The following is a 56,879-nucleotide window of genomic DNA, read 5'->3' as shown; positions in this document are numbered from 1 at the left end:
TAGCGGAAGGTATTGACCCCCTGCTCGGCGTAGCGGAAGAATAATTGTTGATGCTGGGCTTGTTTACTGTTGGTTGCTGGCGTGGTGCGTTCGATTTCGATCACCGATTTACAACCACCAGGTACTTTGCTGCGCTCAGGCACGAGGAAGATCACCGCAGCGCCAAGCTGTGGGCCTTCTTCGATCAAAATTGAAAGTGCTGCATCAGATTCGATATTGCGTAGGCGTTCGCCAGCTTTTTCATACATATCGAGCAAGTCAACCACCAGCAACATAAAGGGTAAGCCTGGGTTGCCACGGCCCGAATTATTGCTATTTTCTTCGTTATCTTCCATGCGCATCTTACGTTGCGATAGAATTTTACGAATGCCTTCCATGTATTGATCTAATTCGTCACCTTCTTCATCGGCATCGTCAGCAACTTCTTTAATTTCGCTGACAAAACAGAGTTGCTCGTATTCGCCTGGCTGACAGTGGGGCAAGGTTTCGACCCAATCCCACTCGTTATATTTCGAAGCCAAGACATACAAACGGGTATCTGAGGGCGAGTGAAACACCACATAATGGGCCAAGATTGAGCGAATTGATTCATAGACGGCATCGCGTGCGCCAGCGATCCCCAAGGCATGGGTCGTTGGGGTAATTGGCGTGGTTTTTTCCTTGCCGTCGCTTTCATCCTCAGATTTGTGGCGCAAGGTGATGATAATCGGAATATCTGAGACATAGCGGGAATCGGCATCAAGTTTCATCGCTTCACGGGCGAGCGGGCTGCTAAAATTGCCACCGCTGCGCACTTCATAGACCACAGTTGATGGCAATGTGCCCATACCAAGCCGCACCGAGCCAAAGTCATCGTCCGAAACTCGGCGTTCCCAAATCCGCGCATTTGAACGGAGGGTGCGTTCAGGTTTTTCTAGATCGTGCTTGGCATCAGTAATAACTCGAATGGTGCTGGGGGTATCGGGATAGTTATAGCGATAGAAACGGCGTTGCAAATCGTGATAGCCGTGCATATCCTTATTAAGTTCAACGATTTGTTCGTGAAATTGGCGCTCACGTTCTAAGCGTTGGTTTTTTTCGCGAATAAATGAATAGATTGAGAAGCCTGTGGAGGCCAACACCGATAAAGCCATCGGAATCAGAATCAAAGCGCCGCTGCCGCCGCCTCGTCCCCCGAACATGGTTACAAAGACATAGCCAACAATCATCGTCATCGGCAGAGCCAATTGGATCAGCTTGGAAATCGCATCCTCAGGATTTTCTGGGGGTGATGGGATTTCAAACTTGTTAAAAGGTAGCTCTGGTTGAATCCGTGGAGGACGATCTATCATCTGGATAGAGTTTTTCATCGGTGCATCTCCAAAATTCCGCCCATCGATCAATCACTGATCGGATCTAATCTTGAACACACTCTACAAAATGGCACGAGGAGAGAGAAATAGCGTTTAGCTGGTGTAACGTGCCAACTATACCATACAATCCTATATTTCGGCTAGTGGTTGACAGCTTTTGAATAAATGAGTAGAGTAGTGCCAACAATCCTCGCCTAGCAATCCACGTTGCGGTACGATAGAGCCGTAATCTGGTTTCCCATGACTACCCATGGAACGGAGTAAGCGCCCATGAAACAGGTATGTCTGTTATGTGAACGAACATCGTTTGATAATAATTTGTATTGTCAAGAAGTTTATTGTCAAGCTGAAAAATCGCCAACAATTCTCGGATATGGAAAATGGCTGGGCGATATTGAAATCGTGCGGCCCGTTGTGGTATTACGCTCTTCGGTTTTATATGAGGCAAGCCATCAAAAAGAGCGAGTGTTTTTGAAAGTTGCTCACGTTGGCAGCGAAAATACTGAACGCTTGAAACGTGAAGCGGAATTTCTTAAAACAGTGCGGGTTTCCAACGAACGCAACACCTTTTTGCCAAATTGGCGGCCACCTTACGCCAATGCAACAGTTAGCGCTCAAACCGAAGCCTATGGTCGAGCCATGCTCGGCGAACACCTCTTTTACTATTATTTGTCAGATTTCTTTGCTGGCGAATCGTTGCGCGATGCACTGACCAAAAATCCCCAAATGTGGGTTAATCACATTGGTTGGCTGGTGATGCGTTTAGCCTCATCAGTGGCCTTGCTCCAAAGCAAAGGTGTGTTGCATTTTGGCATCACCCCCGATTCGTTGTTGGTGCATTTTGAAGATAATCCTTCAGTACCAACAGTTTATTTGCTTGACTTGGGGATTGCTAGCACGCCACAAAATATCAACAATGATTGGTATTCGTTTATGGTTCCGCCCGCTTATACCTCGCCCGAAATTATGCAACCACATTTGCAAAAACCCAGCTATGCCACCGATGTGTATGGCTTGGGCCTGATTTTGTATGAAATGTTGGTTGGTGTGCCTGCCTATCCCTTCAAACTCAAAAGCGATGAAGAAGTTTATCAAGCAGTCTTGAAAAACCATCGGATTAATATGAACCGGACTGCTGACGTGCGAGCGATTGCCGAGCTGGCGGTGCGCATGGTTGATACCCAGGTGGCCAATCGTCCGCAGAATGCCGCTCAGGTTGTGCAAGAATTGCTCAAGTTGTTTGGTGAAGTTCCAACTGCTAAGAAGAGCCGTTGGCCCAGCCTCAACACGATCTTGATCATTGTGATTAGCCTCTTGACCGTGGCCTTTTTGATTACCTTCTTTGTAACTTTGAACCAACTCAACATTATTTAGGCTAAGTAGTACGTTCAGAGCAGGGTTTGCGCCCTGCTCTTTTTTGATGCTTAAATTCAAACCGACCATGCAAGTGCATGACCGGTTTGAAATACAGGGTAAAATGACTGGTATATGGAACTAGCCGAAGCGGCCTGAAGCGCTGAAGTCTTGGTTTTGGAAGTTCTTGATTGCGGTATTGACATCTTGGGTGATTTCAATACATTTTTCAGCCATCTTTTCAATTTGAGGGCGGAATTGATCGATGTATTGAGCAACGGCATAACCGCCAACCAACCCGATGAATGCGGTAGCTTTGAGGGTGGTTGAAAGCACTTCCAACACTTTAGCGACGGTCTTCAAAACTTGCCCAACTGTATTGATGGTTTTGGCAATTTTTGCCACTTCAGGAATCACCATCTTAATTTGTGCTGCTGCCATGAACTGGCCTCCTTAGATCTATCTTTAAGAATCCAATGTCAAAACTAGTAGAACTTAGCGATGCTGCGCAATTTTGAGTTGACCAAGTTGCGGGCGGTGCTATCAGCACGGTCGATCAAATCGCTGGCTTTCTTCAAGTTGCTGTGATAGTTGGTGATCCCAGTCCCGATACGGGTGATCTGAGGGGTCATCAAGTTGGTCAACTCTTCACGGAACTTCTCAGCGCCTTCGCCTTCCCAGCTGCTTACAGATGTGGCGATGATTTGTTTGATTGGAGCCAAAGCTTGTTCTTGAATGACATTGAATTGTTGCATCAATTGTTGCAGAACGCTTTCCAAAACTTTGCGAGCTAAGCGCATCAAGAGACTTTTCATGGATAAACTCCTCGATTAGAGCTAAAAAAGAGCCAATGATAATTTAGAAGGTGGCTTTAGCGCCTGAGTCAGCGGCATCCATTGCGGCCATAGCGTTCTTGATATCGCCTTGGATTTCGGTCATCTTGGCTGCCAATTTAGCCAATGATGGAGCCATCATGCCAGTCAATACATCGACGAATTCGCTACCAGCGTCGCCTTTGAGGGCTTCTTCGATGGTGTTAGCAATTGACAAGACTTCTTGGGTTACATCTTGAACTTGCTCGTGAGCTTTGCCAAAGGTTGCTTGAGCTTGTTCCATCGCGGCACGATTATATTTTAATTTATCTGCACCCATTGAGTGTACCTCCTAATAAAAATAGCGAAACTTAGATTTGCCAGGCTTTGAAGATAGCCGCAGCTTCGTCTTCGTGTTGTTGGAAGGTCTTCTTGATTTCAACGGTGGTTGTTTGGAACGTGTTGAAAGCTTGGATCAAGCGGTTGAAGGTTGGAGTCATTTCCGCTTGCCATTCATTTTGGTACTTGTCTGCTGCTGTACCTTCCCATTGTGAACGTAAGTTTTGTGAAAGGTTGTTGAGAGTTTGCAACAACTGTTGCACATTTTGTTCGAGCTTGCCGAAGCGTTGGGCAACTTGATCCATCGCTTCTTTGTCAACTTGTACGGTTTCTGCTGCCATTGAGAAATCCTCCTTGTGTGTTCGGAGCCAAGTTGGCTGCACTGGGCCACACATCCGCAGTGCTTGCGGGTTACATCAATCTGACGAAAGTAGTTGGTCGAGCCTTTCCTTTTGAGTCTGAGTTGATATGCCGAGCGACCGATATTGCTAATAGTTGAATTGTTCCGTGGTTGTCAAGCGTTGTTCGAGTTTCGCAAGTGCCTACTTCTAACACCATCAGCCCAACACTACCGCTTTTGTATAAAAAGACCAAATAGGGGTTATCGATTGTTATTGCCACCAAAGCGATAGGATTGTTATAAAAATGCCCCAATTAATCAAATTCGTGTCCGTCGAGAAACGAGTTGTTTCAATTAGTGATTTTTACGCTTACTGAGTGTGCCTGCTTTAACCAAATACATTCTCTCACCCCATGTATTTAGCTATTGCAACGTTGTAATGCTATTTGCTTCACATAAACATCGATTGCCAAGTGCGGTTAATTCGTACTCAGAGTTTACAAAACCAATTTGCTCTTGTCAAGAGCTTTTTTCTTGGTTTTTCCCACCAATATCGTTCTCGGCTAGGAGTTTTGTACTATCTTGGGCCAACAAACCGCTCTCAATTGTTAAAGCTATCCAACCTCAGACCGCCAAGAATGGTTGGCGTTTTAAGAATTTCTGTCATTTGCTATGCTGCCTCGATCCTAGCTATTGCGCTAGCTAGCTAATGGCCTACCCCAATTGCTAGGACTTTTAGCGTTGCTCGCCAATTTTGCCAATTTTTGGGCTTGCTGCTCAATAGCTTCGCCTAGTAGGTAGCTGATTTAGGGCTTTGTAATCGGCTAATCAGCTACTTTGATCGCTGCTTGCTCGGCGATTGACGGCTGATCAGGCTTCTGCTACAGTACAGCCTACAAATTTTTTTCGTCTGAGGCCAAGTGTCGTAGCTTGGCTGGAATATTGGGGAAAGTCCGGTGAGATTCCGGCACTGTCGCGCAACGGTATGGCTCAATGCTAAGTCCGAATGCCCACTCAGTTCGAGTTGATCAAGATGTCCCTTCGCGTCAAAGGGGGTGATCATTGCCGCTTGCAATTAATGCCCATGGGCTGCTGCTCATGGTTTGGTAATGGTTTATGCCTGTTCCGCTAGGGAGCAGGCATTTTTTTATTTAGCTCAATTAAGGATGCTCTATGAATGAGATCGAGGTTGGGGCTAACGCCTCTACTGAACAGACTCCATGGCTTTATCAATTAATCGTTGAAGCCTGTGCTGCTTACCCCCAAACGACTGACGCGAATACGCTCTGGCTAGCGGCCAGCTTGGGCTTTTATCCCAATATGGCGGCTACCGAGCAATTGCAGGCCTGTTGCTTAACCGCTCGCAGCTGGATTGAGCAGGAGCCAGATTATAGTTTTGTGGCCGCTGCACTCTTGGCTAGCCAACTGCACTTTGAGGTGCTTGGCGAATATTTGGCGGCTCCAGCGGTTGCGCCGCGCTATGCAAGTGCTTTTGTTGATTATATTCAGGCTGGAATTGCCCAAGGCTTGCTCGACCCTAAACTTGCTAGCTTCGATTTGGCGCGTTTGGCAGCGGCAATTGTGCCCGAGCGCGATGCTCTTTTGGCCTATCCAGGCCTGCAAACCCTGTATGACCGCTATTTTATTCAGTGGCAAGGCTTGCGCCGTGAGTTGCCGCAAATCTTTTGGATGCGCGTCGCAATGGGTTTGGCCTTGAATGAGGCTGATCGTGAAGCTCAAACCTTGCGTTTTTACGAGGTGCTGTCGCAATTCCACTTTACTTCGGCTACCCCAACCTTGTTTAATGCTGCCACTACCCACCCCCAATTGTCGTCGTGCTATCTCTCGACGGTCGGCGATGATCTTGAGGCAATCTTCGGGGCAATCAGCGATAACGCCATGCTTTCAAAATGGGCGGGCGGCTTGGGCAACGATTGGACTCCGGTTCGTGCTCTTGGTGCGCCAATTCATGGCACAAATGGCGTGAGCCAAGGGGTAATTCCTTTCCTCAAAATTGTCAACGATACAGCAATTGCGGTTAATCAAGGCGGCAAACGCAAAGGTGCGGTTTGTGCTTACCTCGAAGCATGGCACGCTGATCTTGAAGATTTTCTCGATTTACGTAAGCCAACTGGCGATGAGCGCCGCCGCACCCACGATATGCACACGGCCTTGTGGATTCCCGATTTGTTGATGGAACGGGTGTTAAGCAATGGCTCATGGACCTTGTTTTCGCCCGATGAAGTTCCCGAGTTGCACGATTTGTATGGCCAGGCTTTTGCTGTGCGCTACGCCGAATATGAAGCGCTAGCAGCTCAAGGCCTGATGCGCTCAGCACGGCAAGTCGAAGCAGTGGCCCTCTGGCGCAAAGTCTTGACGCGCCTATTTGAAACCGGCCATCCCTGGATTACTTGGAAGGATGCTGCCAATGTGCGCTCGCCCCAAGATCATGTTGGGGTGATTCATAGCAGCAATTTATGCACTGAAATTCTGCTGAATACCTCGGCAGATGAGATTGCAGTTTGTAATCTTGGCTCGATTAATTTGGCGGCGCATATCAGCAACGGCTCGCTCGACCTTGAAAAATTGCGCACCACGGTTACGACAGCAGTGCGCATGCTCGATAACGTGATCGATATTAATTTCTATCCGCGCCCTCAAGCGGCTCAAGCTAATGCCCGCCATCGCCCAATTGGCCTCGGTTTGATGGGTTTTCAGGATGCTTTGTATGCATTGAAGATTGGCTATGCCAGCCAAGCGGCGGTCGAATTTTCTGATCGTTCGATGGAAGCCATTGCCTATTTTGCGGTTGCCGCCTCGATTGAGTTGGCACGGGAACGCGGGGCATACCCCAGTTTTCGTGGCTCGAAATGGGATCGTGGGATGTTGCCGATCGATAGTTTGGCGCTGTTGGCCGAGCAGCGCGACACCAAACCTGAACTTGATCACAGCAGCCATTACGATTGGCAACCGCTGCGCGAGGCTTTGGCTCAATATGGCATTCGTAATAGTAATTTGTTGGCAATTGCTCCGACCGCCACGATTGCCAATATCGTTGGCACAAGTCAGTCAATCGAGCCAACCTATCGCCATTTGTATGTCAAAAGCAATCTTTCGGGCGATTTCACCACGGTCAATCGGGCGTTGGTCGAGGCGCTCAAAGCTCGCGATTTGTGGGATGCTGATCTGCTGGCCGAATTGAAATATTACGATGGCGCAATCAGCCAAATCGAACGAGTTCCGGCTGAACTCAAAGCCCAATTTTTGACTGCCTTCGAGATTGCCCCCGAATGGCTGATTGCCTGCGCTGCTCGTCGCCAAAAATGGATCGATATGGGTCAATCCCTCAATTTGTATGTGGCTGAAACCAGCGGCAAACGCTTGAATGAAATCTATCTGACGGCGTGGCGTATGGGATTAAAAACCACCTATTACCTACGCACGCTGGCCGCGACCCAAATTGAAAAATCGACCTTAGATATCAATCGTTTTGGAGTGCAACCACGCTGGATGCGCAACCGCAGCGAATCGGCCAGCGTGCTGAGCGATAACGTTTGTCCAATCGATGACCCTAGTTGCGAAGCCTGTGAGTAGCGAGGAATGTTGCATGACTGAACGATTTGGCCGCTTCAATGCCAGCGATAAACGCTTGATCAATTGTAATCAAGTTGATGTCAACCAATTAATGCCGTTGCGCTATGGCTGGGCCTGGGAACATTATCTGAATGGTTGTGCTAACCACTGGATGCCCAACGAAGTTTCGATGACTGGTGATATTGCAATTTGGCGTTCAACGAATCTATCGGTTGACGAACGCTTGATGGTGTTGCGCAATTTAGGTTTTTTTGCAACAGCAGAAAGTTTGGTTGGCAATAATATTGTTTTGGCGATTTTTCGGCATATTACCAACGCCGAATGTCGTCAATATTTATTACGCCAAGCCTTTGAAGAAGCGATTCATACCCACGCATTTTTGCATATTGTCGAAAGCCTTGGCCTGAATGAACGCGAAGTCTTCAATATGTATCATGAAATTCCGGTTATCAGCCAAAAAGATCAATTTGAGATGCAATTAACTGCGGCGGTGCTCGACCCACAATTTAGCACTGAAACGCCCGCAGGAATGCAAATCTTCGTCAAAAACTTGATTGGCTATTACGTAATTATGGAAGGCATTTTCTTCTATAGTGGTTTTGCAATGTTGCTTTCATTACATCGCCGCAATGTGCTGACGGGCGTTGGCGAACAAATTCAATATATTTTACGCGATGAAACAATTCACCTGAATTTTGGGGTCGATTTGATTAACGGAATCAAAGCTGAAAACCCAGCAATTTGGACGAATGAATTTCAAGCTGAGATTGTGCAATTAATTCGCCAAGCAGTTGAATTAGAAGCCCAATATGCTGCTGAATGCCTACCGCGTGGGGTAATGGGCTTGCATGCAGCAATGTTTCGCGATTATGTGCAATATATTGCCGACCGCCGCTTACAACGGATTGGTTTGGCGACTCAATATGGCTCACAAAATCCATTTCCATGGATGAGTGAAACGATCGATTTGACCAAGGAGAAGAATTTCTTTGAGACGCGGGTCACTGAATATCAATCAGCGGCCAGCCTAGAATGGGATTAAGCATGAATTTTCAAACAACAGTTGTGGGTTATCCACGGGTTGGCGTTGGCCGCCCATACAAGCAGGCCTTAGAACGCTTTTGGAGCGGCAAAGTTGATGAGGCTGGTTTTAGGGCAGCGATTAACGAATTACGCCACGATCGGTTGGCGATCCAAGCCCAGCGCTTGGATCTGGTGCCAGTTGGCGATTTTAGTTTGTACGACCATGTATTGGATACGGCGCTGATGTTGGGAGCCGTGCCAGCGCGCTTTGGCAAGGTTGACATTAATAATTTACAGGGCTATTTTGCGCTGGCGCGAGGCCGCGATGGCCTGCCAGCTTTGGAAATGACCAAATGGTTTGATACAAACTATCATTATTTAGTGCCGGAAATTCCTGAACGCTGGGAACTCCAAGCCAATTTGGTGCTGGAACACGTGCGTTTTGCCCAGAATGTGGTTGGGGCAAAGGCTCGCCCAGTGCTACTTGGCCCGTGGACATTCTTGCGCTTGGCTCGCTTGGCGGGAGCCGAATTAGCCCAACAGCTACAGCAATTAACCCCAATCTATGCGCAAATTGTGCGCGAATTGAATGATTGTGATGTGGCATTTATTCAATGTGACGAGCCTGCTTTGGTTGGCGATGTGACTGAAGAAGAATGGCAAGCCTTTGCCGCCTGCTATCGCGAGTTGAGCAAGCACGGCAAGATCGTGGTGCAAACCTATTATGGTGATGTTACGCCGTGGTATCGCGAACTGTGTCGCTTACCAATCCATGGCTTAGGCTTGGATTTGGTGCAAGGCCAAGCCAATTGGGCTGCGATTCAATATCATGGCTTTCCGCAGGATAAAATTTTAGTTGCTGGGGTGGTCAATGGGCGCAACGTTTGGCGGAGCGATTTAGCCGATTTGCATGCCAAAATTACTGGATTAAGCGAATTTGTTGCGTCAGAACGCTTGATTTTAAGCAGCTCATGCTCGTTGCTGCACTTGCCCGAAACTGTGACTGCTGAACGTAATTTGCCTGTTGCGGTCAGCAGTGGTTTAGCTTTTGCTCAAGAACGTTTGGCCGAATTGGAATTATTAGCTAATGCCTTGCGCGCTGGCATTGCAAGCGTGCAACCAACCTGGGATGCAGCGCTGGCCTCGCGTCAGCAATGGCTTGATGGCGTTGGCCGAATTGTGCCAGCGGTGCGTGAGCGTAGCGCTGCCTTGGGTGCTGAAACGCCAGCGCGTTTGGCCTATGCTGAACGTGTGCCATTGCAACAAGCCAAATTGAACTTGCCACTGTTGCCAACCACCACCATTGGCTCGTTCCCACAAACTGCGGCCTTGCGCAAAGCCCGCGCCGAAGCCAAGCGCAACCCAACTGGCTATGCCGAAACAATCAATACCGAAATCGCCCATGTGATTGACTTGCAAGAGCAATGGGAACTTGATGTGTTGGTGCATGGTGAGCCAGAGCGCAACGATATGGTGCAATTTTTTGCCGAACATTTGGCCGGTTACGTAGCCACTCAAGAAGGCTGGGTGCAAAGTTATGGTAGTCGCTGTGTGCGACCGCCAGTAATTGCTGGCGATGTTTATCGCGCGGCGGCTTTGAGCGTTGCCGAAACTGCCTATGCTCAATCGCTGACCAAGCGACCTGTTAAGGGCATGTTGACTGGGCCAGTGACGATGTTGCAATGGAGCTTTGTGCGCGATGATTTGCCGCGTAGCGCCGTTGCTGCTCAAATTGGCTTAGCCTTGCGCGATGAAGTAGCTGATTTAGAGTCAGCAGGCATTAACATCATTCAAATTGATGAACCTGCCTTCCGCGAGGGCTTGCCGTTACGCCGTAACGATTGGCAAAACTACCTTGATTGGGCGGTGCGAGCTTTTCGAATTGCGACCAGTGAGGCCAAACCGAGCACCCAAATTCATACTCATATGTGCTACAGCGATTTCAACGACATTATTGTCGCAATTGCCGCGCTTGATGCTGATGTGATTAGCATTGAAGATGCCCGCAGTGCTGGCTCGCTGTTGGCTGGCTTAGAAGGCCGCTACACCCAACAAATTGGGCCTGGCGTGTATGATATTCACAGCCCGAATATTCCAACAGTTGAACAATTGGTTGCGCGAATGCAGCAATTGCTCAACTATCTGCCCGCCGAACAACTGTGGATCAACCCTGATTGTGGCTTGAAAACTCGCACCTATGCCGAGGTTGCGGCAGCACTGCAAGTCATGGTCACCGCCACCAAACAAGTGCGTAACCAAATCAGCTAAATTAACGTATTTTTGATCAATCCGACCTGATCAACGTGTACGAACGAAGATGCTAGCCTTCGCTGGCATCTTTGGTTTTAGGGCTATGTTGGTTAATCAATAATCAACATTCTATTCATATCGAATTCGTTCAGGTGACGTATAATTAAGCTTAGTTGAACGACTAGTTATCATGAAAGGATACCGACGACGTGTGGCAAGACATTTTTGATATTCTGCAAATTGTGTTTCTTTTAGTGTTTCTCGAAGGGATTCTTTCGATCGATAATGCCGCAGTATTAGGCGCGATGGTGGCGCATTTGCCGCAAGATCAGCCGATTCCATGGCCTAAATGGCTGCAATGGATGCAGGGCCATGGCGAGCGCTTTTTGGGGATGCAACAAGCGGCTGCATTAAAAGTTGGCTTGATTGGAGCCTATGTTGGGCGTGGCTTAATGTTGGCGGTGGCCTTTATTATTACCGAAAATCCATGGGTTTTGGCGATTGGCTCAGGCTATTTGGTTTGGTTGAGTGTCAATCACTTTGCCCATGTGCATCGCCGTGATCAAGAAGTTGAACATGGTGAGACCAAGCAACGAGTCACTGGTTTTTGGCAAACCGTCTTGATTATTGAAATGATCGACCTTGCCTTTAGCCTCGATAATGTGGTCGTGGCGGTGAATGCTGATCCGCAAAAGCGCTTTTGGGTGATTGGCTTAGGCGTAGCAATTGGGATTTTGGTGATGCGGTTCGCAGCCCAAATCTTCACTAGCTTGATTGAATGGGAACCAAACCTTGAACATGCCGCGTTTGCCTTGTTGCTAGCAATTGGTACTGAATCGGTGATTAAGATTGTTTGGCATCTTGAAACGCCACATGGACTGAAATTTGCAATTTCGATGACGATTTTAGCGTTGACCGTTGGGCTTTCGCGCTTACCATTCTTGAAGCCACTCAAACAATTTTTGCGGCTAGGCTTGCCATTGGCTTCAGTCCTTGATACTGTGGTTGGCTGGCTATTATGGCCAATTCGTTGGTTGTTTGGCTTGTTGATTGCGCCATTTCGCCAACGGGTTGCTGCTCGAATCCAAGGCGAATAGGAGCAATCATGCAACTAACAGAGTTGGTGCGCTATTTGGATGGCTATTTGCAAACCGCCAAATTTCGCGATGCAAGTTTAAATGGCTTGCAAGTTGAAGGGCGCGACGAGGTTAAAACCATCGCGCTGGCGGTTGATGCTTCGTTGCAGGCGATTGAAGCGGCAATTGCTGGCAACGCCGATTTGTTGCTGACCCATCATGGCTTATTTTGGGGCAATGCTCAGCCTTTGGTTGGTTGGCTTGGCCGCCGAATCAAACGCTTGATGGCGGCTGATTGTTCGCTGTATACCTCGCATTTGCCGCTTGATGCTCATGGCGAAGTTGGCAATAATGCCCAATTACTCAAGCTTCTAGGTTGGGAAATGGTTCAGCCATTTGGCGATTATCGTGGCCAAATGTTGGGCTTTATTGGCCAACTAACCACGCCATTGAGTATTGAAGGCTTAGTTGCCCATGTCAAAAGCACCTTGGCAATTCCCGAAAACGAGATCAAAGTTTGGGGTCAAACCCCGCGTGGCATTAAACGGGTTGGGGTGGTTTCGGGCGATGGAGCCAGCGAATTGGAGCAAGCGCTGCGTGATGGCTGCGATGCCTTGCTGACTGGCGAAACTAATTATGCAGCGGTTTTTCCCTCGATCGAGGCCGATATGCCCTTGATTTGCGCTGGCCATTATCATACTGAAACGTTGGGCGTTAAGGCATTGGGCGCACATCTAGAGCAAACTTTTCGGGTAAAAACCTTCTTTGTTGATGTGCCAACTGGGGTCTAAGCTGCTGCAACTTGTGAGCATTTGGCAACGTTAAACCAACCCATGGCCCAAGGCTTGCGGAAGGTAGCATTTGAGCTGTATTTCCGCTAGAATAGGCGTGTAGCCATGGTTTCCAGGCTATTGTAGGAGGAATATATGGGATTTCTCGACAATCTTAAAGGAACACTCTCGCAAGGTGTTGATCGCGCCAAGTTCGAGGCCGACAAATTACAACGTACTAGTCGCGTTCGCAGCGATATTGGCGATATGCAGCAGCAAATTGCCACGAATTATGGGTTGTTGGGCCAACGCGCCTACGAACTGCACCAACAAGGTGTATTGACTGCGCCCGAAGTTACGAGCTTGGTCAATTTAATCAACGATTTACAAGCGCGTTTGACTTCAGCTCAAGCTGAATTAGAGCGTGCCCAAAACGAGCAATTTGTGGCAGTGCAAACCCCGCCACCACCAGCCTATCCTCAGCCATATGCGCCATCAGTGCCATCGCAACCAGCACCATATGCGCCGCCAGTTGAGGCCCAAAATTATGTGCCACCAACGAGCTATGCACCGCCAAGTGAAGTTCCTGCTGTGCCACCAGTTGATAGCGGCGCGATTCCGATCGAGCGGTTGTGTCCAAGTTGTGGCTTTAAAGTGGCTGGTCAAGCGGTGTTCTGCCCTGAATGCGGCGCTCGTTTGTAAAAACTTGAAGCTTGCTACAATACCCATGGTTGCTTTGGCAGCCATGGGTTTTTTGATCCTGAACATAGTTGAGAATGGAATAGCTAATGTTACCCAAAATTGTGAGTGCTGTGCCTGGGCCACGTAGCCAAGCACTCTTAGCGCAATTGGCGGCCAGTGAAGCACCGAGTTTAACCTTGCCTGGCGGCATTGTTTGGGCCGAGGCCGAAGGTGCGTTGGTGACTGATGTTGATGGCAATCGTTATCTTGATTTTGCGGCAGCCTTTGGTGTGGTTGGGATTGGCCATCGCCATCCAGCAGTGTTGGCGGCGATTCAAGCTCAAAGCGAACGCCTGATTCATGGGATGGGCGATGTATTTGCCCATGAAGCGCGGATCGAGTTGGTTCAATTAATTAAGCAGCATGCTCCAATTGCAGATGGACGGGTGTTTTTGGCGGGCGGTGGAGCTGAAAGTATCGAAATTGCCCTCAAAACCGCCATGCTTGCAACTCAAAAACCTGGGATTGTTGCGTTTACGGGTGGTTATCATGGCTTGAGTTATGGGGCATTGGCGGCAACCAATCGGGCTGATTTTCGCCAACCATTCTTGCCGCAATTATCGAGCCACATTCAACGTGCGCCGTATCCCTATCCATTTCGTTGGCGTGAAGCTGGCGATTGCTTGGATTGGGCATTAACCACTACTGAGCATGCAATCAAAACCAGTGCTAGCCCAATTGGGGCATTGATTGTCGAGCCAGTCCAAGGCCGGGAAGGCGAAATTGTGCCGCCTGATGGCTGGTTGCACGGCCTGCGCCAACTGTGTGATCAATACGAAATCTTGTTGATTGCTGATGAAATTTTTACTGGTTGGGGCCGAACTGGCAAGTGGTGGGGCGTGAATCACGATGGGATTGAGCCAGATTTGATTTGTATGGGAAAGGGTATGACTGGTGGTTTGCAAATTGCCGCCTGCGTTGGCCGCGCTGAACATATGGCCCATTGGCAGGTCAATGGCGAACCCTTACATACTGGCACATTTATGGGTCATCCCTTGGCATGCGCTGGGGCTGCCGCCGCAATTCGCGTATTAACCGAACATAATACATTAGATCAAGTTAATCAATTAAGCCAAAACTTACTGCGCGGCTTAGGGACGATTGCTGAAAACTGTGCCTTGGTCGGCGATGTGCGCGGGCGTGGCTTGATGATCGGGCTAGAGTTGGTGCAAGCTGATGGCGTTACGCCAAATCCCGCAGCAGTTATGCAGGTGGTGAGTTTGTGCCAAGCCCAAGGAGTTTTAGTGCTTGGTGGCGGGATGCATGGCAATGTGCTGAGCCTTACGCCGCCGTTTATCCTCGATCAAGCTCAAGTTGAATATGGGTTGAGTGTGTTGCAACAAGCCTTGATGACGGTTGCTGCACAGCAAAAATAGCAGCGGAGCAAGATTGCTCCGCTGCCCAAGCACCTGGAGGAATTGGGCTTTAGCCCCGGCGACCTACATCGCCATCGCGGTCGAGATCAGCATCAAGTTTACGTTCGACGCTATTGCCAGCATCGCGTAACTTATCACCGACTGCGTTGGCGGTGCCTCGATATTGTGCTTGATTATCATGGCTGAATGCACCTGTTTCGGTGTCAGCTTGTTCTCCAACGGTATCACCAACTGCGCCAATTGCTGCGCCAGTAACCCCACCAACCACGCCGCCAACGACTGCGCCAACTGGGCCACCAGCAGCACCGATGGCTGCGCCAGTTACCGCGCCAGCAGCGCCACCGCCAGCAGTACCAACTTTGCTACTATTATCGTAGGCTTGGTCGGCAGCACGGAAAGTATCGTGGCCTTGGTCATCGGTAGTCACATTGCGCACAGCGTTTTCAATCCGATTGCTCACAGGCGTATCGTTGGTGGTGCTGTAATCGCGATTAGCAATTGCTTCGCGAGTTGCATCAACCGTGTTCATTTGATCGTAGGTGGCATTGCTTGAGTAGGCGTTGGTGGTATCGTAGGCAGTGTTATTGGGATAATCGCTGTTAAGTGTGCGATCATCTAACTTTTCGCCTGCGGTATCGCCAGCAGCGCCAATTGCACCACCAACCACTGCACCGGTTACCCCGCCGATCACCGCGCCAACTGGACCACCAGCAGCGCCGATGCTTGCGCCAGTTACTGCGCCAGCAGCACCACCGCCGACAGTGCCAACTTTGCTGCTATCGGCATAGGCTTGCTCGTTGCTTTGGTCGTACTCGCTATCGGTATCCCATTGGAAGCGCTCGGCTCCTGCTTGGCGCAAAGTGCTGCGAACTTGGGCGGACATGCTGTCATCGGCGTGAACTGTAACCAACGTGCTCCCAGCTTTGACCCGTTCTTCATAGACATAGGCTTGATCTTCGGGAACGCTGGCAGCGTTGATCAATGCTCCGGCGATTCCACCAGTGGCTGCGCCTGCAACCGCGCCTGTTAGGGCTGCGGCCAACGCGCCTGCGCCAATTAATGGCCCGATGCCTGGAATTGCCAACGCGGCCAAGCCAACCAACCCGCCCCAAACCGCCCCAACAGTTAAGCCTTCGCCAGCAGTCATATGATCGTCACTGACGGTGACCAAGTTACCATCGGCATCAACGGCACGGCTGGTATCGCGAGCGACAACTGAAATAGCATCATTAGTGATACCAAGTGCTTGTAAATCGCGAACAGCAGCTTGAGCTTGTGCGTCTGAACTGAATACACCTACAATTGTGGTTGTCATACAATTAACTCCTTTGTTACCTAACTGATGTTTACAATCATTATTTCGATTTCCTGATTGCTTATAAAGCAAAAAGTGTGCCACCTGCTTTGCTGGGTTTGGTCAACGTTGCCAAAATAGCCTCTAAAGCGACTGCCTAAGCCCAAATTTGGCTTAAAAGTTCGTATCGCAACAAGTGCTAAATTCGCGGTACAATGGCGTAATTGTCTGTGTAACAGGCATTGAATTCCAATGAAGGAGCCGAAACCTGTGGCAATTCACTTTGGTACTGATGGCTGGCGTGCTGTCATCAGTGAAGAATTTACCTTTGAAAATGTGCGTTTAGTGGCCCAAGCAATCGCTGAGCAGTTGCTGGCTGAAACTCCTGCTGGCGAGGTAACGCGAGCGGTGGTGGGCTTCGATACGCGCTTTCTTTCCGATCGCTATGCGATTACAGTTTCAAATGTGTTGGCTGCCAATGGTTTGGCAGTCTATTTAAGCAAAGCCGATTGTCCAACTCCGGCTTTGTCGTTTGCAGTTAAGCAGTTGGCGGCTCAAGGCGGTGTGATGATTACCGCCAGCCATAATCCGCCGCGCTACAACGGGATTAAAGTTAAAGCTGCCTTTGGTGGCTCGGCCTTGCCCGCAACCATGAAGCAAATCGAGGCCCGAATTAGCGATTTGCAAGGATCGGGACGGGCAGCCTTGTATGCTGAGCCAGTATGGCAAGAAAACACCACCGCCCAAGCGGGTGAGGTCGTGCGTTTTGATCCATTGCCAGCCTATTTGGCCCATTTGCGCACATTAATTGATTTTTCAGCGATTGCTCGTAGCTCGTTGCGCGTAGCAATCGACCCAATGTATGGTGCTGGGCGCGGCTATATTGCCCGTTGGTTGCGCGAATTGGGCGTGATGGTAGCCGAAATTCATGGCGATATGAACCCTGGTTTTGGTCGCTTACACCCTGAGCCAATTGGCCGCAACTTACAACCCTTAGCTGAAATGATTCGCCGCGATGGCTACGATTTGGGGCTGGCAACCGATGGCGATGCTGATCGGATTGGGGCGATGGATGCCCGTGGCGAGTTTGTTAGCCCACATCAAATTTTTGCGCTTGCCTTGCGCCACTTGATCGAAACCAAAGGTCAACGCGGTTTGGTCGTCAAAACGATTTCAACCACCCAACTAGTCAATCGCTTGGCGGCGGCCTACGATTTGCGGGTTGAAGAAACCCCAGTGGGCTTCAACCATATTTGCGATCTGATGTTGGCTGAACCAGTGTTAATTGGTGGCGAAGAATCAGGCGGCATCTCGATTTTGGGCCATGTGCCTGAGGGCGATGGCATTTTGATGGGCTTGCTGTTGCTCGAAATTGTCGCCCGCGCTGGCAAACCATTGCATGAATTAATTGATGAATTGCAACACCAATATGGCCCATTCGCCTATGATCGGATTGATCAGCGAGTGCAACCATTTAAAAAAGCCGATTTAGTGCATGCACTCAAAGCCGAAGCGCCCCAAGAAATTGCTGGGGTGGCCTTGCAATCAATTAATGATCGCGATGGAGTCAAATATTTGCTAGCCGATCAAAGCTGGCTTTTGATTCGACCCTCAGGCACCGAGCCTGTGCTGCGCATTTACGCCGAAGCAGCCAATGTTGAGCAAGTGCAAGCCTTGTTGCAAGCTGGCGTACAATTTGCCAATCAGCAATTGACCAATCTGGTGGCAGTTGGCTAAAATAGCCCAAGGAGGTGCGTTTGACGATTCTTGATTGGGTTTTGATCGGCATATTGCTGTGGTATAGCGTGCTCGGTTTCTACTGGGGCACTATTCGTCAGTTGCTAGCATTGGCGGGACTGATTACCGCAATTGCGATTGCTGGACGAATCTATCCAGGCGTGACCGATCTGCTGATCAGCTTGATTCCTGCGACCGCGCCGGGCTTTATTAGCGTTTTTGCGTTTTTGCTGAGTTTGTTGGCAGTAACAGCCCTCGTTAGTGCGATAGCAACGTGGCTACGCCTCAAAGTTGGGCTGTTGTTTTTGGGCCGCGCTGATCATGTGATTGGAGCGCTGTTGGGGTTGGTACAAGGGATTGTACTGATTGGAGCTTGCCTGGCAGGCTGCGTTGGATTACCCCAAATCGGGATCATCGATGCAATTCAACAATCAACCTTGGCAGAATATTGGGGGCCAGTGGTGTTGGTGATTGTCAACCTACTGCCCGAAACCTTCGTGCCAATGAATCAAATGCTATTTGGGTGAAACAATGCAAACTAGAAACGATCGTCCATGGGTTTCAACGAGGAGACCAAACTATGGCAACTAATACGATGCGGGCGGTGCAAAAACCATCGGCAGCTCCTGGAGCCAAGCTGATCACTGCGCCGATTCCTCAGCCAAAACGTGATGAAGTGCTGATTCGGGTGCGAGCTTCGACGATTTGTGGCACCGATTTGCATATTTATAAATGGGACCCGTGGGCGCAAAGCCGCTTCAAAGCGCCGATGATTTTCGGCCATGAATTGGCTGGCGATGTGGTCGAAGTTGGCAGCGATGTGACCATGGTCAAAGTTGGCGATTTTGTCTCTGCCGAAACTCATATTGTCTGTGGTTATTGCTACCAGTGCCGTACTGGTGCAGCCCATATTTGTCGCAACGTCGAAATTATTGGGGTTGATCGACCTGGCTGTTTTGCTGAATATATTGCGGTTCCGGCGGTCAATGTTTGGCGCAACGACCCCAATATGCCGCCTGCGTTGGCTGCGGCCCAAGAGCCATTTGGCAATGCGGTGCATACTGCCTTGGCAACCAACCTTTCAACTCGCAATGTCTTGGTGACTGGTTGTGGCCCAATTGGCTTGTTTGCAGTGGGGATCGCGCATGCAGCAGGAGCCAAGCAAATTTTCGCCACCGATATCAACCCCAAGCGCTTAGAAATGGCGCGAACCATGGGCGCAACCCACGCCTTGGATTCACGCGACGATGTGGTGCATCATGTGCTGGCAGCGACCGAAGGCGAAGGCGTTGATGTGCTGCTCGAAATGTCGGGCCATCCTAGTGCAATTGATCAGGGCTTTCGTTCGTTGCGCTATGGTGGCTTTGCCTCGTTGCTGGGCTTGCCACCCAACGGTTTACCCGATTTCGACCTTGCCAACCATGTGGTTTTCAAAGGTGCGACGGTATATGGGGTTTCAGGCCGCAAAATGTTTGAAACCTGGTATCAAACCCAAGCCTTGGTGGCTGGCAATAAAGTCGATTTACGTCCGATTATCACCCATCACTTGCCCTTGGAAGAATTTGAAACCGCGTTTGAATTGATGCTGCGCGGCGAGGCTGCCAAAGTGGCTTTGTATCCGCATGGGCTTGATGGTGCTTGGTAATTAAAAAATACCCCCTGAGGCATTGTGTCTCAGGGGGTTTTGGCTTTTTAGCAGATTGCAGTTATTGGCGAACGCCAGAGTTGTTGATCTCGTTGGGATCAAGCTTGACGGTGCGCTGGCCGGTCATTGGGTCGAAATTGGCCTGTGGGCTTGGCGCAGGATTGTAGTTTGGCGCTTGGCTGGTTGGCGGCGTGTTGTTGACCGCTGGCTCAAAACCGGTGTTGATCACGCTAGGCGTGCTTGGTTTGCGGCGCACCTTGCTGCGAATGCTATTCCACCAAGCGCGGTAGGTTGCGCTAGTATCGGTTTTGCCAAAGGCTAACGGAGCTGCTAGAGCTAAACAGATCACTGCTGGAATGTAGAACAGAACTCGTAAGAATGTCTCACCAAAGAGCGTCTGCCCAGCGCCAAAGAGCACGAGCGAAATCCCAATCAACACATTGAGCGAATTAAGCCCCAAGTTACGAGTTCGTAACAAGCTCATCAATTCGGTGCGATTGCCAAATAACAGTAAGCTGCCAGTAACCAGTGGCACGAGCGCTCCCACAACATTGGCAGCAATATTGGCAATCATAATCAGTAATACGATCGCAACCACAACAACGACTACCGTTCCAACGGTCATCATGGTATCGCGTTGATTTTTCATCAGAACCTCCTAGAACGGGTAAACCCCCGTTTGGTTTGCTGTGGATGATACGGCAGCAAGCTCTGAATTGTTGCGTTAACGTTTGGATAGCGCCAAGCGGATGCCAAAGCCAAACAGAATCAGCCCCGTACTGCCTTCGATCCAAGCCCGCACCCGTGGCTTGAGCATCCAACTGCGCATTTTATCCAAACTCAAGGTAATCAGGCCTAACCAAACGATGCCGAGCACAAAATGAATCGAGGTTAACAGCAATGAGCGCAACATCACTGGATCGTTCGGGCGAATGAATTGGGGTAGGAATGCTAGATAAAACAGGGCTACTTTGGGGTTCAAGACGTTGGTAATTAAGCCTTCGCGGTAGGCATGCCATGGGTTGAGGCTTGGCTCAGCAGTGCTTGTTAATTCATTGGTCGGTTGATTGGGGTTGAGTGCACTGTGCAGCGATTGCACCCCAAGATAACATAAGTAGAGTGCTCCCGCCCATTTAACCACGCTAAATGCCATTGCCGAGCGAGTTAAAATCAGCGATAAACCGAGGCCTGAGAGCAGTGCATGGATGAACAAGCCAGAGCTAACGCCAAGTGTCGCCAGCATCCCAGCTTTGCGGCCACGCGCTAAAACATTGCGCATAACCAACAGCGTATCAGCACCTGGCGTGATGGTTAATAAGGCGACGGCGAGCGTGTAACCAATTAACTGAGCATCAAACATACGCTGCTCCTATATAAAGTAAAGCCCCTCTCCTGTTTATTCACAAGAGAGGGGTTGGCTTGAGCTAACGATTATTCCTCAAACACAGCTTTCACGCGGAAATAATCACCTTGACGATCGGGTGCGTTGGCCAGCGCGGCATCAACTGGCAAACTCGATGTGACTGCATCAACCCGCGTGACGTTGGTCAAATCGGTCACTTGCGCGGTAATGGGCACATCGGTCACATCAATTTCTTGCAACATCTCAATATGATCAAGAATCGAGGAAAGCTGCAAGCGCATGCGTTCCATCTCATCCTCATTCAATTTCAAACGAGCTAAGTGGGCCACTTGGCGCACTTGTTCAGGAGTTAACGACATAGCATCCTCACAATTACTACTAGCGCGAACGGTAGCCCATTATTGCCCCGCCGATGACCGAGAGCAATAGCACGACGATCAGCACTGGTTGATCGATTTTTAGCACCCAACCAACCATACTTGCCATCATGCCACTGAAAATTCCACTACCGATTGCATACCCCAGCCGATTTGGCTGCGATTTAGGTTTTGCCATTGCTGCCTCGATTGTACCAGATTTCGTTCTGGGAACTTTTACGATTCACCTGTCGTTAGTCTAGCATAAACAAATCATTTGAAAGGAATCTTCCAGTGCTTCGACGAATTACGGCAATTGTTGCCCTTTTAGTTTTGGCTGCTTGTGGTAATCAAACCACCGCAACCAGCGTTCCTACCGTCCAAACGAGCGTAACTGCTACTCCGCCGGTTGCCAGTGGCTTTGCATATGACACGAGCGCAGCGGTAACTATCGTAGAATTGCGCAATGAAGGCGGCTTTGTCACTCCGCTGTACAATAAATTATTGTCTGTGCCACAGTTTCGCTTGTATGGTAATGGCGAGCTGATTTACCAATATTATGATGCAGATAGTAAATTGCTTTGGCAACAAACCACATTAACTGAAACTCAAATTCAGCAATTGCTGAACGATCTGCTTGGCGCTGAGCAAGCTTTTTGTCTCGACACACCATTGGGCGATCCCGAGCCGATGATCTCAGATGCCAATGTAACAACCTTGACCGTGAATTTGACCGAGCGTTCGTGCAGCGCCCAAGCCTACGCTGCCTTTGCCGAACAACGCTCAGGCCTGAATGCTGATGGTCAACGCCGTTTTGTCCAATTTCGCAAAGCTTTAACCACAGTTGAAGCCTTGATGCAAGTGGAAACCAAGCCCTATCAAGCCCAAGGGGCAACGATTTACTTGGAGCCAGCAGGCGCTGAAGAAATTGCAACCGCTCAAGAATGGACGTTCAAGGCTGAGTTGCGTGAAGGCAATGTGGTAACCGATAGCGAAGCCGCTGCACTTGTGGCCTTTGCGGGCGCTCCAACGTTGGTAAAATCGGGCGAGCAAACCTTCCGCGTGGTTGCTGTACCAATTTTGCCATAATAGTAGCTAAAAAAGGCGCTTAGTTGGATCTATAATCCAGCCAAGCGCCTTTTTTAGCTAGTACTGATTGTAAAATTACTTAACCGCGTTGATCAACACCATTACAATAATAAATACGGCCAAAGCTGCTAAACCATATTGATGAGTGATATTGGCATAGCGGCCTTGGCGAATTTCAAGCGGCAAAGCTTCTTTTGGCACAACTTGACGATATAAGCAGTTGGGGCAAGTTTCAACATACTGATGGCTGGTAATTGCTCCAAAAATGAAATACAAATGAACATAGACATAGATCATGTGAACATGAAACGCTACACCCAATTTGCAGCCGGGGCAGGCATGCCAAAAAGTCTTTAAGGTATCTACTACCTTGCTGTCCTTGCCAAAAATCATGGCCAACTTCCTCTCAATTCAACTAAACTGGGGTTATTGCGCTATTTGACCATAGCGGAAGCGGAAAATTATCAACCTTACGGCCTATTCTTTAACAATTGGCTCGCCGGTTGCGCGATCAAGCCGAGGGCGCAGAAAATTGTAGACCGCGCCACGCCGATTGGCGCTCAGTTTGCTCCAAGTCAGGCTAATAATTTCGTGCAATTGCTCAGGATTCAGTTTGTTGATTATGCCACTGCGAACGAGCAAGCGTTGCACGCCGCCCCGTGGCTCTAGCCCAATATCAACTGTGGCAGCGCCTGCAATTGCGCAACCATCTTCTGCAACGCGCAATAATTCATCAATTAATGTTTCGGCATGTGGCACAACTTGCAAGCCATTTAATGTCACAATTTGGATGAATTGATCAGCATGAAAAGGTAAGGCAGTCATGTCGGCACAAATTAAATGTACGTTGATAATGCCTTTTTTGGCTAATTCAACTTGGGCTGTTCGCAGCATTGGCATTGCCAAATCGATCCCAACCACCTGTAAATTGGGGCGTTGCGCATATAAATCGATGGTTAATCGACCTGTACCGATTGGCGCTTCGATTGCCCAACCCTCATGTTGCAAGGCTTTGGCGACTAAGGCAGTTTGTTCAGAGCCAGCCATGCCCAGCCAGCGAAAAATCCCATGATGCACCAGCAGATCATAGGCACGCGGAAATTTATAGGGCAATTGCTGAATCAAAGGGCGCAGGCCAGCCAAAAAGCGCTTCACAACGATTATCTCCAATAAAAGACCTGCTGTATTATAGCCAAATCTCAATTATTTGCGACTAAATAGATTGCCAAACCAGCCGCGCAAGGTCAAAAGCCAATTGCGAATGCCTAAACCTAGCCCAAGCGCCGCCGCTCCAAATGCCACTAAACCCAGCCAGCGAATTTGCCAGATCGCGCTGCCTAGCAAGGCCAATACGGTGATGATGACGCAAGCATCAATTAACCAACGCTGTTGCGGTGATGTTTGATAACTACTGCGACTGCTGATTCGTTGCCATAGCCAACCCACGAGTGTAATTAGGGCAATCCATTCCCACACCGATAAACGCATAAGCCAACGCATAAACGCTCCTGATGCTTGCTCAATCTAGCGTATTATAGCCAATGGCCTGCGAAGTGGATGCATGCTAGGCAGTTTTTTCGACCCAATTAATTACCTCTTTATTGACATAAGCTTCTTGTTCGGCATATGGTAAATGGCCAACATGGGGAATCGCCAAGAGATCGGCGTGGGGAATATTGAGTTTAAGCCATTGGGCCTGTTTAAATGGCACAATTGGATCATGCTGGCCATGCACAATTAGCGTTGGAACGGTGGTTGGTTTGGCCATAATCAACGGACGAATATCAGCCTGTTTGAGCACGGTGGTGATGCCTGCGATGCCAGCAATCGGGGTTTGTTGCATTTGCTCGTAGCCATCGCGAATCGTTTTTACCACTTTGGGATTACTATAAAAGCCTTGGCGATCTTTAATGAAGGCCACCAGTGATTTGGAAAAAGCCCAATGGCTACAGCGGCCTAAGCCCAGTGAGCTATGAATAATCGCTTTGAGCAAGCTGGGCTGGCCGACAAACCGTTGCCATACGTTGACAATCCCAGTCAATTCCGACCAAACAACTGGCGAAAGCACAATCAGGCGTTTGACCAATTCGGGCGCTCGGTGGGCAATTCCCAAGGCAATCAAGCCACCAGTTGAGTGGCCGATGATCGTGGCTGGCTTGCCGTTATTGAGCTTTTTGAGGCTGGCAATTCCAGTTTCAATCAGGTGTTCTTGGGTCCAGCGGCTCCATTGCTGGTTGGGCTGGTTGGGAACGGCTCCATGGCCAGGCAAGCCAACCAATTGCACCTCGCCATGCGGCCAAAGTGCATCCCACAACCAAAAGCGATTAACGGCAGTGATGCCATGCCATGCGATAAATTGTTCAGCGCCAGTGCTGCGTTGCAAAACCCGAATCGCCTCTTGGCCAACCGTACCCTGAACGCTGATCGTGTATTCATCCATGGTATGCTCCCTTTATCGCCATGAATTGATTGCGCCTGTAAACGCAACTCTCTTGCATTACGCTTTAATATAGAGTATTTTTTGGCTTAATGCAAGTCTCTTGCATTAGCTGTGGAAGGATCAAACCCATGAAATCTGAGCCATCTGAGGGGGCTGATGAGCCGAATGTTTATCAATCGTTGTTGCATCGCCAACGGCCAGGCGGGCGCAGTGCTAAGGTGCATGCGGCGGTGTTGCAAGCCACTGGCGAATTGTTGTTCGAGCAAGGCTACGCTCAGTTGCGGATCGCCGATGTGGCTCAACGCGCAGGTGTGCATGAAACCTCAATTTATCGGCGCTGGAAAACTAAGGCTATGCTGGTGGCGGATACCGTGCTCGCCTTGTTTGATCAGCATGTGCCAAACCCTGATACTGGCTCGTTTCGCGAGGATGTCTTGAGCTTTTTGCCTAGTTTGGTACGCTATTTACAATCGCCAGAGGGTGAAGCACTTGGTCGGGCTTGTGTTGACGTTTCAAATTTGGCCGAGGCAGCTGAAGCACGTCAAGCAGTCTGGGGCATTTGGGTCGATCAATTTGCAGTATTGGTTGAACGAGCGATCGCTCGCGGCGAATTGTCAGCCACAATTAATGCCCAAATTTTTCTGGAGATGTTGATTGGACCATTTTTCTTGCGTTTACTCGTGACGGGCGAGCCATTGCACGAAGCAATGGCAGTGCAGGTGATTGATCTGCTTTTACACCATTAAACAAACAACGCAATCGATGCTAACCGATTGCGTTGCTTTTTGGCTCAATTAAATTTATTGGCCTTGTTGACGTTCGTTTTGCTCGCGAGCTTTTTCAACTGCGGTGTTGGTTGGATCTTCATCGCGATCACGACCAACTAAGCCGCCCACGAAATCCTTGGTATATTCAACGATACCACGATCGTGAGGAGTATTCGCTTCGCCTTCTTCACGCCGTTCGTAGCCACGATCATTGCCAAAAACATTGCTAACAAAATCTTTGGTGTATTCAGTAATTCCGCGATCGCGTGGCTTGTTTGATTCTTCGGTTGTTGGTTGCTCATTTGGCGTTTCATCGCGATCAAACAAATTTTGAATAAAATCTTTGGCTTTTTCGCCGAAACCGCGTTCATCATGATTGTTTTCGTGATTGCTCATTATCAATTCCTCCAAATTAATTAGGCTTTACGGCGCTGGGCTAATTGCGGAGCTGGTTGGATGCGGCTTAGCACAAAGCCAATCACAACCCCAGCGATGAACCCACCAGCGTGAGCAGCATAGGCGACACCGCCGCTGGTTTGGCTAGTTGTGGTGATTGTGGCAAACGTTGCAATAAATTGCTGCACTGCCCACAAACCAATCATCATCCAAGCAGGAACCGTTTGAACGAAACGTCCGAGCAAGACTTTGACCGAATTGCTGCGAAACATGACGATATAGGCTCCGAGCACACCCGAAATTGCCCCTGATGCACCGACGCTGGGAATTCCAGCGCTAGCTGAATTGAGATTAAGCAGAATGTGTGCCGCCGTAGCGATTAATCCAGTAATCAGATAAAAAGCTAAGTATTTGACATGGCCAAAGGCATCTTCAACATTATCGCCAAAAACAAACAGAAACAGCATATTACCAATTAAGTGTGCCCAACCACCGTGCAAAAACATCGAAGTCAATAAGGTGATCAGGCCATCGCCAGCAGCAATCCGTTCGGGTACTGCGCCCCATGTCATAATAAAATCTTGCAAGGCTTGGCTTTCGCTGCCCAATGAAAATTCATACAAGAATACCAACACATTGAGCGCAATCAGGCCATAGGTTACATAGCCGCGCCGCCGTAGTTTGGAGTTATCGTCGCCTAATGGAAACATAGCGCTAGCCCTCCTTACAATACAGCGTGCTTTTCAGCACCATTTTGCCAATATTCTTGTTTATCGAGGGCCGCCGCACCGTGGTCGCTATGTTCGATCGAGCTGGGGGTGGTTGGCAGCGTTTGATCAAACAAGCCCAAGATGCGTTTTTTCAAGAGTTGACGGCTTTCAGCACCAGTTTGTGGCGCAGTTAGGGCGGCGGTTGCTAGCCCCAACAGGAAATATTTGGCAGCCATCCAAATACTTTTGAAGAAATGTCCAAGCATTGCGTTTCCTCCAACTTATGTGCTTGATAAACGATGTCGCTATTTGCGTTGAAATTGACGACTGAATATCAACCAACTAAGCAAAAAGGATACCAAGGCTATTCCACCAAGCCAAATATAGGTGCTAGCCGCTGGTGCACGGTTGAGCAACATAATTTGTTGATAATTGGCAATGCCATGGGTGACGGGCAAGCCACGAGCAATATTCTGCACAAACGGCAAAAACGATTTTAGCGAGATGAAGAAGCCGCTAAAGAAAACCGACATGAGCAATACCAACATCGAGAATTGGACTGCTTGGCTATCAGTGCTGACCACCGATGAGATGAAAAAGCCAATACCTAGCGAGGCGATGGTCAGCATAAATGTCAATAAGGCGAAATTGAGCAATTGGCCTGTGTAGAAAGGCACGCCTAGCCCAAACACCATTAACGAGACCAACACACTGACAATCACTGCTGCCAAAATTGTGTAACTGGCATATTTGCCAATCAAGGTTTGGAAGGCTGAGAGCGGCGAGACCCGAAACATTTCAAGTGAGCCTTGTTGCAACTCGCGTACTAGCGACAACCCTGCTAAGGTCACCATCATATGTTGCAGCAAAAGCGCTAGCACTGCTGGGGTATAAAAACGTACATAGGCCGTCGCGGGATCTTTGGTGATATCGCCAAGGCTTTCGATTGGCGCAAGATTGTTGGCAACCGAGCGTAATGGCGAAACAACGACTGCCGGATCGATGGCTTGAACCCGATCAGCCTGTTGATCAAGCTCACCGAGCCGTGTATCGAGTTCCGCTAATTTCTGATCTTGCTGCTCCAAGGTTCCGCCTGCGGCCAAATCGCGATCAAGACTATCGAGCGAGGCTTGGAATGAGCTAAGGCTTTGGGTTGAGCTGCTGGTTTCGCTGGCTCCATTTTGGGTCATCGATAAGGCAATTAATTGCAAAGCTCCCGATTCGCGTAATGTTTTGATAGTTTGGCGAGCTTCGTCGCGTTTGTTGCTGTTGAGTTGTTCGCGCAATTGGCTAATTTGCTGGCGAGCATCGCTGACATAATCGCGCAATGTGCCAATTTGCTGCTGGCTCTGGCCAACCACGCTAAACAACATGCCTTTGTTCAGCTCATTAATTTGGGTATACGAAAGATATTCAATCCACGAGCGTAGCAATGGGTCAACTTCGCTATAGATAAAGCGAATATCAACTGCCTTGCCCGTAGAGTAGACTGTGGTCATCTCCAGCGGGAAAATTTCGACCAAATCTAGCTCGTCGTTGTTGAGCGCTGCGACGGCTGGCTCCTCACTTTCATAGATATGCCGCTGTGGATCGATCACAAAGGTATTGCTGATGCGCTTGAGCAATTCCGTTACTTGGGGATCGTCGCGATGGCCTGGTGGCACGACGATGCCCGTGCGCAATTTTGGTTGCTCGCCTTGATAGCCGACCCCAAACAGCGAGAGAATCAAAAATGGCCCGATGATCAAGCCAACCAAAAGCAAGGGTTGTCGCCGCACTGCATTTAATTCTTTGGCACAGAACGCAAAGATGCGCACTAAATCTTTAACCATTGCTCTGCTCCTTGGTCTCTGGTTGCTCAAGCCGTTCCATCAAGGTGATGAAAATATCGTCGAATGGTGGGTTATATTCGCCAACTTGGCGGGTATCGATGGTTGGGTCGGTGGCGAGGGCGGCCAGCAATTCAGGCAACGCTGTGCTGGCATCGTCAACATAGACCATCATGCTGCCCAGCGGTGCATTGTGTGGCCGTTCAATCCCCAACACCAATTGGTGGCGGCTCAAAATTCGCACGGCACTGCGTAGATCATCAGCATCAACCCGAATTGTCAGCACGTCGCTGCCTAAGGCGCGGCGGCGCAAGCCATCGGGCGTATCGACCAGCAATAATTGGCCATCGCGCATCACGGCCACCCGATCACAATAGGCAACCTCATTGACATATTGGGTGGTGACGACCAGCGATTTGCCCATAGCCTTGAGTTCTTGAAATTGATCCCAGAAGCGGCCACGCAGCACTGGATCGATGCCAGCGGTTGGCTCATCAACAAATAATAATTCTGGCTCATGCACCAAGGCAGCAGCTAATTGTAAACGCCGTTGCATCCCGCCCGAAATATTGCCAGCCAATGTACGACGGGCTTGATCCAGCTCGACAAAGTTCAATAATTCGTCGATCCGTTTACGACGCTTGGTTAGCGAAACGCCATACATCGAAGCGGCAAAGCGCATATTTTCAATCACATTCAGGTTGGGGTATAGTACGAAGAGTTGCGGCATATAACCCAGTTGCTCGCGATCGCGGGCATTGAATGTGGCGGGATTTTTGCCCAATACGCTGACTGAGCCAGTTGTTGGGATATAAACGCCCGTCATCAAGCGCACTGTGGTGGTTTTACCACAGCCCGATGGCCCGACGATGCCAAAAATCTCGCCAGGCTGAATATTCCATGAAACATCGCGCACCACGTCGCGATCGCCAAAACGCTTTGTCACCTGCTGAAGTTGAATCAGCGATTGACCGGCATGTGCTTGCATAAGCTCATTGCTCCTTGCACCAAGCGGCGATACTGCTCTTAACTTGTTGATCGGCTTTGACTCTATTGTATCGTAGCGATCAACCGTAGTTTGAAAAAGGCTCCACGCTTCTAGCAAGATGTAAGCCAAGTCAAGGCAAAAGACAGAAATCAAAAGTCAAAAAAGGAGTAACGTTTTAACGCAGAGGCATAAAAGGATGAGGCATAAAAGGATGAGGGATGAAGCTTTGGGAATAGAACCCTTCGCGCTCTTCGTGGCCTTCGTGGTTTCAGTCTTCGTGCTCTTCGTGGATCAAACCCTGACCAGCAAACCTGCATTGTTGCAGTCGCGCAGATGTGCTAAAATGAGGTACCGAGTTTGTACGGAGTTTTTGAGTATGGCACATGCAACACGGATTGGGCTAGTAACCAGTGGCTCATTATTGGAAGGCCTAACCGCCCGTTTAGATGAACGCTACGAAATTGAGCGTTTGCGCGTTGGTCAATTTATGGTGGTGCAAGGCCGCCAAAACCGCTTTTTTTCAATGTTGACCGATGTGCAACTGGCCGCTACTAGCCTTTCGATTTTGGCTGATCCGCCGGATGATGAGCACCCGTTGTTGCGTGAGATTTTGGCTGGGCGTAACACCTATGGCACATTTAAATTAACCCCTCAATTGATGTTGCCCGAAGATTCACTCGAAACACCCCGCCCAGTTAAGACTATTCCTGCCCATTTTGCGCCAATTTACGAGGCCAGCGAGGATGATTTTGGCTTGGTGTTTGGGGCTGAGGGCGATGGCAAGTTTCAAATGGGCACGCCTTTGGATATGGATGTCCCAGTCTGTATCGATCTTGAGCGCTTTGTTGAGCGTTCGAATGGTGTGTTTGGTAAATCGGGCACAGGTAAATCATTCTTAACGCGTTTATTATTATGCGGCGTAATTAAACATAATGCTGCGAGTAATTTGATTTTTGATATGCACTCCGAATATGGCTGGAGCGGTACAACCGAGGATAAGATTCAAGAAGTTAAGGGCTTAGCACAGCTTTTTCCTGGCCAAGTCTATATCTACACGCTTGATCCTGAGTCGTCACGGCGGCGCGGAGTAAAATACGATGGTGATATTACGATTGGCCTGAATGAAATTCGGGTTGATGATATTTTATTATTGCAAGATGCGCTGAATCTCAATCCGACTGCGGCAGAATCGGCCTTTATTTGTGCTCAGCGTTTTGGCGACGATTGGATTCAAAAACTGCGTGAATTAGATACAGAACAACTCAAGGAATTTGTCGAATCGACTGGCGCGAATATGTCATCGATGTCGGCACTTTCGCGCAAATTAGCCCAGCTTGAGCAACTCAAATTTGTCACTCGCAAATCGAGCCAATCATCAATTCGCCAAATTATTGATGCCTTGTTGGCTGGTAAAAATGTAGTGGTAGAGTTTGGTCAATATCGCAGTGAATTGGCCTATATGTTGGTTTCAAATATTCTGACGCGCCTGATTTATGATGAATGGGTGCGGCGTACCGAAACCTTCCTTGCCACAAAAAAATCGAGCGATAAACCGCCGCAACTGATGATTACGATTGAGGAAGCGCATAATTTTCTTACACCCAGCTTGGCCAAGCAAACCATTTTCGGCAAAATTGCCCGCGAATTACGCAAGTATTCGGTCACATTGTTGGTGGTTGATCAACGGCCATCATCGATTGATAACGAAGTGATGAGCCAACTTGGTTCGCGAATTACCGCCTTGCTCAACGATGATCGCGATATTGATGCGGTATTTATGGGCGTTGGTGGCTCGAAAGGCTTGAAAACCGTGTTGGCCTCGCTTGATTCGCGCCAGCAAGCCATGATGTTGGGCCATGCTGTGCCGATGCCAGTGGTGATGCGTACCCGAGCCTATGATAAAGCCTTTTATGAAGCGATGATGCAGGGTAATCGACGTGGGCCAAGTTTGCGACCGCGCACCCCAGAACTGATCGATCAAGAAGCTGACGAATTATTTTAAGTGTGCAATAATCCATTCTTCCTAAACGTGATCAGTCAAAAGATGGAGATTGCTAGTTAAAAAGTACTTCGAGAGGGTTGACGATCAACTATGAACAATGCTATAGTGAAATGAGTGGCTAAATGCTGTTGCTCTTACGAGCAACGGCATCACAGCACGCACAATACCGCGATGAGATTGCCACAATTTGCCTTAGCATTCAGGCATGTATAGATAAACTGTCGCCGCGCCTCGTGCCGATGCTTGGGGGGCGGCGTTCGATCATTAGTTTAGATAGAAACATCTTGCCTGCGACTCAACCTCGGAGGAGCCATTTCAATGATTGACAAGCTACTGGAGCTTGCGGCAAAAAATCAAAACCGCATCAAACGCGAAGACATTCTCAGCGTGTTGCCAGAGCCAGAAACGAATATCGAAGCCCTCGAAAGCCTCTACGAACAAATCGAAGAAGCGGGGATCGAGGTTGTTGATGCAGATGAAGCGCCCAACGTTGCCGACCTCGATCTCGATTTAGATCTTGATAGTGATCACGACCTCGACGGAGCCTTGCCTGATCTTTCGGATATTGCGCTCGACGACCCAGTGCGCATGTACTTGCAAGAAATTGGTCAAGTACCATTGCTGACTGCGGCGGAAGAAGTCGATCTGGCCAAGAAGATGGAAGTGGCTCACGCCGCCAACGATACGTTGCTGCAAGATGACGGCATGCTTGAACATGGCGATCGGATTTCATTAAAACGCCATATCGATACTGGCCGAGCGGCTCGTCAACATTTGATTCAGGCCAACTTGCGTTTGGTGGTTTCGATTGCCAAAAAATATACCTCATATGGCTTGACCATGATGGATCTGGTGCAAGAGGGCAATATTGGCTTGATGCGGGCAGTCGAGAAATTCGATTACACCAAGGGCCATAAGTTCTCAACCTACGCGACGTGGTGGATTCGCCAGGCAATTACGCGGGCGATCGCCGACCAAAGCCGCACCATCCGCTTGCCTGTGCACATGGGCGAGGCAATTAGCCAAGTTAAGCGAACGTCGCATAAGTTGCAACAAACTATGCAGCGCGAACCAACGCCCGAAGAAATTGCCGAAGCGATGGGCATTACCGCCTCGAAAGTGCGTCGCACCTTGGAAGCCTCGATGCACCCACTTTCGCTAGAAATGCCAGTTGGCCAAGAAGGCGAAGGCCGCATGGGCGATTTCATTGAGGATGATCGAGTTTCAACCCCAGTTGATGCTGCGGCCATGACCATGTTGCGCGAACAAATTGAAGAAGTTTTGCAAAAATTGCCTGAGCGCGAACGCAAAATAATTCAATTGCGCTATGGCCTTAAAGATGGCCGCTACCGTACTCTCGAAGAAGTTGGGCTAGAATTTGGCATTACCCGCGAACGGATTCGCCAAATCGAAGCTGTGGCCTTGCGTAAACTCCGTCACCCCCACCTTGGCAAGAAATTACGTGGCTATCTTGATTAACGAATGGCGCTAAAACTACCGACCCAGCGCACATTTAACGTGGCGTTGGGTTGATTTTTTGCGTAACAACCTGTTTTATGGTACACTATCGCAGTTTTGCAGCGATCTAAGATTATTTTAACTCTACATGGAGTAGCATAGCAATGGCGAACGAAACTCTACGGTTGGCACTCCAGCCGCGTGAAATTACCGGCAAAAAGGTTCAAAGCTTGCGCGACCAAGGTATTTTGCCAATCGGTATTTGTGGCCGTGGGATCGAACCCTACTCAGCCCAAGTTGACGAACGTGAATTTAACAAAGTGATCAACCAAGCTGGCTATAGCGGCTTGATCGAGTTGAGCATCCCTGGCCAAAAACGCCAAGCTGCCTTCTTGTTGGAAGTCCAACGCAACTCAGTCACCAATCGGATCATCCATGCCGACTTGCGGGTTGTTGATGTCAACGAGCCAGTTGAATTGGATATTCACGTTGCATTGCAAGGCGAAAACGATTTGGTGAGCCGTGGCAACGCTGTGTTGAACTTGGTTCAATCAGTGATTCGGGTGCGGGCTTTGCCAGGCGATGTGCCACATCAAATTGATATTGATGCAAGCAGCTTGACTGAAGTTGGCCAACAAATCTTGGTTAAAGATTTGAGCTTGCCAGCTACCGTGGAAATTCTCGATGATGTTGAAACCTTGATTTTGACCTTGGGTTATCCACAAGCTGAAGAAGCTCCAGCCGCTGAAACTGCTGCTGAATAATTAAATGCCCCTGTGGATTAATCCATAGGGGTTTTTTAAATCCAAAAAAAGGATGTGGTGTATGCCACATCCTTTTTTAATCTATTTAGCTTTTCTTTTTGGGGCGGCCACGGCGAGCGCCAGTTTTACGAGCTGGTTGGCTTTGTGGGTCGATCACCAAAAATTCAATCCGGTTTTTATCTTTGATTGGGCGGAAGCGTAATACAAGGTTACTACGGCTAGCAGCTTCGCGTACTAGTGCTCGCAACTTGCGTTTGTCTTCGTCATCGCCTAATACCACTTGACCACCAAAACCAGCTTTAGCGTTTTGGAAATAATTGGTATACTCGGCAATAATGCGTTCGCGGGTTTCGCGCTGAACGGCACGCTTTGGTTTTGCCCGTTCTTGCATTTCTTCTGGTGACCAGAGTGTAAATTCTGCCATGGTTTTAGCCTCCGAAAATGATACTATGCTTGTGACGACACGCCATTCTCAATATTCTTGCTCTGTATAGCCTTATCGTATATAGATTTCTGCTTTGTGTCAAGTTTTTTTGTTTCGATTTGGCCAATTTTGGAGGAATTGTGATGGAACATTCATCAATGTTTACACTTGATCAACGTGATGCCCGTAGCTGTTTGTTTAAACGTGCAAATCAGCAAATTCGCATCAGCATCTGTAGCGAACAGCTTATTCGGGTTTGTATTAGTAATGATGCACCATTAGCACGGCGTTCATGGGCGGTTAATCGCGCTGATGATGCATGGGATGCACTTGTATGGTCGGTTTCAGAAAATTCAGATTCAACCAGGATTGAGACGACAAAGCTACAAGTAAATGTTGCACATGCTGATGGCCGAATTACATTTAACAATCTGGATCAGCAGCCATTTTTTAGTGACGTTACGCCAGCAAGCTACAACGCCGATGGATGGGTTGTTAGTAAGCAAATTTATAATTCTGAGCATTTTTATGGTTTTGGTGAACGCACTGGCTGGCTTGAAAAAACAGGTCAGCATTTTTTAAATTGGACACTCGATCCCGAACCGCACCATAGTCCACGCATTGATAATATGTATGCGACGATGCCAGTTTTTATGGGATTGCAGCCTAATCTTTGCTATGGCGTGTTTTTCAATACATCATTTCGCTCAAGTATTGATGTTGGGGCGGCTGATGCTGCATTGTTGAGCTTAAAAACGCAAGGCCCAGATCTCGATTATTATGTGGTTTTGGGTACAACACCTGCCGAAATTACCGCTACTTGGCGTGAATTATTGGGAGCAATGCCCTTACCGGCCTATTGGGCGCTTGGTTATCATCAAAGTCGCTGGGGCTACGATTCAAGTATGACGATGCAGGCAATTGCTGATGAATTACGTGCTCGTAATATTCCTTGCGATGCGATTCATTTTGATATTGATTATATGGATGGTTATCGGGTTTTTACTTGGCATCCTGAACGTTTTGCCCAGCCAACCCAATTATTGCAAAATTTGGCTCGCGATGGCTTTAATGTGGTAACAATCATCGATCCTGGAGTCAAAACTGACCCAAATTATGTAGTATTTGCCGAAGGAATCGCCAACGATTATTTTATTAAGCGAGCTGATGGGACGTTATTCAGTGGCTATGTTTGGCCTGATGATAGCGCATTTGCTGATTTTACGCGGGCTGATGTGCGTGAATGGTGGGGAAATTTACATAAAAGCTTAATCGATGCTGGAGTACGCGGCATTTGGGATGATATGAATGAACCAACCGTGTTTGACCGACCTTTTAGCGAAGGTGGTGGCAATGGGGGTACGATCGATCTGAATGCTCCGCAAGGATCTGCCGATGAGCGTGTAACTCACGCCGAAGTGCATAATTTGTATGGTTTGTTAATGGCTCGCTCAACCTATGAAGGTTTACGTCAATTGCGCCCGAATGAGCGACCATTTGTATTAACTCGCTCAGGTTTTGCTGGCTTATCACGGTGGGCAACCCTCTGGACTGGCGATAATTCGGCATTGTGGGAACATTTAGAAATGATGTTGCCACAAATTGCCAACTTGGGGCTTTCAGGAATTCCGTTTGTTGGCGTGGATATTGGCGGATTTTTTGGCAATGCTTCGCCGGAATTATGGGCACGTTGGGTTCAAGTTGGGGCATTTTTACCATTTTGCCGTGGGCACTCATGTTCAGGTACACGTCCAGCTGAGCCGTGGGCGTTTGGCGAACGTACCGAAGCGATTGCGCGGACTTACCTTAGTTTGCGCTATCGTTTATTGCCCTATTTGTATAGTTTGTTTTATCAGGCTTCAACCACAGGTGCGCCAATTATTCGGCCATTGGTATATGAATTTGCAACTGATCCGACCACGCACGCCTTACATGATCAGGTTTTGTGTGGCCCGCAATTAATGCTTGCACCGATTGTACGGCCTGGAGCTGAGTATCGCTCGGTTTATTTGCCAGCTGGTGAGTGGTACGATTGGTGGACGGGTGAGCGAATCAAGGGTTCGCAGCATATTTTGGTGCATGCGCCGCTTGAACGTTTGCCGCTGTATGTGCGAGGTGGGGCGATTTTGACCCTCGGCCCAGTGCTCAACTACACTAGTGAAGCCCCGCTTGATCCTTTAACCCTTGATGTTTACCCTAGCGGCACAAGCGAATGGACGCTCTACGAGGACGATGGCATCTCGTTCGATTATGAACAGGGCCAAGCAGCGACCACAATGTTTAGCTGTGTTGAAACTGAGCAAGCAATTAGGTTGATAGTTGCTGCCCGTCAAGGTGCTTGGCAACCTGCCCCGCGCACGATCGTGGTGAATCTGCATTCGTTGCCGCCCAAAGCAGTTTTGTTTGATACGAATGCAATCGAATGGGTCTACGCCGAAGGCGCGACAACCGTGAGTTTTGCTGACGATGGCTTGGCCCACACGCTTGAGGTGCAGTTGTAAGGCCGACCATCGCGCAACGATGAACGAGTTATCCTCTGGTTTCTCACCTCTAGCCAATTCGTCTGCCATAGTATGAAAATGCTAGAGGTGAGGAATGCTCAGTCAGGAGTCAGCGCTGTGGGATTACGCTTAATTGTTGATAGCGATCTTGCAATTGATGATTGGTTGGCTTTAGGCTATGTGGCATGTCATCCTGCAATTGATTTATTGGCGATTACCGTTGCAGCGACAGGTGAGGCGCATGCTAATCCTGCAATCAAGCGTGCTCATGGCTTGTTGCGCTTGGCTGGGCATGCGGCTGTGCCGGTTGGGGCGGGGCGTAAGCGACCATTACGCGGCAATAACCGCTTTCCTTGGTATTTGCGTTGGGCCATGGATGTGGGCTTGTTGCTGCCCGTGCCTAAAGTGCGACAAGCCCAAACGTTATCAGCACTTGATCTGCTGCTGCAACAATTATTAGGTAGTGAGCAGCCAATCACCCTGCTTTGCATTGGCCCTTTGACCAATATTGGCGAATTATTGCAACTTTACCCCACAATTGCCGCGCGGATCGAGCGGTTGGTGATTATGGGTGGAGCGGTGCATGTGGCTGGCAATATTGATAGCATCATTCGCACGAATAATCTGACGGCTGAATGGAATATCTATATCGACCCGTATGCCACGCGGCTTGTACTGGAATCAGGCCTGCCAATCACCTTGGTTCCGTTGGATGTGACCAATAGCGTGCCTGTCGGAACCAGCTTTTTTGAATTGATTGAGTCAACCCCCAACACAGCGATTGCTGCACATATCAAACAGATCTTGGAGCGGATGCGAAAACTTTCGCCTAAGCATGGATTGTATTTTTGGGACCCACTAGCGGCGTTTGTGGCGGTGCATCCTGAGTTAGTGCAATATCAACCAATGCTCTTAAAGGTTGTTGAAACGGCGGGTGCTGAGCAAGGCCGTTTGGTCGAAGCTGCTGATGGAACCTTAGTTGATGTGTGCATTGGAGTTGATCGAACCTCTTTTGAGCAACATTTTTGGCAGATTGTTAATGGTGTTGCCAAGTAAAGCCCTGAGGTGCACCAAGCTACCCTAGATCTAGAATAGGATAAAAACAGTGTATAATTCAGCATCCAAATGGTATGCATTGTGCATGATTCAGGCGGGTTGGTTCGCGCACTAAGGAGGCAGGCACTGCAATGAACACACCCACTTGGGCGGTGGAACTCGACCACGTAACTAAAGAATTTCGCGGCAGCGTAGCCGTTCGTGATATTTCGTTAAAGATCGCGGACGGTGAATTTTTTTCGCTGCTTGGCCCCTCTGGCTGTGGTAAAACCACATTACTTCGCATGATCGCTGGCTTTGAAAACCCCAGTAGTGGCGACATTTATATTGAAGGTGTGTTGATGGGCGAAACCCCAGCCAATCGCCGTGATGTCAATACGGTTTTTCAGAGTTATGCGCTATTTCCCCATATGTCGGTGGCCGAAAACGTGGCCTTTGGCTTGCACATGAAAAATATCAACAAGGCCGATATTGCCACGCGGGTGAAGCAAGCCTTGGATATGGTGCAACTTGGCACATTTGGCGATCGTCGCCCGAAGCAACTTTCTGGTGGTCAGCAACAACGGGTTGCCTTAGCTCGCGCCTTGATCAATGAGCCAGAAGTTTTGTTGCTCGACGAACCCTTGGCCGCGCTTGATTTGAAGCTGCGCAAAGAAATGCAATTGGAACTCAAGAGCATTCAGCAGCGCTTGGGCATTACCTTTATCTTTGTCACCCACGATCAAGAAGAAGCCTTGACCATGAGTGACCGGATTGCGGTGATGGAACTGGGCAAGGTGCTGCAAGTCGGCCAGCCTACCGAAATTTATGAACGCCCCAAAACGCGGTTTGTCGCCGATTTTATTGGTGAATGCAATTTTATTGATGGTACGGTGCTGGCGGTTGAAAACGGCGCGGTAACTTTGGAGACTGACGGCGGTGTGCGGGTGGTGGGTACTGGCATGTTTCCGGTTGCTGCTGGCGATCATGCGGTGCTGGCCGTCCGGCCTGAGAAAGTCCGATTGGTTGAAGGCCAACAGCCCCAAGGTACAAATGTATTTGCTGCGATTGTTGAGCGTGTCGCCTATATTGGCTCTGATACGCGGATTATTGTGCGTTTGCCTGATGGTTCGCCGTTTGATGTATGGGAAGCCAACACCGTTTCGACGCTTGATCCAAACCAATATTATACTGCTGGCGACCCAGTGTATGTGACATGGGCCACTCAAAATAGCCTCATTCTCGAACGTTAATTGTACTCTGCTCAGGTTTGTTGGTTTGGGCAACCCAAACAACATCCATGGGGGAACTATGTATAATGCACGAACTGAGCAACGCCGTGCCTGGTTGCAAGCCTCGCCTGCCCTGATTTGGCTGGGCTTCTTCTTTTTGGCTCCCTTGGTGCTCATTTTAATTTATTCATTTCAAGGCCGCGCCGACGATGGCACGGTGCTCTGGAATTGGTCGCTGGCCAACTATCAAAAGCTGTTTGCTGATGGTGCGTTTTGGCGCACGCTCTGGCTTTCGACTTGGATTGCCCTGGTGGTAACTGCGATCACCTTAGTGGTCAGTTATCCCTTGGCCTTTTTTATGGCAACCCGTAGCCCCAAAATTCGTGGCGTGTTGGTGCTTGCGGTTATGATTCCCTTTTGGACGAACTTTCTGGTGCGGATTTACGCATGGAAAGTGTTGCTTGGCAATAATGGCGTGCTCAATCGCTTTTTAGGCCAATTTGATCTAGGGCCATTGCAAATTATCAATAGCCCCAGTGCGGTGATTATGGCGCTAATCTATGGCGAATTGCCGTATATGATTTTGCCTTTGTATGCGGCGCTCGAACGCTTTGATTGGGTGCAACTTGAGGCTGCCCGCGATTTAGGCGCTGGGCGATTTCAAACATTTTGGCGTGTGCTCTTGCCCCAAACCTTGCCAGGCATTACGGCTGGCTCAATTTTGGTGTTTGTGCCAACCGTTGGCACCTTCGCCGTCTCAGATATTTTGGGCGGCACGAGCGTGAATATGGTTGGTAATACCTTGAGTTTGCAATTTGGTTCGGCCTCGAATTGGGCCTATGGCTCAGCGATTTCGATGATTTTTATGCTGTTACTCTTGGGCGCAATCTTGCTCTATTTCAAAGCCACACGGGAGGTGAATGATGGCGAAAATCCTGGCTGATAAGCGCATCGAAACCAAGCACGGGCGTTCGCGCCCAGTTGCCAAACGGCACATGCCTTGGGGGACATGGGCGCTAACGCTGAATGCGATTTTCGTCTATACCTTCTTGTATGTGCCGATTATTGTGCTGGTGTTGTTTTCGTTCAACGCGGCCAAAGTTGGGGCGCAATGGCAGGGCTTCACGCTGCAATGGTATAACGAGCTATTTGCCGATGCTCGGTTGGGCGATGCCCTCTGGACGAGCCTTAAAATTGCTGGCTCTTCGACCTTGATTGCGACCACAATTGGCACCTTGGCCGCCTTGGCGCTGGAAAAACGTGGTTGGTGGGGGCGCAAAACCTTTGATACTGCGCTGTATCTGCCAGTGATTATTCCTGATGTGGTGATGGCTGTCTCGCTCTTAGGGTTCTTTACCTTGGCCTTTCGCCAATTTCAAGCGCTAATCGGCTTAAATTTGGCCATGGGCCTGTGGACGGTGATTATCTCGCATGTGGCCTTTAATATTTCGTTTGTGACGGTGGTGGTTGGCACCAGTTTGGCTAATTTTGATCGGCGCTTGGAAGAAGCTGCTGCCGATTTGGGCGCAACGCCATGGCAAACTTTTTGGCGCATCAAGTTTCCCTTGATTGGGCCTGGGGTTTTGGGCGGCGCATTGCTCTCGTTTACTCTCTCGCTTGATGATTTTGTGGTGACCTTTTTCACCCGTGGCCCAGGAGTCAACACCTTGACAACCGAGGTCTATGGGCGGATTAAAAAATCGATTTCGCCGGAGATTAATGCAATTTCAAGTTTGATGTTACTTGCTTCAACGACCTTGGTTGTGGCTTCGTTGTGGATGCAACGCCGTCGCCAAGGCTAATTATTGCTACTAGTGTGTTTTAAGGAGTCTGATTGATGAAACTACGTCGCTTTGGGCTGGTGCTCATGGTGTTGAGTTTGTTGGTGGCCTGTGGCGAAGCCAGCTCAACCGCTGTTCCGACAACTGCGCCTGCTGGTACGGCCACTGGCTCGAATTCTGGCTCGGTTGATCGCAGCAAATTGAGCAAAACCTTGCGCATTTATGCGTGGGGCGAGTATGTTCCCGAAGATGTGCCACAACTGTTTGAGAGTGAGTTTGGGGTCAAGGTTACGGTTGATACCTATTCATCGAACGAAGAAATGGCCGCCAAAATTCGCGCTGGCAATTCAGGCTACGATTTGATTCAACCTTCAGATTATATGGTGGCGTTGTTGGCTGAGGGCAACTATTTGGCCAAAATTGATTTGGCTAATATTCCCAACATTGCCAATATCGACCCAGCCAATATGGGTTTGTATTACGACCCAAACAATGAATTTTCAGTGCCATACTTGTGGGGAACCACGGGGATTGCCTACGATAAAACCGCAGTTTCGCCAGCCCCAACCAGTTGGTCAATTTTGTTTGATACTGCTCAATTGAGCGCCTACAAAGGTCGCGTGAGCATGCTCAACGACGAGCGCGAGGTAATTGGCGCGGCCATGCTGTTCTTGGGCAAAGATCGCAACTCCAGTGATGCTGCTGATCTCGAAGCTGCCAAAAAAGTCTTGATTGAGCAAAAACCGTTATTAGCTAAATACAATAGCGATAATGTTTATCAAGATTTGGCTTCGGGTGAAGTCGTTTTGGCCCAATCCTGGAATAATTACACTGGTTTGGCCATGATCGATAATGAAAACATCGAGTGGGTGATTCCGCAAGAGGGCGGCGTGATTTGGCAAGACACTATGGCGATTGTGGCTGGCACGCCCAACCAATATACTGCCGAAGTGTTTATTGATTTTATGAATCGGCCAGAAATTGCCGCCAAAGTTGCCGATTTTACTGGTGCGTTAACTCCCAACGTCAAAGGCGAACCATTGATCGGTGAAGAACTTAAGGCTGTGTATCCCAAGATCAAGCCGAGCGCTGAAGATCGCAAACGGCTCGATTGGTTGCGCAAAGGCCAAAATGCTACGGCCTTCTCCGATGTTTGGTCGGCGGTTAAATCGCAGTAGAGTTGTTTTAGGGATCAGGGGTCAGGGATGAGGGATCAGGTTAGCGATTCGGGCTTGGGATGTTATTAGAGAGATACCATGATGATTGTCAAGCGGCGTTTTCGATAAAACAAAACATCGTAGCAGGATCGTGGGCGGCACGCCGCCAGCACGCGACACGGCAGCGCGATTACGCTGCCATGTCGTGTGTATGTATCACCGATTGATGCTTGCCCCCAATGAACGAGCGAGCTTGCTGGCATGGGATGCGTTGGTCTAGCCCGCAGGCCTAGCAATGATTGATTATCCAACAAATCATTCTGCCATTGTCAGCGATGCTCGCGTATGTGGGCGAGCATCGACCTCTTGTACCGAGCAGCGCCACCGCCTTGCCGTGTGTCTATCAGCTTGTCATCACGATTGAAGATGTCACGCCGCGTATTTGACGGCGGCTGGTGGTTAAGAGTAATACCACCTTAGATGAGCTGTACACCTACATTCAGATCGCCTTCGAGTGGGAAGATTGTCATTTGCATCGATTTAGTATCTTTGGCGATGACTATTCGTCTCTACGCAGATGCGTGAAGGGTTCCCACGGTATCAGGAGGATCAGGGATGGATGCTGGATTCCCACAACCCCAGTTTTCGGTTGCTGATCGCGTTCGGGTACGGCTGAACGCACAGAATCGGACTCCACACGAGGGGATTATTGTCAGCTGTGCTTGGCATCATAAAGGCCAATATTACTACTACTATTCGATTGAGCGTGGGAAAAGCGTGCTGTTTCGGAAGGTGGCAAAGTACTATCCTGAGGCCGATTTAGAGCGCATGGCTGATCCTCCCACGGATGGAGCACAGCTGGCCCTGAAATAGTGCAGCGAACGGACGTGCTTAATGATGGCTAGGCTGAAACCCCCGTTTTCCGCAGTCGAGCGCACGATCATGAAACAATGGTCTTTTTGTTCGCTACGTCTGCGCGTGTGGCACTTTTTGAGGCATAATAGTGGTATCGTTGGATCACTCATTGGACAATAATCAGTCGTATACTTTCCTAAGCATCATTGTTGGGTATGCTTATGCCCTAAAACGCATCATGGTGCGGCTGGATGGAAACATTGTGGGGTTGGGCGTTGTTTCTGGAGGAGCATCGATGCGTGATAGGATACCGTTTTTGACGGCGTTCATGAGCAACTATGAACGGTCACTGAAAGTCAGTCTTTTCACTATCGTCATCTGTGGGAGTATTTTGTATGGACATCCCTCGCTGGATCTGTATCAAGCGACTATCCTCTGGGGAATATGTATTGCGGTTGGTTTAACGGTCGTTGTCTGTGTCACGATCGTTCATCGTCTCCTACGCCATGGCGAAACAAGACTTGTTAATAGTCGGATACCGTTTTTGGCTGCGTTCATGCGTAACCATGGACGGTCACTGAAAATTAGTCTTTTCAGTATCATCAGCTGTGGGAGTATCTTGTATTTAGATCCTGCGCTGGATAGGTATCAAGCGACTATCCTCTGGGGGATGTTTATTGCAGGTGGTTTAACGGTCGTTGTCGTTGTTAATAGCGTTTATCGGATACTCAAGTATGGCATAACAAGACTCGTTAATAAAAAGAAGGGAATTGATTTTATTAATGGGTTAGATAAATTAGGCCTCTTTGTACTGTTTGATTCCGTCGAATATGACAGAGATGTTTCTCAAATCAGATTTCGGAATGCGACGATTTTCCAAACATTATGTGATTTAAATATCATCGCAAAAAAAGAAACGCGAGCCGGTGATGTGCGTTCATCGCGGTATTTCGTGACTGATTGGGCCAAAGCGCGTATCCTCAAGCGGTTGTTTGGTGATACCAAAGCGAACCGTTGATGCGATAGCGAGAACGGCGATGATGATCGCGCAATGGACAATGCTATTCGGTTCTAGCTGATACGTCCATGGGAGCGTCTGCTAAGGACAGGAATACCACGATGGGTTTCCTCACCGACGAGGCGGGCATGGTGCTTTGCCGACCCATATGAAACTGGCCTTGGTTTGGATACCATAATGGATGTCACGCTGTTTTATGGGCTAGAACCAATATTCGTGCGGTATGCGGCAGAATAGACATAACGGAGTAATTTTATGTCTGATCCATGGAATTATCAGACATGAATGGCCTATTTGAGCGCTCATGAGGTCTGATAACCCTGCATATAAACGCTCTATTTAATGTCTGTAAGCATCAGTATATGGCGAACATAGCCCGCCAGAATGCCCTAAAATCCATACTTTGCCGTTCACCGCCAACATTGGGTTTACCCCTATTAGGCATAGCAGAAATTGTTACGATAGCTCCAAGCCAATAAGCCAATTTGGAAATTAGAGGTCAAGAATTCAGGGACACGAGGGTCAGGAGCCAATAGATGGACTAAATCCTGACCCCTGACAACTGATCCCTACTTGGCCAAACGATCTAAGACTTCACGGGCGAGGGCACAGGCTTGGCCGCGATGGCTGATACGGTTTTTTTCTTCAGGGTCAAGTTCAGCCAAATGCTTATCATAATCCAGAAGGTAAAACACCGGATCATAGCCAAAACCACCGACACCGCGAGGCTCCTCGGCAATTACCCCAGGCAGAATACCCTCAACCACCTCAGTTGGCTGGCCAGGCCAGGCAATCGCAATCACACAGACGAAGCGGGCAATCCGATCATGGAAGGGCTTGCCTTTGAGTTCTTCCAACACCCGAGCGTAGGCCCGATGTGGGTTAGTTGGGTCGGGCAATGCCCAGCGGGCCGTATAGATGCCAGGTTTGCCGTCAAGTGCCGCTACTTCCAGTCCTGAATCGTCGGCCAAGGTTGGTAAGCCACTGATTTGAGCATAGGTTTCGGCCTTCAAACGAGCATTTTCAACGAAGGTTGTGCCAGTTTCCTCAACCTCATAATCGATGCCTGCATCGGCCAACGTCAGCAATTCAAATGGCAAGCCACTGAAAATCGCCCGCAGTTCACCGACTTTATGGGCATTATTTGAACCAATTAATAGCTTTTGCATACATCCTTACCCTAGGAACGGACATTTTGATGTTGTAAAACATAGCGATGCACTGCAACGGCGACCCCGCCGAAGCGTGCTGAAGGCGCAACCCAATCGGCGGCCTCGATTGCTTGTTGCATACTACCAGTTAATGAAACCCCAACTCCGGCCCAGCGCAACATTCCTACATCAGCATCAGCATCGCCGATTGCCAGTACCTCGCTTTGCTGAATGCTCCAGGCCTGACAGAGATGTTCCAAGGCCCGTTCTTTGGTGGCCTCGGCATGGGAAATAACTGCTGAGTAAACCTCGCCAGTGCTGCGCAAATAGCGAAATTGCTGTAATTGCGAATTACGCCCCAAAATCTCTTCAACCGCGCGGGTTGCTAACTCGCCATGGCATAAGATGCGAGTGGGAGCCAGCCGCACAATCAATTCAAGGGATGATACCGGCGTGCAAACGGTGCGTGAGCCGACTAAATTGCTCGCTTGGGCCGTGACAAAATTGGTTTCATCGATCGTGAAAACCACTGGTAAACTGCGTTTATCGGCCATGGCCGCGATACGTTGCGCCAACTCCAAATCGATGGTGTGATGGGCAATTTCGCGCCCACGTTCATCCCAAACGCGGGCACCATTATGGCAAACCAGCGCAGTTGGAATATGCAAACGCTGAGCAACTTCTTGAGCAGCTTCACGACGGCGGGCAGTGGCTAAAACCACGCGAATCCCTTGACGAGCAGCCAAGGCCAACGCCTCGATATTGGTCGGGGGCAATTGGCCGCGATCATCAAGCAGGGTAAGGTCAATATCGGTTGCAATCATTCGAATTGGCATAAGCCCTACCGTAGACAGTTCATGCGAAGATTCGCATCAACCATCGATTACACCGGCCACACACGCTGGCCAAAACGCTCGATGTGATAGCCGTGTGTTTCCAACATGTCAATGATAGATTGGCCATGCGCTTCATCGCGCACTTCGAGAATCATCTCGATTCCCACCCGATCAAGTGGGAGTTGCCAAACTGCCCGCCGATGGCTAATATCGATGACATTCGCACCAGCTTGGGCAATGGCATTAACTAAGGGAGCGAGATTTCCCGGACGATCAGGGACACTGGTCCGAACGCGTAAATAGCGACCTTGTTTGACCAACACTTGTTCAATAATCCGAGCAAGGAAGTTGCCATCGATATTGCCACCGCTGAGCACCACCAACGTTGGCTCATTTGGTCGCAAGCGAATTGCTCCTTCAAGCAAGGCGGCCACGCCAACTGCTCCGGCTCCCTCAACCACCATACGGCTATATTGCAAAATATGCACTAAGCCCCGCGCTGCTGCATCGTCATCAACGGTGACGATATCATCAACCAATTGATTGATAATTGGCAAGGTCAATTCGCCTGGGCGTTTGACCGCAATTCCATCACAGATGGTCGCGGCATGGGGCACAGCAATTGGCTTGCCTGCCTGTTGCGAGGCGATCATCGAAGGACAGCCTGCCGCCTGCACCCCGATCAAGCGTACATTAGGGCGCAGCGAACGCAAGGCGAGGGCAATCCCTGCCATCATCCCACCACCACCGATTGGTACGACGACCGTGCCGCCTTGGTCGGGCAATTGGTCGGCAATTTCTAAGCCGAGCGTGCCTTGGCCAGCAATTGTAAAGGGATCGTCGAAGGCATGAACATAGGTTGCGCCAGTTTGGGCTTGCAGTTCGCGGGCATACGACCCAGCATCATCGAACGAAGCCCCATGCAAAATTACCTCTGCGCCCATGCGTTGGGCCGACGTAATTTTGGCCAATGGAGCAAACTCCGGCATCACGACAGTAGCTTTAATGCCATTCAATTGAGCGGCGAGGGCCACGCCTTGGGCATGGTTGCCTGCCGAATGGGTAATTACGCCACGGGCTTTTTCTTCGTCCGAGAGCGAATTGATTTTGGTATACGCTCCACGCACTTTGAACGAACCAGCACGTTGAGTATTTTCGGCTTTGTAAATAATTTGGCCACCAAGCTCTTGGCTCAGTTGTTCGGCTGGCAAGAGCGGCGTTTGGGTGATAATCGAGCCTAAAACATGGGCTGCGGCATAAATGTCATCAATCGTTGGCATAGACTTTTCTACCATGGTGAGTTCAATTCCTCCACAATGAGGATTGACCCGCATCATTGCGAGTCAATGGGGCTATTGTACCATAGCCACTTTGGGTTTTTGGCTAGTCGGTAAACGATTGAACAACAGTTAAACATTGAGAAAGTAATAGTACTCGGTCAGATCGCGTTGCCAGCCATGCTGCTCGTAGAGCCGTTGCGCGCTTGTATTGGTCGCTTCGGTTTCTAATACGAGGCCTTTACTATTGGTGCTAACGGCCCAATCACGAGCCGCATTGAGCAAGCCTGAGGCCACACCTTGACCACGAGATTGCTCTGCCACAAACAGATCGTTTAAAATCCATAAACGTTGCATTGAAACCGATGAAAAACTAGGGTAGAGTTGGCAGAAGCCTAAACCAGCCTCAGGAGTTTGCGCCAAAAAGATGATCGATTCGTTATTGCTCAGCCTTTCGTGCAAAAAAGCGCGGGCGGCTGTAAGATCGCTTGCTTGACGATAAAATTGGCGGTAGCCATCAAATAATGGCACAAGTCGCTCAAGTTCATCCAAGCTTGCTTGGATAATTTGCATCGCAACTCCTTTGTGCGGCTGCACACAATTAATATCCGACTATGGTAGCTAGTATCGTACCATAATTCGACCTAGAATAACGCATTAATGAGCATGTCACAGATCGGGTTCCTGCTTCGTCTGAATTAGGTCTGTTTGATTTTTGATCGATAGTAGCCTTTAATGCTTAAGTATTTTAGTGAGGAGCTAAGCGCTATGAAACCAATTATTTTTGAAATTACCGGGGAGATCGAAGCCCCCGCCGACCTGGTTTATCAAATTATTGCCGATTATCGCGATGGGCATCCACATATTGTGCCCAAGCAATATTTCAAAAGCCTGACGGTTGAGCAAGGTGGCATTGGCAAGGGCACGATTTTTGTTACTGAAACTGAGGCGTTTGGCCGTAAGCAAACCATGCGCATGCATGTGACTGAGCCAAGCCCGGGCAGTGTGTTAGTCGAAACTGATTACGATTTGGGGATTATCACCACGTTTACGGTTACGCCTGATGGTGAAAATCGTTCGAAGCTAACCTTGCACACTCGGTCTGAGCCAAAACCTGGCCTGATGGGCTTGATCGAGCGCTTTTTATCACCTGGCTTGTTACGCAAGATGTATTTGGCCGAATTTGAGACCTTTAATCAATATGTGCGCAGCAACCAATATCGTGTCCAAACTAACTAAACTGTATGTTCCCACACCCCTGAATCCTCTGCTATGGTGGCGGGCGCTGGGGTGTGGGATTTTCCATTAACCTGATGTTTTTACCGTTTGACCACGATTAAGATAGCTTTCGAAGCTGTACAATGCCAAGGCAATCCAAATAATTGCAAAACCAATCAATTTTGTGCCTGAAATTGGCTCATGGTAGAGCAACACTCCAAGGCTGAATTGCATGGTTGGGTTGATATATTGCAATAACCCCAAGGTCGTCATGGGAATTTGGCGTGCCCCAGCAGCAAACATCAACAATGGAATCGCTGTCACAATGCCTGCCCCTGCTAAAATCAAGCTGACTGTCCACGATTGATGGGCAAAAGCGGCTTTGCCTTGGGTTTCGAGCCAGAGCAAATAGCCCGCCGCTGGCCCGAAAAAGACGACTGTTTCCAACGCGAGACCTTGCAACGAATCCAAAGCGGCAGTTTTGCGAATTAGGCCATAAAACCCAAAGGTAAACGCCAAGGCTAGGGCGATCCATGGTAAAACACCCAGTGCTACGGTGAGATAGACCACGCCGATGGTGGCCAAACCAATTGCCATGGCCTGCCAGCGCCGCACTCGTTCGCCCAAAAACAACATGCCCAGTGCTACATTTACCAAAGGATTGATAAAATAGCCAAGGCTACTTTCGACCACATGGTTGGCATTAACCGCCCAGATGTAGACATACCAGTTGATACCCAGCAAAAAAGCGCTGGTCGCATAGATGAGAACTGTGCGCCGATTGCGCAAAACCTGCAAAAATTGGCCCATTTGGCCGCGCACAACCACCAACAAACCCACAAATACCAACGACCACGCCATGCGATGCGCCAAAATTTCCAACGCTGGAACGCTGCGCAGCAACTTCCAGTAGAGCGGGAAAAATCCCCAACATGCATAAGCCCCGGCAGCGTAGAGAATTCCCCGTTTCATGCCAACACTCCCATTTGAAGCCTACTGTGGTTGATGGTTCAGCCAAAGTACAATTGCTAATTGCTGCATTATCGCTGATTTTTGGCAAAATCATGCTATGCTTAAGACCTAGCATCGCATACAATAACCTGCATATCTGAATGATTTCGCTGTTGGCTGACCCACTCGCTGCATCGTCGTGATCGTTGAACTCCTTTGTATCAACCTTGGAGCGTTGACATGAGCAATTCAGCATCAGATTCCGCCGCACTCCAGGCCCAAATTGCCGAATTACAGGCCCAATTAGCCCACGCCCAACGCCAAGCCGAGTTATTTGAAAATCTGGTCAAACGCTTGCCAATTGGCATCGATTTGTTACAACGCGAAGATCCCGATGATCCGACCTCGCTGCGCTTAATTTTTACCAATGGTTTGATGCCCAATGCGCCGATTGATATGCGCCTCCACGTTGGCAAGCTGATTAAAGATATTTTCCCCGATGTTCCGCCAATGGTTTTTGAACGCTATCAGCATGCGCTTGATTCAGGTGAGATGGTGCATTTGAATGAATTAACCGTCAAAGTGCCAGATATTGGGGTTCGGATTGCTCAGCTTTCAGCAATTCCGCTTACCAACGATATTTTGTGTATCAAGGTCGCCGATATTACCGAGCAAAAGCAGGTGCTCGAAGCCCAACGCCATATGATGGAGCAGCAGGCGATTATTAATAGCCAACAGGAAGCCCTGGCCGATATTTCAACTCCATTAATTCCAATTACCGATAGCGTAGTGATTATGCCGCTGATTGGGGCGGTCGATACGCGGCGGGCACAGCAGATGATGGAAACCTTGCTGCATGGGATTAGTCACATGACGGCCCGCTTTGCCATTTTGGATATTACTGGGGTGCCGATTGTTGATACTCAAGTGGCCCATGTGCTGATTCAAGCTGCTCAATCGGTACGTTTGCTTGGCGGTCAGGTTATTTTAACTGGCATTCGCCCAGAAGTTGCCCAAACCTTGGTTGGCTTGGGCGTGAATCTGAACGACTTGATTGTACGCGGCAATTTGCAAAGTGGTGTGGCCTATGCCACGGTTGAGCGCTATCATTAATCATGGTTGCGCTAGCCACGTAGCTAGCGCTGTTTGCTAAATAAAGTTGGTTTTGCGTTGTTGGACGACCAGCGTGATGCCTAATAAACCTACGATAACCGCTAGTTGGATTGCCAAAATGCTCAGTTCGCTGCTATTCCAGGCTAGGCTGTTGCTATCGCGATGTTGGGCAATTGCTGGAATTTGCAGAATACCCCATAAAAACCCTTGAAACCCCAAATTTGCCAGAGCCATGGCTCCAATTGCCCCATGCTGCGAGCCTGTCACAATCCCCAGCATCATAATTAAACAATAGCTCAGCAAAATTTCGACCAATGCTAATGTCGTTATTGCAGCCAAGCCATTGGGCAGGCTATCACGGCTGAGAATAATCAGCCAACTGCCAATCAATGCCAGCAGCCAAGGCAGCAAAAACATCGATAGATTGGCCATAATTTTGGCCAAGGCATATTGACGACCTGAAACTGGCAAACTCATAATAAATGGCAAGGTTTTTTGAGTGTGTTCGCTAATCACGTTGCTGGTTGTTAGATGAATGCCTAAAATCATTAATACCGTCAGAATCAGAATTACCCCAATTCCAAATACAAAACTATTATCATCAGCAAGCAGCATTGCTAGCGCAACTAGCATGGCACTGAGGTAAACTGACAGCATCGTGCGATTAATTTGCCAATCTTTACGCACTAAATGGTTAATCATCGAATTCATAGATTTTTCCCTTCGCGCCGCGCTTGAATCGAGGCAACAAAAATTTCTTCGAGAGTTAATAATTCGACTGCCTGAATTTCTATGCCTGCTTGTTGATAGATTTGCTGCAACTCAGGGCTATACCGATTGGTAATAATTGTTTGGAGTTGACCATGACCTTGGTGTTGTAGGACATACGGCAATTGGGCAACCGTTTGATCTGCCGTAACGCGCACGCGCAAGCGTCGCCAATCATCAAGCAAATCTTCTTTTGAACGTGCTTCGATAATTGAGCCTTGATCGATAAACACAACTTGATCGGAAATTTGCTCAACATCAAGCGTGTTATGCGATGAAAATAAGATTGTGCGATCTTCATCGGCCAGCACTTCGATCAATGCGGTGAGCACTTCTTGCCGCGCCACCGGATCAAGCCCAGTTGTCGGTTCGTCGAGAATCAGCAATTTGGGCCGGCGTGCCAAGGCCAACAGTAAGCTTGCTTTAACCCGCTGACCATGCGATAAGCCTTTAATCTTCTGTTCAGCACGCAGGTCGAAACGCTTGAGCAATTGCTCAGCATAGGCTTGATCCCAATTTGGGTAAATTGATTGGATGAATTGCATATGCCAAGCCAAACTAGCTTTGGGATACAAGCGCATATCCTCGGAAACATAGCCAATCTCGCGTTTTGCCAGCACTTGTTGCTCGGGCATGGCTTGACCCAAAACCTGCACCGAACCATGATCTTGATGCACAAGGCCTAATAAAATGCGAATCGTGGTTGATTTGCCTGCGCCGTTGACCCCAATAAATCCGGTGATGCTGCCAGTTGGTAAGCTCAATGAAATATCGTTTAAGCTGAAATATTTATAGCGTTTACCAACCTTATGTAGCTCGACGGCATACGTATTCATAAAAGCTCCTGTTGTTGTTGGGCTGTTGAAGCTTGTAAGCGTTGGATTAATTGTTCGTTGGATAAGCCTAATAATGCTGCTAAACGAGCTACTTGCTCAAGATACGAATCCAATTCATCCTCCCATAATTGGCGACTAAGCTGGGTATTAGTGGCAACAAACGAGCCTTTGCCATGCTGAGTCACAATAATTCCCTCATGTTCTAGCTCGAAATACGCTCGTTTGACCGTAATAACGCTAATTCGTAGATCAATTGCCAGCTGACGAATTGAGGGAATTTCACTGCCTGCTGGCCAGTCGCCAATCGCAATCCGCTGTTTGATCTGCTCGATAATTTGGAGATACATCGGGCGGCCATCAGTACGTGAAATACTTAAGTCACTGTGTATGTTCATATATACAGTATATACAGCCTATACTCAGTTTGTCAAGCGCTAAAAAAGGAACGACCAGCGCTAGGCTGGCCGTTGGCGTGAGGTATGCAGCGAATTTAGTAGCCGTAGCGGCTCTTGAGATGTCGCCAGAAGTCGCGCAACATCCATTTATCAAACTCGGTAATTTGGCTAGCACTGCCAGCATTCATAATAAAGCTGTTGATGTCAGTTGGTGTCCAATCGTAAAAATCGTCAAGCCCAAAGGTATGCCCAACTTCGTGCAGAAAGATATGAATATTCTCGCTGTTGAGGTTGTTGACAAAATATTCGCTGCCAACCCGCTGACCCCAATCGCCACCAGCACCGCCAGCCATGCCCTTGGTTAGCCACAACGACATATCGTAGTGGTGATCGAAGCCGCCAGGACAATCGGAATAATCGCCATCTTGGTTGAAGAAACGGCCACATGGCGGAGCACATTGCGGCGCATTTTCAGCGATATTGTTGACATAAATATCAACGGAGTTATCACTCCATTGCAAGGTGCTGCGATCGCGCACGGCCCAGCCGACCACGTTGATATTGACATTGGTGTAAGGCCAGCCATTGGTGCCTTGACCATTATCAAGCATCGCATCCATCCATTTTTTGAATTGCCGCGCCAGCGAGGCATGAATTTGGTCGCGCAAGGCGGCGGAAACTGGAGCATCAGAATCCCAGCGCACACAATAATTAATCGAGCCATTGCCCGCAATCACTTGATCCCAGCCATAATTGCGAAAACCATACAAATTGCCATAGGTTGATTCGACATGCTGCCAAACTTCATTCAGCGGTGTTACCAAGTTGCTTGGCGGATTCCAGCCGGTTGGCGTAACGGTTGGCGTGCGGGTTGCGGTTGGCGCAGGTGTGCGAGTTGCAGTTGGCGCAGGTGTGCGCGTGGCAGTTGGCACAACTGTTGTGGCAGAAGGCGCAGGCGTGCGGGTTGCCGTGGGAATTGCGGTTGCAGTGCTCGGCATTGGCGTGCGGGTTGCGGTTGGCACAACGCCGGTCGCGGTTGGTGTAATGCTGCCATTGCAGGCGATACCATTCAACTGAAAATTACTGGGAATTGGATTGCTGCCCGTCCAGCTGGCAATAAAGCCCAAACTCACGCTGGAGTTGCTGGCAATTGTGCCATTCCAAGCCATATTGCTGACACTGACGGCATTGCCTGTTTGGCTATAATTGCCGCCCCATAATTGTGAAATAACTTGATTATTGAAACTCCAGGTTAATGTCCAGTTGTTGATTGGGTTTATGCCAGTGTTGCGAATCGCGATATCGCCCTGAAAACCGCCTTGCCACTGCCCAATAATGCTATAGCTGATTGAGCATGCATTGCTCGTTTGCGCTTGGGCTGGTTTTTGGCTCTGTGTCCAAACCAATCCAAGCATCAGCATAATCATTAATAAACGCCATCCCCGTTTTGGATTCACCATCATTGGTACTCCTAACCACAGCTTTGAAGAATTTCAACCAGTCAACGTATTTGGGATCGATTCCAAGCAAGAACAAAAACAATCAGCAATCAATCCGATACTGGTTAGGCCATCGTAGCATGGGATGTTTATTAAAATCTACTTAATTTCTTTAGAGTTATTAATGAATCTTAATAGTTATAGTGAAGTCGAATCTGGCGATGATCGATTAAATTAAAAAGGCTGACTCGTGTTTTAGTAACGAGTCAGCCTTGGACTCAATTGCTGTTAAAAGCGTCCGTAGGCCACAAAAAGCGCCAAACTTAGTAAAACGATATTGATGCCAACCATGGGGTACTCTTTGAGCCGAGCATGAACTAGGCCAGCCACAAACATCGTAAGAGCGAGGCCCATTGCCGCCAACGGCGTTAAAATTGGCGCGATTCCGGTGAGCCATGGCAAAATTAAACCAAGTGCGCCCAGAACTTCGATGCCACCGATTAGCTTGATGGTGTTTGGGGTAAAATCTTTAGCCCAAGCCAGTTGAGCCGCAATTTTATCCTTGGGTTGAATCAGTTTGAACGCTCCAGCTCCGCCAAACACCAACGCCAGCAAGCCCTGCATAATCCAGAGAGTGATGTTCATGGCAACTCCTATTGCTAACCGTGCATGGCATCTATGCTAGCAAAATCAACGGAATTTTACCAGTGCTGATTATGCTTGTTCGCGGGCAGTTTTGAGTGCTTTTGCCCACCAACTAAGTTCATCAAATAAGGTATTGAGGGTTGGTAAGAGGTGTGGTAGATCGTTCAAAGCGACACCTTGTTGCCAAATCCCAATAAAATCGGTTCCGCCGATATGCACTGCTGTGCGGGTAGGAGCCATTTGCAACTCAACCGCGATGCCGCGTAGATGCTCAACGGCACGAGCCCCGCCAACCCCGCCGTAACCAACCGCTGCTGCTGGCTTTTTATTCCATTCAGGCGAGGCATAGTCGAGCGCGTTTTTCAAAGCAGCGGTGATGCTGTGATTATATTCGGCGGTAACGAAAATATAGCCATCAAAACTACCAACCGTTTTTTGCCATTGTTGGGCAGTTTCGTTGGTTGAAGGAACCCACGCATTTGAGGCAACTTCATCGAAAAATGGCAAATTTACTTCGCGCAGATCAACAAGCTCAAAGGCTAAATCGGTGCGGGCAGCGGCATGCTCTAGCACCCATTGGGCAACTTTTTCACCTAAACGAGCTTGGCGGGTGCTGCTGATGATGATCGCGATCCGTGGTGTGGTCATTGAACACTCCTTCTGGTTAACCTAACTAGCTGAACCATTGCTATCGCGATTATTGTGGCTTGCTTGTGGCTAGGGGCCGTGCTACCATCCTTATACATAGCCATCAATAATTTAGACAACATGTGTATGATAGTGGGCTAAAAAACCTGCGTCAACCAACAATAAGCTACAAGTGTTGTTTAGTTGCAAAATTAGGTACAACTTTGATTCATGTTAATTTGCCAATCGACCCACGAATTACCCGCACCCGCCAGCGGTTAATCGATGCTTTTAATCAGCTGATGCATGCCAAACCCTTTGATGACATCACAGTGCGCGATATTGCTCGCCAAGCTGGGGTCAATCGGGCCACATTTTACGCGCATTTTCCCGATAAACATGCCTTGCTCGATGCGATTATGGCGATCTGTTTTGCCGATACCTTGCAACGCTGGCTGGTTGGGCCGCTTGATGATCCTGAGATTTATTTAGAACGACTATTTTTGGCAATTACCGATCAACTGACGATGTTTAATGGCACTGAATGTCAAGATACCTTTTCGACGTTTGAGGCGGTGATTGAAGTCCAAATTAAGGCTCAAGTTTGCAAACACATCCAGGCTTGGTTTCGCCAGCATATCCCAGCCCAAGTTTTGCGCTATCAGCCGCTGGAATTGAGCGCCGCGCTGGTGAGTTGGGCCTTGTATGGGGCGGCGCAAGAATGGAAAACTCGCGCCCGCACCCAATCACCAGCAGCGTTTGGTCGCCAAGTTATCCCTTTAATTAGCGCCATGGTGGATCGATTTACCCATGAGCGCTAGCCCCGATGTTTGTTCAGAAAATGGCTTAAGTGCCCAGCACTAATCGCCGAACCCCGACAATCCTCAAGATCAGCGCAAATATAGCTGTAGGTAGCTTGATAGGCGGCATCTTGACGACCTTTGAGGCTGCGCACCGAAATCATATCGCCAACTTCAACGAACTGGCCACATAAATCGCATTGGCGTTGGCGAAACGGCTTGCCCGCATGAGCCGACATGTTGAATACAATTCCTCGCGTTTGAGTGCCATCATTCCAAACCAGATAGATGCGGTTGGTTCGTTCGGCCAGCCAATGATAAAAGCCATGCTGCGAGAGCCGAATATCGAGCGGCAGTTCGTAATCCTCGGCTTTACGAAAAAGCTTGCGCAAGGCTGGGCGCTCAAAAACAAGCGCTGTTTCATCCATTTCATCCATGGTCATACACTCCAAAAAAACCTAGTAACAATCAATTGTATGCATATTTGGGCGGTGCTGCTTAGGTCTAAAGCTGGGCTTGGGCTTCAATCATTTGAATGAGCTAGGAGAATTCGAGGATAGGCGGTTAAACCAACTAAGCCCTGCTAAAAAACAAGGCTTAGTTAGAGTTTGGCGGAGCTTAAGGCCTAAACGAAAATATTCGAGCGATCTTTGAGGTGATCAAGCAAGGTATTTTGGATGGTCGTGCGCACTTGCTCGGTCAATTGTGAGATCAATAATGGATCTTCTGCACCCTTCGAGCCATATTGCTCGGTCTCGATTGGCTCGCCAAACACGATTGTCCATTTGGTGGGCAAAGGAATCAAGCCCAATGGCCCTAACCATGGAAAGGTTGGTGTGATTGGAAAATAAGGGAAGCCCAAGAGTTTGGCTACGGACTTGGCATTATGCAAGTGCGGGTGAATTTCTTCGCCGCCGATAATCGAAACCGGAATGATTGGAGCACCAGTTTTGACC

General features: G+C 49.0%; 60 protein-coding genes, 1 pseudogene and 1 riboswitch (2 of these 62 cut by a window edge). Of the genes and pseudogenes, 27 read left to right on the top strand and 34 right to left on the bottom strand.

Annotation, left to right across the window (positions count from 1 at the left end; translation table 11 throughout):
* Positions 1-1,214: the 5' end (the start) of a hypothetical protein gene (locus LCH85_04850; protein ID MCA0351304.1), read on the bottom strand. 7,492 nt of this gene lie to the left of the window's left edge; only the first 1,214 of its 8,706 coding nucleotides appear in the window; its start codon is at positions 1,212-1,214; the stop codon falls past the left edge of the window.
* A 408-nt stretch (positions 1,215-1,622) separates the two neighbouring features.
* Here LCH85_04850 and LCH85_04845 point away from each other — a divergent pair, with 408 nt between their 5' ends.
* On the top strand, positions 1,623-2,726 hold the full coding sequence (locus tag LCH85_04845) for a protein kinase (protein ID MCA0351303.1): 1,104 nt from the start codon (positions 1,623-1,625) through the stop codon (positions 2,724-2,726).
* Between the two features lie 120 nt (positions 2,727-2,846).
* Here LCH85_04845 and LCH85_04840 read toward each other — a convergent pair whose 3' ends face one another.
* The 4 genes from LCH85_04840 to LCH85_04825 are packed head-to-tail and all read right to left on the bottom strand — an operon-like array spanning position 2,847 to position 4,197.
* Positions 2,847-3,146 carry a hypothetical protein gene (locus tag LCH85_04840; protein ID MCA0351302.1) on the bottom strand — a complete coding sequence of 100 codons (300 nt, stop codon included), beginning with the start codon at positions 3,144-3,146 and terminating at the stop codon, positions 2,847-2,849.
* A gap of 44 nt (positions 3,147-3,190) precedes the next feature.
* Entirely contained in the window at positions 3,191-3,520 is a 330-nt protein-coding gene (locus LCH85_04835) for a hypothetical protein (GenBank protein MCA0351301.1), read from the bottom strand.
* 43 nt (positions 3,521-3,563) lie between these two features.
* Entirely contained in the window at positions 3,564-3,857 is a 294-nt protein-coding gene (locus LCH85_04830) for a WXG100 family type VII secretion target (GenBank protein MCA0351300.1), read from the bottom strand.
* Between the two features lie 31 nt (positions 3,858-3,888).
* Complete coding sequence (locus tag LCH85_04825; protein ID MCA0351299.1) at positions 3,889-4,197, bottom strand: WXG100 family type VII secretion target; 309 nt, start codon at positions 4,195-4,197, stop codon at positions 3,889-3,891.
* A gap of 900 nt (positions 4,198-5,097) precedes the next feature.
* Positions 5,098-5,229, top strand: a riboswitch (cobalamin riboswitch).
* A gap of 140 nt (positions 5,230-5,369) precedes the next feature.
* Between LCH85_04825 and LCH85_04820 the strand changes: the two genes are divergently transcribed.
* From LCH85_04820 to LCH85_04790, 7 genes are all read left to right on the top strand, one after another.
* On the top strand, positions 5,370-7,790 hold the full coding sequence (locus LCH85_04820; protein ID MCA0351298.1) for a ribonucleoside-diphosphate reductase subunit alpha: 2,421 nt from the start codon (positions 5,370-5,372) through the stop codon (positions 7,788-7,790).
* A 13-nt stretch (positions 7,791-7,803) separates the two neighbouring features.
* Positions 7,804-8,832: a ribonucleotide-diphosphate reductase subunit beta gene (locus LCH85_04815; protein MCA0351297.1), complete on the top strand. Its 1,029-nt coding sequence runs from the start codon at positions 7,804-7,806 to the stop codon at positions 8,830-8,832.
* Between the two features lie 2 nt (positions 8,833-8,834).
* Positions 8,835-11,081: a 5-methyltetrahydropteroyltriglutamate--homocysteine S-methyltransferase gene (gene metE, locus LCH85_04810; GenBank protein MCA0351296.1), complete on the top strand. Its 2,247-nt coding sequence runs from the start codon at positions 8,835-8,837 to the stop codon at positions 11,079-11,081.
* A gap of 191 nt (positions 11,082-11,272) precedes the next feature.
* Positions 11,273-12,160, top strand: a complete 888-nt coding sequence (locus LCH85_04805; GenBank protein MCA0351295.1) for a tellurium resistance protein TerC — start codon at positions 11,273-11,275, stop codon at positions 12,158-12,160.
* An 8-nt stretch (positions 12,161-12,168) separates the two neighbouring features.
* A complete protein-coding gene (locus tag LCH85_04800; GenBank protein ID MCA0351294.1) occupies positions 12,169-12,930 on the top strand; it encodes a Nif3-like dinuclear metal center hexameric protein in 762 nt (253 codons plus the stop codon).
* Positions 12,931-13,065: 135 nt separating this feature from the next.
* Positions 13,066-13,611, top strand: coding sequence for a hypothetical protein (locus LCH85_04795; GenBank protein MCA0351293.1), 546 nt, complete (start codon positions 13,066-13,068; stop codon positions 13,609-13,611).
* Between the two features lie 86 nt (positions 13,612-13,697).
* Positions 13,698-15,026, top strand: a complete 1,329-nt coding sequence (locus LCH85_04790; protein ID MCA0351292.1) for an aspartate aminotransferase family protein — start codon at positions 13,698-13,700, stop codon at positions 15,024-15,026.
* A 49-nt stretch (positions 15,027-15,075) separates the two neighbouring features.
* On the opposite strand, the gene LCH85_04785 is transcribed toward LCH85_04790, so the two are convergent.
* The gene (locus tag LCH85_04785; GenBank protein MCA0351291.1) at positions 15,076-16,341 is read right to left on the bottom strand and encodes a hypothetical protein; all 1,266 of its coding nucleotides are present in this window, start codon (positions 16,339-16,341) and stop codon (positions 15,076-15,078) included.
* 249 nt (positions 16,342-16,590) lie between these two features.
* Between LCH85_04785 and LCH85_04780 the strand changes: the two genes are divergently transcribed.
* Genes LCH85_04780 through tdh form a run of 3 tightly spaced genes read left to right on the top strand, consistent with a single transcriptional unit; the run spans position 16,591 to position 19,702 of the window.
* The gene (locus LCH85_04780) at positions 16,591-18,057 is read left to right on the top strand and encodes a phosphoglucomutase/phosphomannomutase family protein (GenBank protein MCA0351290.1); all 1,467 of its coding nucleotides are present in this window, start codon (positions 16,591-16,593) and stop codon (positions 18,055-18,057) included.
* A 20-nt stretch (positions 18,058-18,077) separates the two neighbouring features.
* Positions 18,078-18,584 (top strand): CvpA family protein, encoded by a 507-nt coding sequence (locus LCH85_04775; GenBank protein MCA0351289.1) that lies wholly within the window; start codon positions 18,078-18,080, stop codon positions 18,582-18,584.
* Positions 18,585-18,637: 53 nt separating this feature from the next.
* A complete protein-coding gene (gene tdh / locus LCH85_04770) occupies positions 18,638-19,702 on the top strand; it encodes an L-threonine 3-dehydrogenase (protein ID MCA0351288.1) in 1,065 nt (354 codons plus the stop codon).
* Positions 19,703-19,763: 61 nt separating this feature from the next.
* Here tdh and LCH85_04765 read toward each other — a convergent pair whose 3' ends face one another.
* From LCH85_04765 to LCH85_04750, 4 genes are all read right to left on the bottom strand, one after another.
* A complete protein-coding gene (locus LCH85_04765) occupies positions 19,764-20,351 on the bottom strand; it encodes a hypothetical protein (GenBank protein ID MCA0351287.1) in 588 nt (195 codons plus the stop codon).
* A gap of 75 nt (positions 20,352-20,426) precedes the next feature.
* Entirely contained in the window at positions 20,427-21,062 is a 636-nt protein-coding gene (locus tag LCH85_04760; GenBank protein MCA0351286.1) for a LysE family translocator, read from the bottom strand.
* 71 nt (positions 21,063-21,133) lie between these two features.
* Positions 21,134-21,424: an Asp-tRNA(Asn)/Glu-tRNA(Gln) amidotransferase subunit GatC gene (gatC, locus tag LCH85_04755; GenBank protein ID MCA0351285.1), complete on the bottom strand. Its 291-nt coding sequence runs from the start codon at positions 21,422-21,424 to the stop codon at positions 21,134-21,136.
* A gap of 19 nt (positions 21,425-21,443) precedes the next feature.
* The gene (locus LCH85_04750) at positions 21,444-21,620 is read right to left on the bottom strand and encodes a hypothetical protein (GenBank protein ID MCA0351284.1); all 177 of its coding nucleotides are present in this window, start codon (positions 21,618-21,620) and stop codon (positions 21,444-21,446) included.
* A gap of 95 nt (positions 21,621-21,715) precedes the next feature.
* Between LCH85_04750 and LCH85_04745 the strand changes: the two genes are divergently transcribed.
* Positions 21,716-22,510, top strand: coding sequence for a hypothetical protein (locus LCH85_04745; GenBank protein MCA0351283.1), 795 nt, complete (start codon positions 21,716-21,718; stop codon positions 22,508-22,510).
* A gap of 75 nt (positions 22,511-22,585) precedes the next feature.
* Here LCH85_04745 and LCH85_04740 read toward each other — a convergent pair whose 3' ends face one another.
* The 4 genes from LCH85_04740 to LCH85_04725 form a co-directional block, all read right to left on the bottom strand.
* Positions 22,586-22,909, bottom strand: coding sequence for a hypothetical protein (locus LCH85_04740; GenBank protein MCA0351282.1), 324 nt, complete (start codon positions 22,907-22,909; stop codon positions 22,586-22,588).
* A gap of 78 nt (positions 22,910-22,987) precedes the next feature.
* Positions 22,988-23,665, bottom strand: a complete 678-nt coding sequence (locus LCH85_04735) for a class I SAM-dependent methyltransferase (GenBank protein MCA0351281.1) — start codon at positions 23,663-23,665, stop codon at positions 22,988-22,990.
* Positions 23,666-23,713: 48 nt separating this feature from the next.
* On the bottom strand, positions 23,714-24,010 hold the full coding sequence (locus LCH85_04730; protein MCA0351280.1) for a hypothetical protein: 297 nt from the start codon (positions 24,008-24,010) through the stop codon (positions 23,714-23,716).
* Positions 24,011-24,074: 64 nt separating this feature from the next.
* Entirely contained in the window at positions 24,075-24,950 is an 876-nt protein-coding gene (locus LCH85_04725) for an alpha/beta hydrolase (GenBank protein ID MCA0351279.1), read from the bottom strand.
* Between the two features lie 128 nt (positions 24,951-25,078).
* On the opposite strand from LCH85_04725, the gene LCH85_04720 reads away from it, so the two are divergent.
* Entirely contained in the window at positions 25,079-25,696 is a 618-nt protein-coding gene (locus tag LCH85_04720; protein MCA0351278.1) for a TetR/AcrR family transcriptional regulator, read from the top strand.
* Between the two features lie 54 nt (positions 25,697-25,750).
* On the opposite strand, the gene LCH85_04715 is transcribed toward LCH85_04720, so the two are convergent.
* From LCH85_04715 to LCH85_04695, 5 genes are read right to left on the bottom strand one after another with little or no spacing between them, the layout of a single operon-like run.
* Positions 25,751-26,113 (bottom strand): hypothetical protein, encoded by a 363-nt coding sequence (locus LCH85_04715; GenBank protein ID MCA0351277.1) that lies wholly within the window; start codon positions 26,111-26,113, stop codon positions 25,751-25,753.
* 20 nt (positions 26,114-26,133) lie between these two features.
* The gene (locus LCH85_04710) at positions 26,134-26,823 is read right to left on the bottom strand and encodes a rhomboid family intramembrane serine protease (GenBank protein MCA0351276.1); all 690 of its coding nucleotides are present in this window, start codon (positions 26,821-26,823) and stop codon (positions 26,134-26,136) included.
* Between the two features lie 14 nt (positions 26,824-26,837).
* Entirely contained in the window at positions 26,838-27,089 is a 252-nt protein-coding gene (locus tag LCH85_04705; protein MCA0351275.1) for a hypothetical protein, read from the bottom strand.
* A gap of 39 nt (positions 27,090-27,128) precedes the next feature.
* Entirely contained in the window at positions 27,129-28,655 is a 1,527-nt protein-coding gene (locus LCH85_04700) for an ABC transporter permease (GenBank protein ID MCA0351274.1), read from the bottom strand.
* Positions 28,648-29,640 (bottom strand): ABC transporter ATP-binding protein, encoded by a 993-nt coding sequence (locus tag LCH85_04695; protein MCA0351273.1) that lies wholly within the window; start codon positions 29,638-29,640, stop codon positions 28,648-28,650. The genes LCH85_04700 and LCH85_04695 overlap by 8 nt, the downstream gene beginning before the upstream one ends.
* Positions 29,641-30,016: 376 nt before the next feature.
* On the opposite strand from LCH85_04695, the gene LCH85_04690 reads away from it, so the two are divergent.
* The 3 genes from LCH85_04690 to LCH85_04680 all read left to right on the top strand — a co-directional run bounded on the left by LCH85_04690 (position 30,017) and on the right by LCH85_04680 (position 33,864).
* Positions 30,017-31,642: a DUF87 domain-containing protein gene (locus tag LCH85_04690; GenBank protein MCA0351272.1), complete on the top strand. Its 1,626-nt coding sequence runs from the start codon at positions 30,017-30,019 to the stop codon at positions 31,640-31,642.
* Positions 31,643-31,960: 318 nt separating this feature from the next.
* The gene (gene rpoD / locus LCH85_04685) at positions 31,961-33,121 is read left to right on the top strand and encodes an RNA polymerase sigma factor RpoD (protein MCA0351271.1); all 1,161 of its coding nucleotides are present in this window, start codon (positions 31,961-31,963) and stop codon (positions 33,119-33,121) included.
* 143 nt (positions 33,122-33,264) lie between these two features.
* A complete protein-coding gene (locus LCH85_04680) occupies positions 33,265-33,864 on the top strand; it encodes a 50S ribosomal protein L25 (GenBank protein ID MCA0351270.1) in 600 nt (199 codons plus the stop codon).
* An 85-nt stretch (positions 33,865-33,949) separates the two neighbouring features.
* On the opposite strand, the gene LCH85_04675 is transcribed toward LCH85_04680, so the two are convergent.
* Positions 33,950-34,288, bottom strand: coding sequence for a hypothetical protein (locus LCH85_04675; protein ID MCA0351269.1), 339 nt, complete (start codon positions 34,286-34,288; stop codon positions 33,950-33,952).
* 143 nt (positions 34,289-34,431) lie between these two features.
* Between LCH85_04675 and LCH85_04670 the strand changes: the two genes are divergently transcribed.
* The 8 genes from LCH85_04670 to LCH85_04635 all read left to right on the top strand — a co-directional run bounded on the left by LCH85_04670 (position 34,432) and on the right by LCH85_04635 (position 43,867).
* The gene (locus LCH85_04670; protein MCA0351268.1) at positions 34,432-36,789 is read left to right on the top strand and encodes a glycoside hydrolase family 31 protein; all 2,358 of its coding nucleotides are present in this window, start codon (positions 34,432-34,434) and stop codon (positions 36,787-36,789) included.
* Positions 36,790-36,906: 117 nt separating this feature from the next.
* Entirely contained in the window at positions 36,907-37,845 is a 939-nt protein-coding gene (locus tag LCH85_04665; protein ID MCA0351267.1) for a nucleoside hydrolase, read from the top strand.
* Between the two features lie 131 nt (positions 37,846-37,976).
* Positions 37,977-39,077, top strand: a complete 1,101-nt coding sequence (locus LCH85_04660) for an ABC transporter ATP-binding protein (protein MCA0351266.1) — start codon at positions 37,977-37,979, stop codon at positions 39,075-39,077.
* A gap of 58 nt (positions 39,078-39,135) precedes the next feature.
* The gene (locus LCH85_04655; GenBank protein ID MCA0351265.1) at positions 39,136-39,999 is read left to right on the top strand and encodes an ABC transporter permease; all 864 of its coding nucleotides are present in this window, start codon (positions 39,136-39,138) and stop codon (positions 39,997-39,999) included.
* On the top strand, positions 39,980-40,858 hold the full coding sequence (locus LCH85_04650; protein ID MCA0351264.1) for an ABC transporter permease: 879 nt from the start codon (positions 39,980-39,982) through the stop codon (positions 40,856-40,858). The genes LCH85_04655 and LCH85_04650 overlap by 20 nt, the downstream gene beginning before the upstream one ends.
* A 35-nt stretch (positions 40,859-40,893) precedes the next feature.
* The gene (locus tag LCH85_04645) at positions 40,894-42,015 is read left to right on the top strand and encodes a spermidine/putrescine ABC transporter substrate-binding protein (protein MCA0351263.1); all 1,122 of its coding nucleotides are present in this window, start codon (positions 40,894-40,896) and stop codon (positions 42,013-42,015) included.
* 434 nt (positions 42,016-42,449) lie between these two features.
* Positions 42,450-42,650, top strand: coding sequence for a plasmid pRiA4b ORF-3 family protein (locus LCH85_04640; GenBank protein ID MCA0351262.1), 201 nt, complete (start codon positions 42,450-42,452; stop codon positions 42,648-42,650).
* A gap of 368 nt (positions 42,651-43,018) precedes the next feature.
* Positions 43,019-43,867 carry a hypothetical protein gene (locus tag LCH85_04635; protein ID MCA0351261.1) on the top strand — a complete coding sequence of 283 codons (849 nt, stop codon included), beginning with the start codon at positions 43,019-43,021 and terminating at the stop codon, positions 43,865-43,867.
* A 569-nt stretch (positions 43,868-44,436) separates the two neighbouring features.
* Here LCH85_04635 and rdgB read toward each other — a convergent pair.
* The 4 genes from rdgB to LCH85_04615 all read right to left on the bottom strand — a co-directional run bounded on the left by rdgB (position 44,437) and on the right by LCH85_04615 (position 47,704).
* Positions 44,437-45,036, bottom strand: a complete 600-nt coding sequence (gene rdgB / locus LCH85_04630; protein MCA0351260.1) for an RdgB/HAM1 family non-canonical purine NTP pyrophosphatase — start codon at positions 45,034-45,036, stop codon at positions 44,437-44,439.
* Positions 45,037-45,047: 11 nt separating this feature from the next.
* Positions 45,048-45,854, bottom strand: a complete 807-nt coding sequence (locus LCH85_04625; protein MCA0351259.1) for a Cof-type HAD-IIB family hydrolase — start codon at positions 45,852-45,854, stop codon at positions 45,048-45,050.
* 47 nt (positions 45,855-45,901) lie between these two features.
* Entirely contained in the window at positions 45,902-47,134 is a 1,233-nt protein-coding gene (ilvA, locus tag LCH85_04620) for a threonine ammonia-lyase (GenBank protein ID MCA0351258.1), read from the bottom strand.
* A 129-nt stretch (positions 47,135-47,263) separates the two neighbouring features.
* Positions 47,264-47,704, bottom strand: a complete 441-nt coding sequence (locus LCH85_04615; GenBank protein MCA0351257.1) for a GNAT family N-acetyltransferase — start codon at positions 47,702-47,704, stop codon at positions 47,264-47,266.
* A gap of 195 nt (positions 47,705-47,899) precedes the next feature.
* Between LCH85_04615 and LCH85_04610 the strand changes: the two genes are divergently transcribed.
* The gene (locus LCH85_04610; GenBank protein ID MCA0351256.1) at positions 47,900-48,370 is read left to right on the top strand and encodes an SRPBCC family protein; all 471 of its coding nucleotides are present in this window, start codon (positions 47,900-47,902) and stop codon (positions 48,368-48,370) included.
* A 66-nt stretch (positions 48,371-48,436) separates the two neighbouring features.
* On the opposite strand, the gene rarD is transcribed toward LCH85_04610, so the two are convergent.
* Positions 48,437-49,321 (bottom strand): EamA family transporter RarD, encoded by an 885-nt coding sequence (gene rarD, locus LCH85_04605; GenBank protein MCA0351255.1) that lies wholly within the window; start codon positions 49,319-49,321, stop codon positions 48,437-48,439.
* 219 nt (positions 49,322-49,540) lie between these two features.
* Here rarD and LCH85_04600 point away from each other — a divergent pair, with 219 nt between their 5' ends.
* A complete protein-coding gene (locus LCH85_04600) occupies positions 49,541-50,413 on the top strand; it encodes an STAS domain-containing protein (GenBank protein MCA0351254.1) in 873 nt (290 codons plus the stop codon).
* Between the two features lie 36 nt (positions 50,414-50,449).
* Here LCH85_04600 and LCH85_04595 read toward each other — a convergent pair whose 3' ends face one another.
* The 7 genes and pseudogenes from LCH85_04595 to LCH85_04565 all read right to left on the bottom strand — a co-directional run bounded on the left by LCH85_04595 (position 50,450) and on the right by LCH85_04565 (position 55,144).
* Complete coding sequence (locus LCH85_04595) at positions 50,450-51,124, bottom strand: ABC transporter permease (GenBank protein MCA0351253.1); 675 nt, start codon at positions 51,122-51,124, stop codon at positions 50,450-50,452.
* Positions 51,121-52,017: an ABC transporter ATP-binding protein gene (locus tag LCH85_04590; GenBank protein MCA0351252.1), complete on the bottom strand. Its 897-nt coding sequence runs from the start codon at positions 52,015-52,017 to the stop codon at positions 51,121-51,123. The genes LCH85_04595 and LCH85_04590 overlap by 4 nt, the downstream gene beginning before the upstream one ends.
* A complete protein-coding gene (locus LCH85_04585; protein ID MCA0351251.1) occupies positions 52,014-52,412 on the bottom strand; it encodes a GntR family transcriptional regulator in 399 nt (132 codons plus the stop codon). The genes LCH85_04590 and LCH85_04585 overlap by 4 nt, the downstream gene beginning before the upstream one ends.
* A 95-nt stretch (positions 52,413-52,507) precedes the next feature.
* Positions 52,508-53,410: a hypothetical protein gene (locus tag LCH85_04580; protein ID MCA0351250.1), complete on the bottom strand. Its 903-nt coding sequence runs from the start codon at positions 53,408-53,410 to the stop codon at positions 52,508-52,510.
* A 57-nt stretch (positions 53,411-53,467) separates the two neighbouring features.
* Positions 53,468-53,827 (bottom strand): annotated as a pseudogene (locus tag LCH85_04575) (cellulose-binding domain-containing protein).
* Positions 53,828-54,139: 312 nt separating this feature from the next.
* On the bottom strand, positions 54,140-54,496 hold the full coding sequence (locus LCH85_04570) for a DoxX family protein (GenBank protein ID MCA0351249.1): 357 nt from the start codon (positions 54,494-54,496) through the stop codon (positions 54,140-54,142).
* A gap of 69 nt (positions 54,497-54,565) precedes the next feature.
* Positions 54,566-55,144, bottom strand: coding sequence for an NAD(P)H-dependent oxidoreductase (locus LCH85_04565; protein ID MCA0351248.1), 579 nt, complete (start codon positions 55,142-55,144; stop codon positions 54,566-54,568).
* Between the two features lie 203 nt (positions 55,145-55,347).
* On the opposite strand from LCH85_04565, the gene LCH85_04560 reads away from it, so the two are divergent.
* The gene (locus LCH85_04560) at positions 55,348-55,944 is read left to right on the top strand and encodes a TetR/AcrR family transcriptional regulator (protein MCA0351247.1); all 597 of its coding nucleotides are present in this window, start codon (positions 55,348-55,350) and stop codon (positions 55,942-55,944) included.
* Here the strand turns inward: LCH85_04560 and LCH85_04555 are convergent.
* Together LCH85_04555 and LCH85_04550 are read right to left on the bottom strand one after the other, a co-directional pair.
* A complete protein-coding gene (locus tag LCH85_04555; protein ID MCA0351246.1) occupies positions 55,941-56,366 on the bottom strand; it encodes an FBP domain-containing protein in 426 nt (141 codons plus the stop codon). The genes LCH85_04560 and LCH85_04555 overlap by 4 nt on opposite strands.
* Before the next feature lie 182 nt (positions 56,367-56,548).
* Positions 56,549-56,879 carry the end of an acyltransferase family protein gene (locus LCH85_04550; protein ID MCA0351245.1) on the bottom strand. Its footprint extends 911 nt past the window's final position, so only the last 331 of its 1,242 coding nucleotides appear in the window; its start codon lies beyond the right edge, outside the window — the gene reads right to left on this strand; the stop codon is at positions 56,549-56,551.

The sequence above is a fragment of the Chloroflexota bacterium genome, from assembly GCA_020161265.1.
GTDB lineage: Bacteria > Chloroflexota > Chloroflexia > Chloroflexales > Herpetosiphonaceae > Herpetosiphon.
Note: the sequence above shows the minus strand (reverse complement) of the source record. Positions and strands in the feature narration are given on the sequence as shown.

Excerpts from the sequence above, each read along its gene's own strand:
- LCH85_04845 (MCA0351303.1), top strand. The coding sequence starts at position 1,623 with ATGAAACAGGTATGTCTGTTATGTGAACGAACATCGTTTGATAATAAT.
- LCH85_04840 (MCA0351302.1), bottom strand. The coding sequence starts at position 3,146 with ATGGCAGCAGCACAAATTAAGATGGTGATTCCTGAAGTGGCAAAAATT.
- LCH85_04835 (MCA0351301.1), bottom strand. The coding sequence starts at position 3,520 with ATGAAAAGTCTCTTGATGCGCTTAGCTCGCAAAGTTTTGGAAAGCGTT.
- LCH85_04830 (MCA0351300.1), bottom strand. The coding sequence starts at position 3,857 with ATGGGTGCAGATAAATTAAAATATAATCGTGCCGCGATGGAACAAGCT.
- LCH85_04825 (MCA0351299.1), bottom strand. The coding sequence starts at position 4,197 with ATGGCAGCAGAAACCGTACAAGTTGACAAAGAAGCGATGGATCAAGTT.
- LCH85_04820 (MCA0351298.1), top strand. The coding sequence starts at position 5,370 with ATGAATGAGATCGAGGTTGGGGCTAACGCCTCTACTGAACAGACTCCA.
- LCH85_04815 (MCA0351297.1), top strand. The coding sequence starts at position 7,804 with ATGACTGAACGATTTGGCCGCTTCAATGCCAGCGATAAACGCTTGATC.
- metE (MCA0351296.1), top strand. The coding sequence starts at position 8,835 with ATGAATTTTCAAACAACAGTTGTGGGTTATCCACGGGTTGGCGTTGGC.
- LCH85_04800 (MCA0351294.1), top strand. The coding sequence starts at position 12,169 with ATGCAACTAACAGAGTTGGTGCGCTATTTGGATGGCTATTTGCAAACC.
- LCH85_04795 (MCA0351293.1), top strand. The coding sequence starts at position 13,066 with ATGGGATTTCTCGACAATCTTAAAGGAACACTCTCGCAAGGTGTTGAT.
- LCH85_04790 (MCA0351292.1), top strand. The coding sequence starts at position 13,698 with ATGTTACCCAAAATTGTGAGTGCTGTGCCTGGGCCACGTAGCCAAGCA.
- LCH85_04785 (MCA0351291.1), bottom strand. The coding sequence starts at position 16,341 with ATGACAACCACAATTGTAGGTGTATTCAGTTCAGACGCACAAGCTCAA.
- tdh (MCA0351288.1), top strand. The coding sequence starts at position 18,638 with ATGGCAACTAATACGATGCGGGCGGTGCAAAAACCATCGGCAGCTCCT.
- LCH85_04765 (MCA0351287.1), bottom strand. The coding sequence starts at position 20,351 with ATGAAAAATCAACGCGATACCATGATGACCGTTGGAACGGTAGTCGTT.
- LCH85_04760 (MCA0351286.1), bottom strand. The coding sequence starts at position 21,062 with ATGTTTGATGCTCAGTTAATTGGTTACACGCTCGCCGTCGCCTTATTA.
- gatC (MCA0351285.1), bottom strand. The coding sequence starts at position 21,424 with ATGTCGTTAACTCCTGAACAAGTGCGCCAAGTGGCCCACTTAGCTCGT.
- LCH85_04750 (MCA0351284.1), bottom strand. The coding sequence starts at position 21,620 with ATGGCAAAACCTAAATCGCAGCCAAATCGGCTGGGGTATGCAATCGGT.
- LCH85_04730 (MCA0351280.1), bottom strand. The coding sequence starts at position 24,010 with ATGCGTTGGCTTATGCGTTTATCGGTGTGGGAATGGATTGCCCTAATT.
- LCH85_04725 (MCA0351279.1), bottom strand. The coding sequence starts at position 24,950 with ATGGATGAATACACGATCAGCGTTCAGGGTACGGTTGGCCAAGAGGCG.
- LCH85_04720 (MCA0351278.1), top strand. The coding sequence starts at position 25,079 with ATGAAATCTGAGCCATCTGAGGGGGCTGATGAGCCGAATGTTTATCAA.
- LCH85_04715 (MCA0351277.1), bottom strand. The coding sequence starts at position 26,113 with ATGAGCAATCACGAAAACAATCATGATGAACGCGGTTTCGGCGAAAAA.
- LCH85_04710 (MCA0351276.1), bottom strand. The coding sequence starts at position 26,823 with ATGTTTCCATTAGGCGACGATAACTCCAAACTACGGCGGCGCGGCTAT.
- LCH85_04705 (MCA0351275.1), bottom strand. The coding sequence starts at position 27,089 with ATGCTTGGACATTTCTTCAAAAGTATTTGGATGGCTGCCAAATATTTC.
- LCH85_04700 (MCA0351274.1), bottom strand. The coding sequence starts at position 28,655 with ATGGTTAAAGATTTAGTGCGCATCTTTGCGTTCTGTGCCAAAGAATTA.
- LCH85_04695 (MCA0351273.1), bottom strand. The coding sequence starts at position 29,640 with ATGCAAGCACATGCCGGTCAATCGCTGATTCAACTTCAGCAGGTGACA.
- LCH85_04690 (MCA0351272.1), top strand. The coding sequence starts at position 30,017 with ATGGCACATGCAACACGGATTGGGCTAGTAACCAGTGGCTCATTATTG.
- rpoD (MCA0351271.1), top strand. The coding sequence starts at position 31,961 with ATGATTGACAAGCTACTGGAGCTTGCGGCAAAAAATCAAAACCGCATC.
- LCH85_04680 (MCA0351270.1), top strand. The coding sequence starts at position 33,265 with ATGGCGAACGAAACTCTACGGTTGGCACTCCAGCCGCGTGAAATTACC.
- LCH85_04675 (MCA0351269.1), bottom strand. The coding sequence starts at position 34,288 with ATGGCAGAATTTACACTCTGGTCACCAGAAGAAATGCAAGAACGGGCA.
- LCH85_04670 (MCA0351268.1), top strand. The coding sequence starts at position 34,432 with ATGGAACATTCATCAATGTTTACACTTGATCAACGTGATGCCCGTAGC.
- LCH85_04660 (MCA0351266.1), top strand. The coding sequence starts at position 37,977 with ATGAACACACCCACTTGGGCGGTGGAACTCGACCACGTAACTAAAGAA.
- LCH85_04655 (MCA0351265.1), top strand. The coding sequence starts at position 39,136 with ATGTATAATGCACGAACTGAGCAACGCCGTGCCTGGTTGCAAGCCTCG.
- LCH85_04650 (MCA0351264.1), top strand. The coding sequence starts at position 39,980 with ATGGCGAAAATCCTGGCTGATAAGCGCATCGAAACCAAGCACGGGCGT.
- LCH85_04645 (MCA0351263.1), top strand. The coding sequence starts at position 40,894 with ATGAAACTACGTCGCTTTGGGCTGGTGCTCATGGTGTTGAGTTTGTTG.
- rdgB (MCA0351260.1), bottom strand. The coding sequence starts at position 45,036 with ATGCAAAAGCTATTAATTGGTTCAAATAATGCCCATAAAGTCGGTGAA.
- LCH85_04625 (MCA0351259.1), bottom strand. The coding sequence starts at position 45,854 with ATGCCAATTCGAATGATTGCAACCGATATTGACCTTACCCTGCTTGAT.
- ilvA (MCA0351258.1), bottom strand. The coding sequence starts at position 47,134 with ATGCCAACGATTGATGACATTTATGCCGCAGCCCATGTTTTAGGCTCG.
- LCH85_04615 (MCA0351257.1), bottom strand. The coding sequence starts at position 47,704 with ATGCAAATTATCCAAGCAAGCTTGGATGAACTTGAGCGACTTGTGCCA.
- LCH85_04610 (MCA0351256.1), top strand. The coding sequence starts at position 47,900 with ATGAAACCAATTATTTTTGAAATTACCGGGGAGATCGAAGCCCCCGCC.
- rarD (MCA0351255.1), bottom strand. The coding sequence starts at position 49,321 with ATGAAACGGGGAATTCTCTACGCTGCCGGGGCTTATGCATGTTGGGGA.
- LCH85_04600 (MCA0351254.1), top strand. The coding sequence starts at position 49,541 with ATGAGCAATTCAGCATCAGATTCCGCCGCACTCCAGGCCCAAATTGCC.
- LCH85_04595 (MCA0351253.1), bottom strand. The coding sequence starts at position 51,124 with ATGAATTCGATGATTAACCATTTAGTGCGTAAAGATTGGCAAATTAAT.
- LCH85_04590 (MCA0351252.1), bottom strand. The coding sequence starts at position 52,017 with ATGAATACGTATGCCGTCGAGCTACATAAGGTTGGTAAACGCTATAAA.
- LCH85_04585 (MCA0351251.1), bottom strand. The coding sequence starts at position 52,412 with ATGAACATACACAGTGACTTAAGTATTTCACGTACTGATGGCCGCCCG.
- LCH85_04580 (MCA0351250.1), bottom strand. The coding sequence starts at position 53,410 with ATGCCGAGCACTGCAACCGCAATTCCCACGGCAACCCGCACGCCTGCG.
- LCH85_04570 (MCA0351249.1), bottom strand. The coding sequence starts at position 54,496 with ATGAACATCACTCTCTGGATTATGCAGGGCTTGCTGGCGTTGGTGTTT.
- LCH85_04565 (MCA0351248.1), bottom strand. The coding sequence starts at position 55,144 with ATGACCACACCACGGATCGCGATCATCATCAGCAGCACCCGCCAAGCT.
- LCH85_04555 (MCA0351246.1), bottom strand. The coding sequence starts at position 56,366 with ATGACCATGGATGAAATGGATGAAACAGCGCTTGTTTTTGAGCGCCCA.